The 52,627-nt window shown below is 72.0% G+C and carries 46 protein-coding genes, 2 tRNA genes and 1 pseudogene; 7 read left to right on the forward strand and 42 right to left on the reverse strand.

Annotated features, from left to right (window positions below; genetic code table 11):
* Window positions 1-277: 277 nt before the first annotated feature.
* The 12 genes from ACFVS6_RS37440 to hrcA all read right to left on the reverse strand — a co-directional run bounded on the left by ACFVS6_RS37440 (window position 278) and on the right by hrcA (window position 10,960).
* Window positions 278-634 carry a cytidine deaminase gene (locus tag ACFVS6_RS37440; RefSeq protein WP_389711016.1) on the reverse strand — a complete coding sequence of 119 codons (357 nt, stop codon included), beginning with the start codon at window positions 632-634 and terminating at the stop codon, window positions 278-280.
* Window positions 635-694: 60 nt separating this feature from the next.
* Window positions 695-1,048, reverse strand: coding sequence for an MmcQ/YjbR family DNA-binding protein (locus ACFVS6_RS37445; RefSeq protein WP_389711017.1), 354 nt, complete (start codon window positions 1,046-1,048; stop codon window positions 695-697).
* Window positions 1,045-2,349, reverse strand: a complete 1,305-nt coding sequence (locus ACFVS6_RS37450; RefSeq protein WP_389711018.1) for a hemolysin family protein — start codon at window positions 2,347-2,349, stop codon at window positions 1,045-1,047. The genes ACFVS6_RS37445 and ACFVS6_RS37450 overlap by 4 nt, the downstream gene beginning before the upstream one ends.
* The gene (ybeY, locus tag ACFVS6_RS37455; RefSeq protein WP_356210774.1) at window positions 2,346-2,843 is read right to left on the reverse strand and encodes an rRNA maturation RNase YbeY; all 498 of its coding nucleotides are present in this window, start codon (window positions 2,841-2,843) and stop codon (window positions 2,346-2,348) included. Before ybeY ends, ACFVS6_RS37450 begins: the two co-directional genes overlap by 4 nt.
* A gap of 13 nt (window positions 2,844-2,856) precedes the next feature.
* Window positions 2,857-3,894: a PhoH family protein gene (locus ACFVS6_RS37460; protein WP_389711019.1), complete on the reverse strand. Its 1,038-nt coding sequence runs from the start codon at window positions 3,892-3,894 to the stop codon at window positions 2,857-2,859.
* 139 nt (window positions 3,895-4,033) lie between these two features.
* The gene (locus ACFVS6_RS37465) at window positions 4,034-5,125 is read right to left on the reverse strand and encodes a carbohydrate kinase family protein (RefSeq protein WP_389711049.1); all 1,092 of its coding nucleotides are present in this window, start codon (window positions 5,123-5,125) and stop codon (window positions 4,034-4,036) included.
* A gap of 288 nt (window positions 5,126-5,413) precedes the next feature.
* Entirely contained in the window at window positions 5,414-6,319 is a 906-nt protein-coding gene (locus ACFVS6_RS37470; protein ID WP_389711020.1) for a ribonuclease Z, read from the reverse strand.
* A gap of 3 nt (window positions 6,320-6,322) precedes the next feature.
* Complete coding sequence (locus tag ACFVS6_RS37475) at window positions 6,323-6,682, reverse strand: histidine triad nucleotide-binding protein (protein WP_389711021.1); 360 nt, start codon at window positions 6,680-6,682, stop codon at window positions 6,323-6,325.
* A 136-nt stretch (window positions 6,683-6,818) separates the two neighbouring features.
* A complete protein-coding gene (locus tag ACFVS6_RS37480) occupies window positions 6,819-7,562 on the reverse strand; it encodes a 16S rRNA (uracil(1498)-N(3))-methyltransferase (RefSeq protein WP_389711022.1) in 744 nt (247 codons plus the stop codon).
* On the reverse strand, window positions 7,559-8,650 hold the full coding sequence (locus ACFVS6_RS37485) for a nitronate monooxygenase (protein ID WP_389711023.1): 1,092 nt from the start codon (window positions 8,648-8,650) through the stop codon (window positions 7,559-7,561). Before ACFVS6_RS37485 ends, ACFVS6_RS37480 begins: the two co-directional genes overlap by 4 nt.
* 156 nt (window positions 8,651-8,806) lie before the next feature.
* A complete protein-coding gene (gene dnaJ, locus ACFVS6_RS37490) occupies window positions 8,807-9,943 on the reverse strand; it encodes a molecular chaperone DnaJ (RefSeq protein WP_389711024.1) in 1,137 nt (378 codons plus the stop codon).
* Window positions 9,944-10,960 carry a heat-inducible transcriptional repressor HrcA gene (gene hrcA / locus ACFVS6_RS37495; protein ID WP_281206803.1) on the reverse strand — a complete coding sequence of 339 codons (1,017 nt, stop codon included), beginning with the start codon at window positions 10,958-10,960 and terminating at the stop codon, window positions 9,944-9,946.
* Between the two features lie 203 nt (window positions 10,961-11,163).
* Between hrcA and ACFVS6_RS37500 the strand changes: the two genes are divergently transcribed.
* Window positions 11,164-11,895, forward strand: coding sequence for an MBL fold metallo-hydrolase (locus tag ACFVS6_RS37500; RefSeq protein ID WP_389711025.1), 732 nt, complete (start codon window positions 11,164-11,166; stop codon window positions 11,893-11,895).
* Window positions 11,896-11,923: 28 nt separating this feature from the next.
* Entirely contained in the window at window positions 11,924-12,724 is an 801-nt protein-coding gene (locus ACFVS6_RS37505) for a DUF3097 domain-containing protein (protein ID WP_389711026.1), read from the forward strand.
* 21 nt (window positions 12,725-12,745) lie between these two features.
* On the opposite strand, the gene hemW is transcribed toward ACFVS6_RS37505, so the two are convergent.
* The 3 genes from hemW to lepA form a co-directional block, all read right to left on the reverse strand.
* A complete protein-coding gene (gene hemW / locus ACFVS6_RS37510; RefSeq protein WP_389711027.1) occupies window positions 12,746-13,978 on the reverse strand; it encodes a radical SAM family heme chaperone HemW in 1,233 nt (410 codons plus the stop codon).
* Window positions 13,979-14,079: 101 nt separating this feature from the next.
* Entirely contained in the window at window positions 14,080-15,972 is a 1,893-nt protein-coding gene (locus ACFVS6_RS37515; protein WP_389711028.1) for an AMP-dependent synthetase/ligase, read from the reverse strand.
* Between the two features lie 307 nt (window positions 15,973-16,279).
* Complete coding sequence (lepA, locus tag ACFVS6_RS37520) at window positions 16,280-18,145, reverse strand: translation elongation factor 4 (protein ID WP_385584977.1); 1,866 nt, start codon at window positions 18,143-18,145, stop codon at window positions 16,280-16,282.
* Between the two features lie 241 nt (window positions 18,146-18,386).
* On the opposite strand from lepA, the gene rpsT reads away from it, so the two are divergent.
* Window positions 18,387-18,653 (forward strand): 30S ribosomal protein S20, encoded by a 267-nt coding sequence (gene rpsT / locus ACFVS6_RS37525; protein ID WP_385178191.1) that lies wholly within the window; start codon window positions 18,387-18,389, stop codon window positions 18,651-18,653.
* Window positions 18,654-19,247: 594 nt separating this feature from the next.
* On the opposite strand, the gene holA is transcribed toward rpsT, so the two are convergent.
* The gene (holA, locus tag ACFVS6_RS37530; RefSeq protein ID WP_389711029.1) at window positions 19,248-20,240 is read right to left on the reverse strand and encodes a DNA polymerase III subunit delta; all 993 of its coding nucleotides are present in this window, start codon (window positions 20,238-20,240) and stop codon (window positions 19,248-19,250) included.
* A gap of 61 nt (window positions 20,241-20,301) precedes the next feature.
* On the opposite strand from holA, the gene ACFVS6_RS37535 reads away from it, so the two are divergent.
* Window positions 20,302-20,544: a hypothetical protein gene (locus ACFVS6_RS37535; protein ID WP_389711030.1), complete on the forward strand. Its 243-nt coding sequence runs from the start codon at window positions 20,302-20,304 to the stop codon at window positions 20,542-20,544.
* Between the two features lie 38 nt (window positions 20,545-20,582).
* Here the strand turns inward: ACFVS6_RS37535 and ACFVS6_RS37540 are convergent, their stop codons facing one another.
* From ACFVS6_RS37540 to ACFVS6_RS37605, 14 genes and pseudogenes are all read right to left on the reverse strand, one after another.
* Window positions 20,583-21,464: a YceI family protein gene (locus ACFVS6_RS37540; RefSeq protein ID WP_389711031.1), complete on the reverse strand. Its 882-nt coding sequence runs from the start codon at window positions 21,462-21,464 to the stop codon at window positions 20,583-20,585.
* 136 nt (window positions 21,465-21,600) lie between these two features.
* A pseudogene (locus tag ACFVS6_RS37545) lies at window positions 21,601-24,093 on the reverse strand (ComEC/Rec2 family competence protein); the annotation flags it as partial.
* A 116-nt stretch (window positions 24,094-24,209) separates the two neighbouring features.
* Entirely contained in the window at window positions 24,210-24,968 is a 759-nt protein-coding gene (locus ACFVS6_RS37550; RefSeq protein ID WP_389711032.1) for a helix-hairpin-helix domain-containing protein, read from the reverse strand.
* Between the two features lie 440 nt (window positions 24,969-25,408).
* Window positions 25,409-26,254: a DegV family protein gene (locus tag ACFVS6_RS37555; RefSeq protein ID WP_389711033.1), complete on the reverse strand. Its 846-nt coding sequence runs from the start codon at window positions 26,252-26,254 to the stop codon at window positions 25,409-25,411.
* 167 nt (window positions 26,255-26,421) lie between these two features.
* The gene (locus tag ACFVS6_RS37560; protein ID WP_389711050.1) at window positions 26,422-27,210 is read right to left on the reverse strand and encodes a hypothetical protein; all 789 of its coding nucleotides are present in this window, start codon (window positions 27,208-27,210) and stop codon (window positions 26,422-26,424) included.
* 126 nt (window positions 27,211-27,336) lie between these two features.
* Window positions 27,337-30,210, reverse strand: coding sequence for a leucine--tRNA ligase (gene leuS, locus ACFVS6_RS37565; protein ID WP_389711034.1), 2,874 nt, complete (start codon window positions 30,208-30,210; stop codon window positions 27,337-27,339).
* Between the two features lie 301 nt (window positions 30,211-30,511).
* Window positions 30,512-30,584, reverse strand: a tRNA-Ala gene (locus tag ACFVS6_RS37570).
* A 170-nt stretch (window positions 30,585-30,754) separates the two neighbouring features.
* On the reverse strand, window positions 30,755-30,988 hold the full coding sequence (locus tag ACFVS6_RS37575) for a hypothetical protein (RefSeq protein ID WP_362876780.1): 234 nt from the start codon (window positions 30,986-30,988) through the stop codon (window positions 30,755-30,757).
* A 143-nt stretch (window positions 30,989-31,131) separates the two neighbouring features.
* Window positions 31,132-31,204 (reverse strand) — tRNA-Ala (locus tag ACFVS6_RS37580).
* 133 nt (window positions 31,205-31,337) lie between these two features.
* Window positions 31,338-31,994, reverse strand: coding sequence for a histidine phosphatase family protein (locus ACFVS6_RS37585; RefSeq protein ID WP_389711051.1), 657 nt, complete (start codon window positions 31,992-31,994; stop codon window positions 31,338-31,340).
* A complete protein-coding gene (gene rsfS / locus ACFVS6_RS37590; RefSeq protein ID WP_073915048.1) occupies window positions 31,991-32,437 on the reverse strand; it encodes a ribosome silencing factor in 447 nt (148 codons plus the stop codon). Before rsfS ends, ACFVS6_RS37585 begins: the two co-directional genes overlap by 4 nt.
* A gap of 129 nt (window positions 32,438-32,566) precedes the next feature.
* Entirely contained in the window at window positions 32,567-34,276 is a 1,710-nt protein-coding gene (locus tag ACFVS6_RS37595; protein WP_389711035.1) for an LCP family protein, read from the reverse strand.
* A 24-nt stretch (window positions 34,277-34,300) separates the two neighbouring features.
* Complete coding sequence (gene nadD / locus ACFVS6_RS37600) at window positions 34,301-34,918, reverse strand: nicotinate-nucleotide adenylyltransferase (RefSeq protein WP_281206789.1); 618 nt, start codon at window positions 34,916-34,918, stop codon at window positions 34,301-34,303.
* Between the two features lie 43 nt (window positions 34,919-34,961).
* On the reverse strand, window positions 34,962-35,126 hold the full coding sequence (locus ACFVS6_RS37605; RefSeq protein WP_389711036.1) for a hypothetical protein: 165 nt from the start codon (window positions 35,124-35,126) through the stop codon (window positions 34,962-34,964).
* Between the two features lie 140 nt (window positions 35,127-35,266).
* Here ACFVS6_RS37605 and ACFVS6_RS37610 point away from each other — a divergent pair, with 140 nt between their 5' ends.
* Window positions 35,267-36,382, forward strand: coding sequence for a M48 family metallopeptidase (locus ACFVS6_RS37610; protein WP_389711037.1), 1,116 nt, complete (start codon window positions 35,267-35,269; stop codon window positions 36,380-36,382).
* Here the strand turns inward: ACFVS6_RS37610 and ACFVS6_RS37615 are convergent.
* The 7 genes from ACFVS6_RS37615 to ACFVS6_RS37645 all read right to left on the reverse strand — a co-directional run bounded on the left by ACFVS6_RS37615 (window position 36,354) and on the right by ACFVS6_RS37645 (window position 43,176).
* Window positions 36,354-37,574 carry a hypothetical protein gene (locus ACFVS6_RS37615; protein ID WP_389711038.1) on the reverse strand — a complete coding sequence of 407 codons (1,221 nt, stop codon included), beginning with the start codon at window positions 37,572-37,574 and terminating at the stop codon, window positions 36,354-36,356. The genes ACFVS6_RS37610 and ACFVS6_RS37615 overlap by 29 nt on opposite strands.
* Before the next feature lie 68 nt (window positions 37,575-37,642).
* A complete protein-coding gene (locus ACFVS6_RS37620) occupies window positions 37,643-38,200 on the reverse strand; it encodes a hypothetical protein (protein ID WP_389711039.1) in 558 nt (185 codons plus the stop codon).
* Window positions 38,201-38,276: 76 nt separating this feature from the next.
* Window positions 38,277-39,560 (reverse strand): glutamate-5-semialdehyde dehydrogenase, encoded by a 1,284-nt coding sequence (locus ACFVS6_RS37625; protein ID WP_389711040.1) that lies wholly within the window; start codon window positions 39,558-39,560, stop codon window positions 38,277-38,279.
* A gap of 458 nt (window positions 39,561-40,018) precedes the next feature.
* The gene (locus tag ACFVS6_RS37630; protein ID WP_389711041.1) at window positions 40,019-40,468 is read right to left on the reverse strand and encodes a hypothetical protein; all 450 of its coding nucleotides are present in this window, start codon (window positions 40,466-40,468) and stop codon (window positions 40,019-40,021) included.
* An 84-nt stretch (window positions 40,469-40,552) separates the two neighbouring features.
* Complete coding sequence (gene proB, locus ACFVS6_RS37635) at window positions 40,553-41,680, reverse strand: glutamate 5-kinase (RefSeq protein WP_385584936.1); 1,128 nt, start codon at window positions 41,678-41,680, stop codon at window positions 40,553-40,555.
* Window positions 41,681-41,773: 93 nt separating this feature from the next.
* Window positions 41,774-42,202 carry a GtrA family protein gene (locus tag ACFVS6_RS37640; RefSeq protein ID WP_389711042.1) on the reverse strand — a complete coding sequence of 143 codons (429 nt, stop codon included), beginning with the start codon at window positions 42,200-42,202 and terminating at the stop codon, window positions 41,774-41,776.
* Window positions 42,199-43,176, reverse strand: a complete 978-nt coding sequence (locus ACFVS6_RS37645; protein WP_389711043.1) for a glycosyltransferase family 2 protein — start codon at window positions 43,174-43,176, stop codon at window positions 42,199-42,201. The genes ACFVS6_RS37640 and ACFVS6_RS37645 overlap by 4 nt, the downstream gene beginning before the upstream one ends.
* Before the next feature lie 158 nt (window positions 43,177-43,334).
* On the opposite strand from ACFVS6_RS37645, the gene ACFVS6_RS37650 reads away from it, so the two are divergent.
* Together ACFVS6_RS37650 and ACFVS6_RS37655 are read left to right on the forward strand one after the other, a co-directional pair.
* Entirely contained in the window at window positions 43,335-46,205 is a 2,871-nt protein-coding gene (locus tag ACFVS6_RS37650; protein WP_389711044.1) for a CDP-glycerol glycerophosphotransferase family protein, read from the forward strand.
* The gene (locus ACFVS6_RS37655) at window positions 46,202-47,383 is read left to right on the forward strand and encodes a glycosyltransferase (RefSeq protein ID WP_389711045.1); all 1,182 of its coding nucleotides are present in this window, start codon (window positions 46,202-46,204) and stop codon (window positions 47,381-47,383) included. The genes ACFVS6_RS37650 and ACFVS6_RS37655 overlap by 4 nt, the downstream gene beginning before the upstream one ends.
* 69 nt (window positions 47,384-47,452) lie before the next feature.
* Here the strand turns inward: ACFVS6_RS37655 and galE are convergent, their stop codons facing one another.
* From galE to rplU, 5 genes are all read right to left on the reverse strand, one after another.
* Window positions 47,453-48,469, reverse strand: coding sequence for a UDP-glucose 4-epimerase GalE (galE, locus tag ACFVS6_RS37660; RefSeq protein WP_389711046.1), 1,017 nt, complete (start codon window positions 48,467-48,469; stop codon window positions 47,453-47,455).
* 16 nt (window positions 48,470-48,485) lie between these two features.
* Window positions 48,486-50,123 (reverse strand): glycosyltransferase, encoded by a 1,638-nt coding sequence (locus ACFVS6_RS37665; RefSeq protein ID WP_389711047.1) that lies wholly within the window; start codon window positions 50,121-50,123, stop codon window positions 48,486-48,488.
* Between the two features lie 57 nt (window positions 50,124-50,180).
* Entirely contained in the window at window positions 50,181-51,626 is a 1,446-nt protein-coding gene (obgE, locus tag ACFVS6_RS37670) for a GTPase ObgE (protein ID WP_389711048.1), read from the reverse strand.
* 168 nt (window positions 51,627-51,794) lie between these two features.
* Entirely contained in the window at window positions 51,795-52,049 is a 255-nt protein-coding gene (gene rpmA / locus ACFVS6_RS37675) for a 50S ribosomal protein L27 (protein ID WP_362876795.1), read from the reverse strand.
* 13 nt (window positions 52,050-52,062) lie between these two features.
* Entirely contained in the window at window positions 52,063-52,383 is a 321-nt protein-coding gene (gene rplU, locus ACFVS6_RS37680) for a 50S ribosomal protein L21 (protein ID WP_030159347.1), read from the reverse strand.
* Window positions 52,384-52,627 lie beyond the last annotated feature (244 nt).

Raw genomic sequence — 52,627 nt, forward strand, 5'->3', positions numbered from 1 at the left:
CTGCACCGGGACGCGGCCGCACGATCCGATCCCCTCCCACGAACCGGCCCCGCCAATCCGGCCTCGCCGCCCCATCCAGCCCCGCCCCACACTCCAGCCCCGCCGGCGATTGAGGCGCGGGGGCCCGGGGCGGAGCCCCAGGGGCCTGCACCGTGACCCCGGCGCGCACAATCCGCCCCATCCAGCCCCGCCGGCGATTGAGGCGCGGGGTCCGGGGCGGAGCCCCGGGGGCCCGTACCGGGACTCGGGCGCGCGCTCCGGTCGGAGCTCCGCAGGGTTACGGGCGGGCCGGGGTGGTGGACTTCAGGGTGCCGTCCGGGCCCGCCAGGAGGACCGGGGTGTCCGGCCCGCCCAGGTCCGCGACGGCCGCTCGGTCGGCGTCCGCCGGAGCCCCCGCCTCCGTCACGACGGCCGCCGCCTCCAGGGAGCGCGCGCCGCTCGCCACGGCCATCGCGACCGCCGTCTGGAGGGCGCTCAGCTTCAGGGAGTCCAGCGCCACCGTCCCGGCGACGTACGTCCGGCCGGTCTCGTCGCGCACGGCCGCACCCTCCGGTACCCCGTTGCGGGCGCGGGCGCTGCGGGCCAGCGTGATGATCTTGGTGTCCTCGGGGTCGATGCCCGTGCTCTCCGTCATGGTCGAAAGCATAGGGAGAGCGCGGGCGGGGCCGTACGACCGGCCCCGCCCCCGGTCGACTCAGGGCCGGTCGAGCCGCAGCCGCTCCGCCTTCGGGAGGCCCGCGACGACCAGGTCGTACGAGTCCTCGACGAGCTCGCGCACCAGCGCGTCCGGCAGTCCGCCCACGGTCACCGTGTTCCAGTGCCGCTTGTTCATGTGCCAGCCGGGCGCGATCGCCTCGTGCTCCTCGCGTTGGCGCACCGCCAACTCGGGCTCGCACTTGAGGTTGACCTTCAGCGGCTCCGCGTCCAGGGCGCTGAGCGCGAACATCTTGCCCAGCACCTTGAACACCGAGGTCTCCGGGGTGAACGGGAACTCCTCGACCGCCGCGTTGAAGCCGAGGCAGAACGCGCGCAGTTCGGCGGGGGTCATTCGCCCTCCTCCCCGTCGGCGGCGGCCGGCGGCACCGGCTCGACCAGCACCGTCACGATCTTGTTCCGGCGGCCCGCCGGGGATTCGGCGGTCAGTCGCAGCGGACGCCCGTCCGGCAGGTCGACCGTCGCCGAGGCGCCCGCGATCGGCACCCGGCCGAGGGCCTTGGCCAGCAGCCCGCCGACCGTCTCCACGTCCTCGTCGTCGAAGGCCAGCGCACCGAACAGCTCGCCGAGGTCGGTGATGTCCAGGCGTGCCGTGACCCGGTAGCGGTCGCCGCCCAGGTCCTCGACGGGCGGCAGTTCGCGGTCGTACTCGTCGGTGATCTCGCCGACGATCTCCTCCAGGATGTCCTCGATGGTGACGATCCCGGCCGTGCCGCCGTACTCGTCGATGACGACGGCCACGTGGTTGCGCACGGACTGCATCTCGCGCAGCAGGTCTCCGGCGTTCTTCGTGTCGGGCACGAACACCGCCTGCCGCATCGCCGTGGAGACCAGGTCGGCCTCCGCCTCCCGACTGATGTGGGTCTTGCGGACGAGGTCCTTCAGGTAGACGATCCCGACGATGTCGTCCTCGTTCTCGCCGGTGACGGGGATCCGCGAGAAGCCGGACCGCAGGGCGAGCGTGGTGGCCTGACGGACCGTCTTGTAGCGCTCTATGCAGACCAGGTCGGTACGGGGCACCATCACCTCGCGCACGAGGGTGTCGCCCAGCTCGAAGACCTGGTGCACCATGCGGCGCTCGTCGTCCTCGATCAGCGATTCCTTCTCCGCGAGGTCCACCATCGCGCGCAGCTCAGCCTCGGAGGCGAAGGGCCCCTTGCGGAAGCCCTTGCCGGGTGTGAGCGCGTTGCCGATGAGGATGAGCAGTTGCGGGATCGGCCCCATGATGCGGGCGAGCGGTACGAGGACGTACGCGGCCGCCGTCGCGGTGTTCAGCGGGTGCTGGCGGCCGATGGTGCGCGGGGACACGCCGACGGCGACGTAGGACACGAGGACCATCACGCCGATGGCGACGAACAGCGCCGTCCAGTTCTCGCCGAACTCGTCGAGGCAGACGTACGTGACGAGCACGCCCGCCGCCATCTCGCAGGTGACGCGGACCAGGAGCGCCACGTTGACGTAGCGGGTGGGGTCACCGGTGACCTGGGCGAGCTTCGCGCTGCCGCGCCGGTTCTCCCGTACGGCCTGCTCGGCGCGGAAGCTGGAGACGCGGGCGATCCCGGACTCGGCGCACGCCGCGAACCAGGCCACCACCACCAGCAGGACCGCCCCCGTGATCAGCTGGGGGGCGTTCACGAGACGGTCGGGGCCGGGGACGGACCGGTCATGCCGCGCTCACCGCGCCAGCCGTCGACGATGGCCGCCTGGAGGCCGAACATCTCCGCCTTCTCGTCCGGCTCCTCGTGGTCGTACCCGAGGAGGTGCAGCACCCCGTGGACGGTGAGGAGCTGGAGTTCCTCGTCCATGGAGTGCTGCGTCGGCGCGTCCTCGCCCTGCTTCTTCGCCACCTCGGGACACAGCACGATGTCACCGAGGAGCCCCTGCGGGGGCTCCTCGTCGTCCTTGGACGGCGGACGCAGTTCGTCCATCGGGAAGGACATGACGTCGGTCGGGCCGGGCAGGTCCATCCACTGGATGTGGAGCTGCTCCATGGCGTCCTCGTCGATGACGATGACGGAGAGCTCGGAGAGCGGGTGGATCCGCATCCGGGTGAGCGCGTAGCGGGCGATGTCGAGGATCGCCTGCTCGTCGACCTCGGTTCCGGACTCGTTGTTGACGTCGATCGACATGGTGCGCTGAGCTCTACTTCCGCTGGTGGCCGTTCGTGGCCTGCTGGCTGTCGTCGTACTTCTCGTACGCGTCGACGATACGGCCGACCAGCTTGTGGCGGACGACATCCTCGGACGTGAGCCGCGAGAAGTGGATGTCGGGCACGCCTTCGAGGATGTCCTGGACCTGTCGCAGACCGCTGCGGGCGCCACCGGGCAGGTCGACCTGCGTCACGTCACCGGTGATCACGATCTTCGAATCGAAGCCGAGCCGGGTCAGGAACATCTTCATCTGCTCGGTGGTGGTGTTCTGCGCCTCGTCGAGGACGACGAAGGCCTCGTTGAGGGTGCGCCCCCTCATGTAGGCCAGGGGTGCCACCTCGATCGTTCCGGCGGCCATCAGGCGGGGGATGGAGTCCGGGTCGATCATGTCGTGCAGGGCGTCGTAGAGCGGCCGCAGGTACGGGTCGATCTTGTCGAACAGGGTGCCCGGGAGGAAGCCGAGGCGTTCGCCGGCCTCGACGGCGGGGCGGGTCAGGATGATCCGGCTTACCTGCTTGGACTGCAGGGCCTGGACCGCCTTCGCCATGGCGAGGTAGGTCTTTCCGGTACCGGCGGGGCCGATGCCGAAGACGATCGTGTTCTTGTCGATCGCGTCGACGTACCGCTTCTGGTTGAGCGTCTTGGGGCGGATGGTGCGGCCGCGGCTGGAGAGGATGTTCTGCGTGAGCACCTCGGCGGGCGTCTCCGCCTCGCCGCCTCCCGATCCGTTCGCCTGGAGCATGGCGATAGAGCGTTCCACTGCGTCCTCCGTCATCGGCTGCCCGGTGCGGAGCACCAGCATCATCTCGTCGAACAGGCGCTGGATGAGGGCGACTTCCGCCGCCTCACCGATCGCGCTGACCTGATTTCCCCGAACGTGGATGTCGGCCTTCGGGAAAGCCCTCTCGATCACGCGCAGCAGGGCGTCGCCGGAACCGAGCACCGTCACCATCGGGTGCGTGGCCGGAACCGTGAAGTGGGCGCGCGCCTGACCGGGCGCGGGGGTGTGGCCTGTCGGTGTCTGAGTCATGGGCCGGCACTGTGGCCTGCGCATACCTCCCGCTGAGGGGTCGCGCCGATCGCCGACCTCCGGAGTACCAAGGGTACGTCCGGGACGGCGCTTACCCGAGGGGTTTTCCGGCTGGGCCGCGCCGGGAACGGGCGTGCGGTCACACGGGGTGCTTGAAGCCGATCGTCGGGACGGCGCGGCGGCGGGGGGAGGGCGTCGCGCCGGGGGGTACCAGGGCGTCGAGGAAGCCGTAGCGGTCCCGCAGCGGGTCCGGGGCCGCGCGCCACCAGTGGGCCACCTCCGGCCAGCCCGGGGCGGACAGGGAGCCGCCGAATTCCTGGACGGAGAGGGCCGCCGTCAGCCCGGCGAAGGCCAGCCGGTCGGCCAGCGGCCAGCCGGCCAGGCTGCCGGTGACGAACCCGGCGACGTACACGTCCCCGGCGCCGGTGGGGTCCAGGGCGTCGACGGTGATCGCGGGCACCTCGGCGGTCTCCCCGGTCCGGGAGTCGACCGCGTACGAGCCCTCGGAGCCCATCGTCACCACCGCCACCGGCACCTTCTCGGCGAGCGCCCGGGCGGCCGCGCGCGGACACTCGGTCCGCGTGTAGCGCATCGCCTCGCCCGCGTTGGGGAGGAAGGCCTCGCAGTGCTCCAGGTCGGCGAGTGCGCCCAGGTCCCAGCGCCCGGTCTCGTCCCAGCCCACGTCCGCGAAGATCCGCGATCCGCGGCGGGCGGCCTCGGCGATCCAGCCCTCGCCGGGCCCGGCGGCCAGCGAGGCCACGGCGGCCCGGGCCTTCGGGGGGCAGCTGGGAACGGCGCCGGGGCCGGCCGGGGGCGGGGCCTCGTGGCCGTGGGAGACCATCGTGCGCTCGCCCTCGTAGGCCATCGAGACGGTGACGGGGCTGTGCCAGCCGGGGATGGTCCGCGACATGGTCAGGTCGATGCCCTCGCCCTGTTCGAGCGCGTCCCAGCAGTACTCGCCGTAGTGGTCGTCACCGAAGGCGGCGGCGAGGGAGGTCCGCAGGCCGAGCCGGGCCAGGGCGGTGGCCATGTTGGCGACGCCGCCGGGGCTGGAGCCCATGCCGCGCGCCCAGGACTCCGTGCCGCGCACCGGGGCGGAGTCGAGGCCGGTGAAGATGATGTCGAGGAAGACCGTGCCGGTGAGGAAGACGTCGCAGCCCGGTTCGTGGGGATCGCGGAGCGGTCCCAGGGGGTCCAGCCTGTCCAGCTTTTCCTCTTCCTGCGGGCTGATGAGGCTGTCCCGACTGGTCACGGTGTACTCCCCGGTGCGCGAAGGTCTGCGAAAGCTGTGTGGAGGTCTGCGTAGGTCGACGAAGCTCCGCGAGGGGCTTCGACGGTCTGCGAAGTGTCGTTTCTTCCGTTGGGCTCGGAGGTGGAGGACCGCGGCGGCCCCGGCAGGCCGTCGGCGCTGCCCCGTCCCGCAGAACCGAAACCCAGTGTGACGCACCTCACCACCCGATGGCCGTCCTTCCCGCGGCGCGAGCCCGGAGGGGCGCCGGGGCGGATCCGGCCCGGCCGGTCAGGAACGCTTCGGCACCGCGACCGTGACCAGGTCCGCCGCGATCGTCAGCTCGCCCTCGAACCCCGCGGCCCGCGCCTCCCGCTCGAAGGCGGAGGGGTCGGTGTACCGCTGCGAGAAGTGCGTCAGGACCAGGTGCCGGACGCCCGCGTCCCGCGCCACCCGGGCGGCCTGACCGGCGGTGAGGTGTCCGTGGTCGGTGGCGAGCCGCTCGTCGGCCGCCAGGAACGTCGACTCGATCACCAGCATGTCGCAGCCTTCCGCCAGTTCGTCCACCCCGGAGCACAGCCGGGTGTCCATGACGAAGGCGAACCGCTGACCGGCCCGGTGTTCGCTGACGTCGTCGAGACCGACCCCGTCCAGCCGCCCCTCCCGCTGGATGCGCCCGACGTCCGGCCCCTTGATCCCGTGGCGCGCGAGCAGCTCGGGCACCATCCGGCGTCCGTCCGGCTCCGTGATCCGGTAGCCGAAGGACTCCACCGGGTGCGAGAGCAACCGCGCCTCCAGGACGTACGAGGGCCCGTGCGCGAGCACCCCGTCCCGGGACACCGGCTCCTCGGCGAGCGCCACCGTCTCCCGGTAGGCGGTCGCGTACCGGAGCCGGTCGAAGAACTTCTGCCCGGAGGCCGGGTAGTGCGCGGTGACCGGGTGCGGGACCTGGTCCAGGTTGATGCGCTGGATCACCCCGGCCAGGCCGAGGCTGTGGTCGCCGTGGAAGTGCGTGACGCAGATCCGGTTGATGTCGTGCGCGGCGACCCCGGCCCGCAGCATCTGCCGCTGCGTGCCCTCGCCCGGGTCGAAGAGGATGCCCTCGCCGTCCCAGCGCAACAGGTAGCCGTTGTGGTTGCGGTGGCGGGTGGGAACCTGGCTGGCGGTGCCGAGCACCACGAATTCGCGTACGGACACGACTTATCCCGGGGGCCATTCGAGGCCGCGGCCGCCGAGGACGTGCGCGTGCGCGTGGAAGACGGTCTGGCCGGCGCCGGCGCCCGTGTTGAGGACGATCCGGTAGCCGAGCTCCTCGATCTTCTCGTCGGCGGCGACCCGTCCGGCCTCGGCCAGTACGTCGGCCGCGATGCCCGGCTCGGCGGCCGCGAGGGAGGCCGCGTCGGGGTAGTGCGCCTTGGGGATGACCAGGACGTGGGTCGGCGCCTGCGGGTTGATGTCCCGGAAGGCGATGGTCGTCCCGGTCTCCCGGACGACGGTCGCCGGCACGGCGCCCGCGACGATCTTGCAGAACAGGCAGTCCGCCTGCGGTTCCCCGGCCATTGCTGCGCCTCCCGTGACGTTGATCGGTCCGGGCATCGTAGCCGCCCCGACGACGGGAACGGCCCGGTCCGCCGGAGATCCGCCGGAGCCCGCCCCGGCCCGCGCGGAGCGGGGCCCGGGGAGGTGCGGGGGGGGCTCAGGACCAGCGGCCGGTGCGCGCCAGGAGGACCGCGGCCGCGGCCGTGCCGGCGGTGGAGGTGCGCAGGACGCTGCGGCCCAGTCGGTAGGGCCGGGCTCCGGCCTGCGCGAAGGCGGCCAGTTCCTCGGGCGAGACCCCGCCCTCGGGGCCGACGACGAGGACGACGGAGCCCGATTCGGGCAGCGGGGCCGTCGCGAGGGCGTCGGAGGCGGCGTCGCGGTCCTCGTGGAGCACCATGGCCAGGTCGGCCTCGGCGAGCAACGCGGCGACCTGCTTCGTGGACAGCGCCTCGGCCACCTCGGGGAAGCGGACGCGGCGGGACTGCTTGCCGGATTCCCGGGCGGTGGCCCGCCACTTGGCCAGGGACTTGGCGCCGCGGTCGCCGCGCCACTGGGTGATGCAGCGCGAGGCCTGCCAGGGGACGATCGCGTCCACGCCGGTCTCGGTCATCGTCTCGACGGCGACCTCTCCACGGTCCCCCTTGGGCAGGGCCTGGACCACCGTGATGCGGACGGCCGGTTCGGCCTCCTCGGACACCTCCGCGACGGAGACGACGAGCCGGTCCTTGCCCTCGGCCGACTTCACGACGGCCTCGGCCCAGCGGCCCCGGCCGTCGGTGAGGACGACCTCCTCGCCCGGGTTCAGCCGCTTCACGGACACGGCGTGCCGGCCTTCGGGGCCGTCCAGTACGAACTCGGACCCCGCGGGGACCTCCTCGACCACGAACACGGGGGCCGTCATGACGCTCTCCTCATCTGCAACACCTTCAACGAGCTCTGCGCCTGGGCCAGTTCGGCCGCCAGCACCTCCACCAGGTCCCCTGCCGGCATCACCCGTGCCAGCCGGTGCCCCTGCCCGGCCCACAGGGACATGCCCTGGGGGTCACCCGCGGCGGCGGCGGCCTTGCGCAGCCCCGAGGTCATGTGGTGGACCTGCGGGTAGGCGGCCGGGGCGTACGGTCCGTGCTCGCGCATGAACCGGTTGACGAGGCCCCGGGCCGGGCGGCCCGAGAAGGCCCGGGTGAGTTCCGTGTGGGCGAACAGGGGGTCCGTCAGGGCCTTCTTGTGCAGCGGGTGCGCGCCGGACTCCGGACAGGCGAGGAAGGCCGTGCCGAGCTGCGCCGCCTCCGCGCCGGCCGCGAGGAGCGCGGCGATCTGCGCGCCGCGCATGAGGCCGCCCGAGGCGATGAGGGGGAGGGTGACCGCCTCCCGTACCTGGGCGACCAGGGCGAGCAGGCCGACGGCGGCGGTGCCGTCGGTCTGCGGGTCGTCGCGGTAGGTGCCCTGGTGGCCGCCGGCCTCGACGCCCTGGACGCAGAGGGCGTCGGCGCCGGCTTCCTGCGCGGCGCGGGCCTCGTCGACGGAGGTGACGGTGACGATGCCGTAGGTGCCCGCCTTGCGCAGCCGGGTGAACACGGCGGGCGCGGGACAGCCGAAGGTGAAGGAGACGACCGCGACGGGGTCGTCGAGGAGGATCGCGAGTTTGGCCTCGTAGCCGTCGTCGCAGGTCCCGATGATGTCCTCCTCGGCGAGGGAGACCTCGTACCAGCTGGCCTCCCCGGCGAGCTGCCCGCGGTACGCCTCGACGGCGGCCGGGTCGACGTAGCCGTTCTGCGGCATGAACAGGTTCACGCCGAAGGGGCGGCGGGTGAGCCCGCGCGTCTGCTTGATCTCCTGGTACATGCCGTCGGCCGTCTTGTAGCCGCCCGCGAGGAAGCCCAGCCCGCCGGCCTCGCACACGGCGGCCGCCAGGGGCGGGCAGGAGGCGCCGCCCGCCATGGGAGCCTGCACGATCGGGTACGGGGAGAGACCGTTCGGTGCGGAGGACATGGACTGCATCGTGCCACGTCCCGACCACCGGGCCGAATCACGGCATTCGCCTGGCATAGTCCGCTTCCCGGGGGCCCCGAACGGATCCCCGGGAACGCGCGGGAGCCCGGTCCGGGATGACCCCGGGCCGGGCTCCTGCGTGCTGTCGCGGGCCGCTCAGCGGCCGTTGAACGCGTCCTTCAGGCGACTGAACAGGCCCTGCTGGCCGGGCGCGAACTGCCCCGTGGGCCGCTCCTCGCCGCGCAGCTTCGCGAGCTGGCGCAGCAGTTCCTCCTGCTGGGCGTCGAGCTTGCTCGGGGTGGTCACCTCGACGTGGACGATGAGGTCCCCCCGGCCGCCGCCGCGCAGGTGCGTGACGCCGCGCCCGTGCAGCGGGATCGACTGGCCGGACTGGGTGCCGGGCCGGATGTCGATCTCCTCCATGCCGTCCAGGGTCTCCAGCGGGCACTTGGTGCCGAGGGAGGCCGCTGTCATCGGGATCGTGACCGTGCAGTGCAGGTCGTCACCGCGCCGTTGGAAGGTGGCGTGGGGAAGCTCGTGGATCTCCACGTAGAGGTCGCCGGCGGGGCCGCCGCCGGGGCCGACCTCACCCTCGCCCGCGAGCTGGATCCGGGTGCCGTTCTCGACGCCGGCGGGGATCTTCACCGTCAGGTTGCGACGGGAACGGACCCGGCCGTCGCCCGCGCACTCGGCGCACGGGGTGGGGACCACGGTGCCGAAGCCCTGGCACTGGGGGCAGGGGCGCGAGGTCATGACCTGGCCCAGGAAGGACCGGGTGACCTGCGAGACCTCGCCGCGGCCGCGGCACATGTCGCACGTCTGCGCGGAGGTGCCGGGTGCGGCGCCCTCACCGGAGCAGGTGGTGCAGACGATGGCCGTGTCGACCTGGATGGGCTTGGTCGTCCCGAAGGCCGCCTCGTCCAGTTCCAGGTCCAGGCGGATCATGGCGTCCTGGCCCCGGCGGGTCCGCGAGCGCGGTCCGCGCTGCTGGGACTGGCCGAAGAAGGCGTCCATGATGTCGGAGAAGTTGCCGAAGCCACCGGCTCCGAAGCCGCCCGCCCCGCCACCGCCACCGGAGGAGAGGGGGTCACCACCCAGGTCGTGGACCTGCTTCTTCTGCGGGTCCGAGAGGACCTCGTAGGCGGCGTTGATCTCCTTGAAGCGCTCTTGCGTCTTGGGATCGGGATTGACATCCGGGTGCAGCTCGCGGGCGAGCCGCCGGAATGCCTTCTTGATCTCGTCCTGCGATGCGTCGCGGCGCACGCCGAGTACGGCGTAGTAGTCCGTGGCCACTTACGACTCCGCCAGGATCTGTCCGACGTAACGTGCCACTGCGCGTACCGCTCCCATCGTTCCGGGGTAGTCCATGCGGGTCGGTCCGACCACGCCGAGTTTGGCGACTGCCTCGCCGCCCGAACCGTAGCCGACGGAGACGACCGACGTGGAGTTGAGCCCCTCGTAGGCGTTCTCGTGACCGATCCGTACCGCCATCCCCGACTCCCCTGCCTCGCCCAGCAGCTTGAGCAGCACGACGTGCTCCTCCAGCGCTTCGAGCACCGGCCTGATCGTCAAGGGAAAATCATGTCCGAAGCGAGTGAGGTTGGCGGTGCCGCCGATCATCAGCCGCTCCTCCGCCTCCTCCTCCAGCGTTTCGAGGAGGGTGTCGAGGACGGCCTTGACCGTCACCCGGTCCTCGGTCTCGAACGACTCCGGAAGGTCCTGCACGAGCTGCGGCACGTCGGTGAACCGACGGCCGACGACCCGGCTGTTCAGCCGCGCCCGCAGGTCGGCCAGGGAGTTCTCCCCGAAGGGCGTCTGGCAGTCCACGAGCCGCTGCTCGACCCGCCCGGTGTCCGTGATCAGTACGAGCATCAGCCGGGCCGGGGCCAGGGAGAGCAGCTCGACGTGCCGGACGGTGGAACGGGTCAGGGACGGGTACTGGACGACGGCGACCTGGCGGGTGAGCTGCGCGAGGAGGCGCACCGTGCGGCCCACCACGTCGTCGAGGTCGACGGCACCGTCGAGGAAGTTCTGGATGGCCCTGCGCTCGGGCGTCGACAGCGGTTTGACCCCCGCCAGTTTGTCGACGAAGAGGCGGTAGCCCTTGTCCGTGGGGATCCGGCCGGCGCTGGTGTGGGGTTGGGCGATGTAGCCCTCCTCCTCCAGCACGGCCATGTCGTTGCGCACGGTCGCCGGGGATACGCCGAGGCGGTGCCGCTCGGTGAGCGCCTTGGAACCGACCGGTTCCTCCGTCCCGACGTAGTCCTGGACGATGGCGCGCAGTACCTCGAGCCTGCGTTCACTGAGCATCGCGCACACCTCCGGATGCGGTCGTATCGGTCGGTCCCGGTCGGTCGTCGATCGGTCCCGGGTCCGGCTTCGGTCGGTATTCGGTCCGGCCTGGTCGGCCGTGGCCGGCACTCTGCGCGTGCGAGTGCCAGAGATGCCCCGGTCAGTGTACGGCCGGGTGGTACGCGGCGGGCAAGGGCGGCCCGTCAGGGTAGCGTCGCGCCATGGACGTACGTTGGGAAGAGGCGGGCTGGGAACGGCTCACCGGACGGGCCGGCCGGCGCCGCCTTCCGGTGTGGGACTGCACGGTGGGACTGGTGGTGGGGGACGAGTCGGTCCTCCTGATCGACCCGGGTTCCTCCGTACGGGAGGGCGCCGAGGTGCGCGCCGAGGCGGAGCGCCTGACGGGCCGCCGCGTGACCCATATCGCATTCACGCACGGACATTTCGACCACGTGATGGGCGCGCCCGCGTTCCCCGGGGCCGAGGTCTTCGGAGCGGTCGGCCTGGAGCGGCTGCTGGCCCCGGCGAGGGGCCGCGAGGAGCTGCGGGCGAGCGCGGTCCGCAACGGACTGGCCGAGGACGAGGCCGCCGAGGCCGCCGAGCTCCTGCGGGCGCCGGGGCACCTGGTGTCGGGCGAGTGGACGCTGGAGCTGGGCGGGGTGCAGGTGCTGCTGGCCAACCTGGGTCCCGCGCACTCGCAGCACGACCTGACCGTCTTCGTGCCGGGCGAGCGGGAGGTGGTGTTCTGCGGGGACATCGTCGAGGAGTCCGGCGAACCCCAGGCCGGCCGGGACGCGGTCCCGGGACAGTGGCCCGCCGCCCTGGACCGGCTGCTGTCCCTCGGCGGGGACGACGCCGTGTACGTGCCGGGTCACGGAGCGCTGGTCACGGCCGACTTCGTACGTGAGCAACGCGCCACACTGGCGGCCCGGTTCGGCGTGTCGGAGGCGTGAGCGGTCCGGCTCTCCTACGCTCGGCCGGATGCGCGAGTACTCCCCCGACCTGACCCCGCAGTGGAAGCGTCCCCGGGCGGTGCCCCAGGTACCGGCGGACCCCGGCCTGGTGGTCGAGGTGGCGGGCGGTGACTTCTGCGGCGCGGTCGTCGAGTGCGAGGCCGGCACGGTGACCCTGGAGGACCGCTTCGGCAAGCGCCGGGCCTTCCCCCTGGAGCCGGCCGGCTTCCTGCTGGAGGGCGCCACGGTGACCCTGGTCCGGGCCTCGCGGGCGCCGGCCGCGCCCGCCCGCACCGCGTCGGGCTCGGTGGCCGTCCCCGGGGCCCGGGCCCGGGTGGCCCGCGCCGGACGGATCTACGTCGAGGGCCGGCACGACGCGGAGCTCGTGGAGCGGGTCTGGGGCGACGACCTGCGCATCGAGGGCGTGGTCGTGGAGTACCTGGAGGGCGTCGACGACCTGCCCGCCGTGGTGGCGGAGTTCGACCCGGCTCCGGACGCCCGCCTGGGCGTCCTGGTGGACCACCTGGTTCCGGGCTCGAAGGAGTCCCGGATCGCGGCGGCGGTGACCGGCGCGGACGTCCTGGTCGTGGGCCACCCGTACGTGGACGTCTGGCAGGCGGTGAAGCCGTCGGCGCTGGGCATCCCGGCCTGGCCCGTGGTGCCGCGCGGCCAGGACTGGAAGACGGGCGTCTGCCGCGCCCTGGGCTGGCCGGAGAACACCGGCGCCGCCTGGCAGCACATCCTGTCGCGGGTGACTTCGTACCGGGACCTGGAGCCCGCCCTGCTGGGTCGCGTCGAGGAACTGATCGACTTCGTCACGGCGCCCTGAGCGTCCCGGGAGGGGCGCGGGCTAGTCGACCAGGTCGCGGACCACCGCGTCGGCCAGCAGCCGGCCGCGCAGGGTCAGCACCGCGCGGCCGGCCGCGTACGGGCCCGCCTCCAGCAGGCCGTCGGCCAGGGCCCGGCCGGCCGCCGCCAGCCCGGCCGGGGCGAGCAGTGACAGCGGGACGCCGTCCACGAGGCGCAGCTCCAGCAGGATCCGCTCCACCCGGCGGTCCTCCGCCGACAGGAGTTCGCGCCCGGCGCCCGGGGAGCGGCCCTCCGCGAGGGCGGCCGCGTAGGCGCCGGGGTGCTTGACGTTCCACCAGCGGACCCCGCCGACGTGCGAGTGGGCACCCGGCCCGGCGCCCCACCAGTCGGCGCCCCGCCAGTACAGCTCGTTGTGCAGGCAGCGGCCCGCGTCCGAGGTGGCCCAGTTCGACACCTCGTACCAGGAGTAGCCCGCGTCGGCCATCACCGAGTCCGCGATCAGGTACCGGTCGGCGTGCACGTCGTCGTCGGTCATCGGGACCTCGCCGCGGCGGATGCGGCGGGCCAGCTGGGTGCCCTCCTCGACGATCAGGGCGTAGGCGCTGATGTGGTCGGGGCCGGCGCCCAGCGCGGCTTCCAGGGAGGCCCGCCAGTCGTCGTCGGACTCCCCCGGCGTGCCGTAGATCAGGTCCAGGTTGACGTGCTCGAAGCCGGCTTCGCGGGCTTCGGCCACGCACGCCTCGGGCCGCCCCGGCGTGTGGGTGCGGTCGAGGACCTTCAGGACGTGCTGCTTGGCGCTCTGCATGCCGAAGGAGATCCGGTTGAAGCCGCCGGCCCGCAGTTCGGCGAGGTAGGCGGGGTTCACCGATTCGGGATTGGCCTCGGTGGTGATCTCCGCGTCCTCGGCCAGGCCGAACTCGTCGCGGATCGCCGCGAGCATCCGTACGAGGTCCCCGGCGGGCAGCAGCGTGGGCGTGCCGCCGCCCACGAAGACGGTGCGCACGGCGCGCGGGTCGTCGCCGAGCACCTTGCGCGCGAGGCGGACCTCGTCGATCAGGGTGTCGGCGTAGTTCTCCCGGGAGGCGAGCACGCCTCCGGTGCCCCGCAGCTCGGTGGCCGTGTAGGTGTTGAAGTCGCAGTACCCGCAGCGGGTGGCGCAGTACGGGACGTGCAGGTAGAACCCGAGCGGCCGGTCCCCGGCACCCGCGAGGGCGTGCGACGGCAGCGAGCCGTCTTCGGGCATGGGTTCACCGTCGGGCAGTGCGGAAGGCATGCCCCCATTGTCCCGCACCCGTGGCCCCGGGCGCCCCGCCCGCGGCGGCGCGCCCGGGACCCGCCCGGGGCGTGCCCGCGGGCGGGTCCGGCCGGGCGGTGTCAGGCCTCGCGCGAGCCCTCGTACATCTCCTCGATGAGGTACTTGAACTCCCGCTCGACCACCGGGCGCTTCAGCTTGAGGCTGGGCGTGAGGTCGCCGTGCTCGACGTCCAGGTCACGGGGCAGCAGCCGGAACTTCTTGACCGTCTGCCACCGCTGGAGGCCTTCGTTCAGGGTCTGGACGTACGTCTCGACGAGGCGGCTGGTCTCCGGCGCGGCCAGGACCTGTCCGTACGTCTTGCCCTCCAGGCCGTTGTCGGCGGCCCAGGCCAGGATCGAGGGCTCGTCGAGGGCGATCAGCGCGGTGCAGAAGTTCCGGTCGGCGCCGTGCACGACGATGCTGGAGACGTAGGGGCAGATGCCCTTGAACTGGCCCTCGATCTCCGCGGGGGCGACGTACTTGCCGCCCGAGGTCTTGATCAGGTCCTTCTTGCGGTCGGTGATGCGCAGGTAGCCGTCGGGCGAGAGCTCGCCGATGTCACCGGTGTGCAGCCAGCCGTCGGACTCCAGGACCTCGGCGGTCTTGTCCGGCTGCTGGTGGTAGCCCTGCATGATGCCGGGGCCGCGCAGCATGACCTCGCCGTCGTCGGCGATGCGGACCTCGGTGCCGGGGAGCGGCTTGCCGACGGTACCGGTGCGGTAGGCCTCGCCGGGGTTGACGAAGGAGGCCGCGCTGGACTCCGTGAGGCCGTAGCCCTCCAGGATGTGGATGCCGGCGCCGGAGAAGAAGTAGCCGATCTCGGGGGCGAGGGCGGAGGCCCCGGAGACGGCGGCGCGGAGCTTGCCGCCGAAGGCCTCGCGGAGCTTGGAGTAGACGAGCGCGTCGGCGATCTTGTGCTGGGTGTTGAGGCCGAAGGGGGCGCTGGCCCGGCCGGTGCGGCGGAAGTTGTCCTGGGTGACCTTGGCGTACTCGCGGGAGACGCCCGCCGCCCACTGGAAGATCTTGTACTTGGCGCCGCCGCCCGCCCGGGCCTTGGCCGCGACACCGTTGTAGACCTTCTCGAAGATGCGCGGGACGGCCGCCATGTAGGTCGGCTGGACGATCGGCAGGTTCTCGATGATCTTGTCGATGCGTCCGTCGACGGCGGTGACGTGCCCGACCTCGATCTGGCCGGAGGTGAGCACCTTGCCGAAGACGTGGGCCAGCGGCAGCCACAGGTACTGGACGTCGTCCGCGGTGATCAGGCCGGTGGCGACGGTGGCCTTGGCCATGTACGACCAGTTGTCGTGCGGCAGTCGGACGCCCTTGGGACGGCCGGTGGTGCCGGAGGTGTAGATCAGGGTGGCGAGCTGGTCGGCGGTGATGTCCGCGATCCGCTGCTTGACCGCCTCGGGGTGCTTGGCGAGGTACTCCGCGCCGCGCGCCTCCAGGTCGGCGAGCGAGAGCACCCAACCCTCGGGGTCGCCGTCGGCGGCGACCGCGTCGGCGGCCTCCAGCACGACGACGTGGGCGAGGTGCGGCAGGTCGGCGCGGCGCTCGCGCGCCTTCGCCAACTGCGTGCCGTCCTCGGCGATCAGCACGTGGCTCTCGGAGTCCGCGAGGATGTACGCCGACTCCTCCGCGTTGGTGCTGGGGTAGATCGTGGTGACGGCGCCGCCCGCGCACATCACTCCGAGGTCGGCGAGGATCCACTCGACCCGGGTGTTGGAGGCGAGGGCGACCCGCTGCTCCGGCTGGATGCCCAGGGCGATCAGCCCGGCGGCGATGCCGAAGACGCGTTCCGCGGCCTGTCCCCAGCTGAGCGACTTCCAGTCGTCGGGTCCGCCCTCGGGGCCGGCGGCCGGCACGGGGAAGCGGTAGGCCTCCCTGTTCGGCGTTGCGGCGACGCGGTCAAGGAAGAGGGCCGCCACGGAGGGCGGACGGTTCTCGATCATGGTCTGTGTGTCGCTCACGACATCCTCCGGACCGGGTCCACGCGGCAGGGCGTGGGCGTGGGGCGCTTGGGACTGGCGGGGTGCAGCCGCCACCCGTGCGGATGGCGGTTCGACTGGCGCAATAGAACTGGCGAGTAACCATGGAGCAGTGATCAGACTAGAGGCCGCGTGGCCGGCACGTAAGAGCCCGCGAGCGGCCGCTTCATAACGAAACGGGCCCCCATGCGTGTGCATGTGGGCCCGTTTCGTACGACTTGGGCGATGCCGCTTCTTGACCCGCCCTTGGTGTTCCCTTGGCCGCCACGCGTGGCCGCGGCCGGTACCGCTACTTCTTCTTGCCGCCGGACTCGTCGCTGGAGAGGACGGCGATGAAGGCCTCCTGCGGGACCTCCACGGAGCCGACCATCTTCATCCGCTTCTTGCCTTCCTTCTGCTTCTCCAGCAGCTTCCGCTTACGGGAGATGTCACCGCCGTAGCACTTGGCGAGGACGTCCTTGCGGATGGCGCGGATCGTCTCGCGGGCGATGACGCGGGAGCCGACCGCGGCCTGGATCGGCACCTCGAAGGCCTGCCGCGGGATGAGCTCGCGCAGCTTGGCGACCAGGCGCACGCCGTAGGCGTAGGCGGCGTCCTTGTGCGTGACGGCGGAGAAGGCGTCGACCTTGTCGCCGTGCAGCAGGATGTCGACCTTGACCAGGCTGCCGGACTGCTCGCCGGTGGGCTCGTAGTCGAGGGAGGCGTAGCCGCGCGTCTTGGACTTCAGCTGGTCGAAGAAGTCGAAGACGATCTCCGCGAGGGGGAGGGTGTAGCGGATCTCGACCCGGTCCTCGGAGAGGTAGTCCATGCCGAGCAGCGTGCCTCGGCGGGTCTGGCAGAGCTCCATGATCGCGCCGATGAACTCGGTGGGCGCGAGCACGGTGGCCCGTACGACCGGCTCGAACACGTCCGAGATCTTGCCCTCGGGGAACTCGCTCGGGTTGGTGACGCTGACTTCCTTGCCGTCCTCCAGGACCACGCGGTAGACCACGTTCGGCGCGGTGGCGATCAGGTCGAGCCCGAACTCGCGCTCCAGGCGCTCGCGCACCACGTCCAGGTGCAGCAGGCCGAGGAAGCCGACGCGGAAGCCGAAGCCGAGGGCCGCGGAGGTCTCCGGCTCGTAGACGAGCGCGGCGTCGTTGAGCTGGAGCTTGTCCAGGGCCTCGCGCAGGTCCGGGTAGTCCGAGCCGTCGAGCGGGTACAGGCCCGAGAAGACCATCGGACGCGGGTCCTTGTAGCCGCCGAGGGCCTCGGTCGCGCCGTTGTGCAGGCTGGTGATGGTGTCACCGACCTTGGACTGACGGACGTCCTTCACGCCGGTGATGATGTAGCCCACCTCGCCGACGCCGATGCCGTCGGCCGGGGTCATCTCCGGGGAGGAGACGCCGATCTCCAGCAGCTCGTGCGTGGCGCCGGTGGACATCATCCGGATGCGCTCGCGCTTGTTGAGCTGGCCGTCGACGACACGGACGTACGTCACGACACCGCGGTACGAGTCGTAGACCGAGTCGAAGATCATGGCGCGGGCCGGGGCGTCCTTGGGTCCGACCGGGGCCGGCACCGTGGCGACGATCTTGTCCAGCAGCGCGTCGACGCCGAGACCGGTCTTCGCCGAGACGCGCAGCACGTCCTCCGGCTGGCAACCGACCAGGTTCGCGAGCTCCTCCGCGAACTTCTCCGGCTGGGCGGCCGGCAGGTCGATCTTGTTCAGGACCGGGACGATCGCCAGGTCCTTCTCCATCGCCAGGTACAGGTTGGCGAGGGTCTGCGCCTCGATGCCCTGGGCGGCGTCCACGAGCAGGACCGTGCCCTCGCAGGCCGCCAGCGAGCGCGAGACCTCGTAGGTGAAGTCGACGTGACCGGGCGTGTCGATCATGTTCAGGATGTGCGTGGTGCCCTTGCCCTCGCCCTCCGTGGGCGACCAGGGCAGACGGACCGCCTGCGACTTGATCGTGATGCCGCGCTCACGCTCGATGTCCATGCGGTCGAGGTACTGGGCGCGCATCTGCCGCTGGTCGACGACACCGGTGAGCTGGAGCATCCGGTCGGCGAGCGTCGACTTGCCGTGGTCGATGTGCGCGATGATGCAGAAGTTGCGGATCAGCGCCGGGTCGGTACGGCTCGGCTCGGGCACGTGGCTGGGGATCGCGGGCACGCAGTGTCCTGATTCTCGGTCGCAGTCGGAAGCGTTGTCTGAAGCGAAGTCTGCTCTCGTCGCCTCGTCGGCGCGATGTGGGATCTGTACGCAGACTCCCATGGTCCCATGGACGGGGCAGTGCGCTCGGTTTGGGCCGGTCGGAACGTGCCTGGTAGCCTGGGCAGCTGTGTCTCGTATGCCCTCTCAGCTGCGGGACGCAATCCGAAGAACAAAACTCTGAACCTGAAAAGGCTCTTTCGTGGCGAACATCAAGTCCCAGATCAAGCGGAACAAGACGAACGAGAAGGCGCGCCTGCGCAACAAGGCCGTCAAGTCCTCGCTCAAGACCGCGATCCGCAAGGCCCGCGAGGCCGTCGTCGCCGGTGACGCCGAGAAGGCCACCGTGGCTTCTCGCGCCGCCGCGCGTGCGCTCGACAAGGCTGTCTCGAAGGGTGTCATCCACAAGAACGCCGCCGCCAACAAGAAGTCGGCGCTGGCCTCCAAGGTTGCCTCCCTCCAGGGCTGAGCTCTCGATGTGAATCGCCGGTAGGGACCCAGCGGGCCCTCTCTCCCGCTCCGTACCGGCACACCGCGCCGCACGCGGCCTGCGTTCGCCACGCGGGTGCGGCGCAACCAAGGCAGTGACCGAAGGCCCCGGGCCTCCGCCCTTCCCCAGGACGGAGCCCGGGGCCTTCGCGTTGCCCGGAACGCGTCGCGCTTCGCACCTCGCGCGTTCCCACCGGTGGGGCCGCCCCGTGCGTGTCGAGCCCGCGGCGTGTAGGGCCCGCGGCGTGGCCGGCCCGCCCTACCGGTCCTGCCGCCCGGCGGCTGCGGCCCGCGCGGGGACGGGGCCCGCCGCCGCAGGGGGGTATCACCGCGGAGCTGTGTCGCCGCGGGGCGCGATGCGGGGTCCGACGCGGGCGCCCCCGCGCGGGCTCCGGGTCCTGTCGCCGAATGGCCGTCCGCTGGCCCGCGACGTTCGGCGCGGGCTCTCGCCGCCCCCGGGCGGAGGCGCGATACGGGGCCGGTGCGCGGCCCTACGCCCGGCACGCCGAGGGCAGGCACCGAGACGCGCCGCGAGGCCGCCCTCGGGGCCACGGCGGGAGTGTGGCGACAGGCCCTAACGACGGGCCGGGCGGGCCGCGCGGGCCACCGCCACGACCGCCTTTTCCAGGGCGTACTCGGGGTCGTCTCCCCCGCCCTTCACGCCGGCGTCGGCCGCGGCGACCGCGCGCAGCGCGTCGGAGACGGCGTCCGCCGACCAGCCCCGCATCTGCTGCCGGACCCGGTCGATCTTCCACGGCGGCATGCCGAGGTCACGGGCGAGGTCGCCGGGGCGGGCCCCGCGGGGCGCGGAGGCCAGCTTGCCGATCGCCCGGACCGCCTGGGCCAGCGCACTGGTGATCAGGACCGGCGCGACCCCCGTCGAGAGGGACCAGCGCAGCGCTTCGAGCGCTTCCGCCGCACGCCCCTCGACCGCCCGGTCCGCGACGGTGAAGCTGGAGGCCTCGGCCCGGCCGGTGTAGTAACGGCCGACCACGGCTTCGTCGATGGTGCCCTCGACGTCCGCGCACAGCTGCGCCGCCGCGCTCGCCAGTTCCCGCAGGTCGCTGCCGATGGCGTCGACCAACGTCTGGCAGGCCTCGGGGGTCGCGGAGCGCCCCAGCGTCCGGAACTCTCCCCGCACGAACGACAGCCGGTCCGCCGCCTTCGTCATCTTCGGGCAGGCGACCTCCCGGCCACCCGCCTTCCGTGCCGCGTCGAGCAGACCCTTGCCCTTGACGCCGCCGGCGTGGAGGAGGACGAGGGTGATCTCCTCGTACGGTGCGCCGAGGTAGGCCTTGACCTCCTTGACGGTGTCCGCCCCGAGGTCCTGCGCGTTGCGCACGATCAGGACCTTGCGCTCGGAGAAGAGCGAGGGGCTGGTCAGCTCGGCCAGCGTGCCGGGCTGGAGCTGGTCGGAGGTGAGGTCCCGCACGTCCGTGTCGGCGTCGGCCGCGCGGGCCGCCGTCACCACGTCCCGTACGACACGGTCGAGCAGCAGGTCCTCCTGCCCCACCGCGAGGGTGAGCGGGGCGAGCAGGTCGTCGGTTGAGTTCTTCCTGGTGGCCATCGGCTCCAGCATCCCACGCCGCGCCGACAGTCCCCCTCGTCCGGTACCCGAGAATGGTCGGGTGAACGAGCGACATGTACTGGTCCTCCCGGACCGCGACGCCGCCGAAGAGGTGGCCCAGGAGGCCGTCGACCGCTTCGGCCTGCCCGAAGAACCCCAACTGGTGCGCGACGCCCTCGCCGGTGAGGACGACGCCGAGGACGCCCAGTGGCTGGTGGTCGTGGAGGACCCGCAGGAACGGCTCGACGCCGCCTCCCTGGACGACCTCGCCGCCGAGTACGAGGGCTGGCTCGAAGCCCCCTGACGCCCGCCCCGGCCCGTCCGGGCCCCGGGGGCGCGGTGTCAGGCCTTGTGGACGATCTGCACGTCCAGCGACACTTCCACGCTCGCGCCGATCGCCGCGACGCCGGCCGCCAGCATCGACTGCCAGTTGAGCGCGAAGTCCTCGCGGTTCAGCTCGGCCGTGGCCCGGCAGGCGGCCCTCGGCTCGCCCTCCAGGCCCGTGCCGTGGCCCAGGTACTGGGTGTCCAGGGTGACGGAACGACTGACGCCGTGGAGGGTGAGGGCGCCGGCGACCGCCCAGCGGCTGCCGGAGCGGTGGATGAACCGCTCGCTGTAGAACTCCACCGTCGGGTGCCGGGCGGCGTCGAGGAAGTCCGCGGACCGCAGGTGGTCGTCCCGCAGGCGCATTCCGGTGTCGATGCTCGCCGCGTCGATGATGACGTGCATGGAGGACTCCTCCATGCGGTCCGCGATCCGGACCGCGCCCGCGAAGGTGTTGAAGCGGCCGTGGATGCGGGCGAAGCCGATGTGCCGGGCGGCGAAGCCGATCGAGGAGTGCGACGGATCGAGCTCCCAGTGCCCGGGCTGCGGCAGCCGCGGCGGTTCCACCGCGTCCAGGATGATCTCCGCGGTGCCGAGCTGCGCCGGGTCGCCCACGAGCGTCGCCCCGTGGAACGGCGCGTACCCCTCGGCGGTCACCGAGAGCCGGTACTCGCCCTCCGGCATGGCCGCGGTGAACCCTCCGTACGGATCGGTCTCGCCGCTGACGACCCGTCTGCCGATCGGATCGGTGACCTCGAACTTGGCTTGCCGGATGGGTTGGTGGACCGTGTCGAGGACCCGACAGCTCAACAACCGCGCGGTCGGCGGCAGTGTGAGCGTCGCGGTTCTCTGCGAGTCGACGCTTCCGGCCGACTCCATCCCCCGTCGGCGACCGAACATGGTTGACGCACCCCCGTGCTGTGTGGACTTGGACCGTTGCGGCGAAGAGGCATTCGATCATGCTGCCGGGTTGTGGGCAAACAGAATGGTCGCGCCCGGTATGCCCGGCCCCGTTCCGACGTCGGCCGGCCGGAAACGCCCTCATCCGGGGACCGCTGCCGAAGACCGCGATCGAACCGTCGGTATCGGTGCGCAGGACGGTCGTGCCGCGGGCCCTCAGCCGGGCCAGCATGCCCGGCGCCGGGTGGCCGTAGCGGTTCCCGGCGCCGACAGGAACGATCGCGAGCCGCGGTCGCACCCGGTCGTGGAGGGCGGGGTCCTGGCGTGCCGAACCGTGGTGGGCGACCTTCAGCACGTCCACCGGCCCCAGTTCCGGATGTTCCCTCAAGAGGGCTTCCTGGGAAGGCGGTTCGAGGTCTCCCAGCAGCAGGAACGTCAGCCCGGAGGTGCGCACCAGGAGGGCGACGCTCGCGTCGTTGGCCCCCTCGGGCGGAGGGCCGGCCGCCGACGGCCACAGCACCTGCCACTCCACTCTTCCGGCCTTCCTCCGCTCCCCCGCCACGGCTTGCGCGACGGGCACCCCGGCGGCCGCCGCGACCCGCCCGACGAACGCCGCCTGCCCGGGAGGCTCCCGCACTGTGGTGGTTTGAATCACACCCACGGACCGGCCCCGCAGCACCCCCCGGAGCCCTCCCACGTGGTCCGCGTGGAAGTGCGTCAGGAGCAGGAGTGGGACGCGATTCACACCCAGGGTCCGCAGGCAGGCGTCCACCGGCCCGGGCTCGGGCCCCGCGTCCACCACGACGGCGGAGCCCGGAGCGACGGCGAGCACGGCGGCGTCGCCCTGACCCACGGCGCACTGCACGTAGCTCCAGTCGGGCGGCGGCCAGCCGGTGAACGTACGGATCAGCTGCGGCGGCCGCAGTACGGCGATCAGCAGCACCACGGCGAAGGCGGCGCACACACCCCGCCGCCGGCCGAACCTGACGCCGAGTCCCACGAGGGCCGCCGTCGCGGCAACCAGCAGCAGGGCTCCGCCCGGCCCGCCCGGCCAGGGCAGCTCCGCCCCCGGCAGCCGCGCCCCGGCCCGCGCGACCGCGGCGATCCACCCGGCGGGCACTGCCGCGCACCGGGCGAGCAGCTCCGCCAGCGGCATGCACCACGGAGCCGTGGCGAGGACCGCGAAGCCCAGTACCGTCGCCGGGCCGGCCGCGAGTTCCGCCAGCAGGTTGCACGGCACGGCGACGAGGCTCACCCGGGCGGAGAGCACGACGACGACGGGGGCGCACACGGCCTGCGCCGCCGCGGCGGCTCCCAGCGCGTCGGCGAATCGGGGCCGCGTCCCGCGTCGCCGCAGGGCTTCGCTCCAGCGGGGCCCGAGCGTGAGCAGCGACCCGGTGGCCAGGACCGACAGCAGGAATCCGGCACTGCGGGCCAGCCACGGGTCGTACAGCACCAGCAACAGGACGGCCCCGGCCAGCGCGGGGATCAGGGACCTGCGCCGCCCGGTGGCGAGGGCCAGCAGGGTGATCCCCCCGCAGGCGGCGGCGCGCAGCACGCTCGGCTCGGGGCGACAGACCACGACGAAGGCCAGGGTCAGGGCCGCCCCGCCCACCGCGGTGGCCCTGAGCGACAGCCCCAGGCGGGGCGCCAGTCCCCGCCGCTCGACGTGCTGCGCGCGGGCCGGGGGCCCGATGAGCAGGTACAGCACGACGGTCAGGTTCGCCCCGGAGACGGCGAGCAGGTGCAGCAGGTCCGTGGCCCGGAACGCGTCGTGCAGGTCGGGCGGGACCCTGGAGGTGTCACCGACCACCAGGCCGGGCAGCAGGGCCCTGGCGTCCGGCGCGAGCCCCTCGGTGGCGTCGCGCAGGCCGACGCGCAGGGCCGCGGCGATGCGCTGCGCGGTGTCCGGGCCGGCCGTGACCCGGGGCGGTGTGTCGCCCGCCGGGCGGACCAGCGCCACGGCCCGTTCCCCGCTGCGGGAGGGGGCGAGGCGGGCCACCACCGCGACCCGGGTGGAGGGCAGCAGCCGGGCCCATCCGGGGTGCGCGGCGAGCACCCGCACCGGGGTCCGGATCCGGCTCTCCCTGCCGTCGGGGCCCGTCACCCGGGTGGCCACGGCGTCCAGCACCACCACGGGCGGCCCGGTTCCCGTGCGGGCCTCCCGGGGGTCCGAGCCGACGGTGAGCTCCGTGAGGACCCGGGCGTGCGCCCCGGCGAGCCGGGGAAGGGGTCCCGCCCGCGCCTCGGCCCGTTCCAGCCCGGCCACCCCCGCCCCGGCGGCCGCGCAGAGCAGGGTGGCGGCCGCGGTCACGCCGACCCGCCACAGGAGCCTGGTTCCGCGGGCCCCGGCCGACAGCAGCGCCCCGGCCGCGACCACCGCGAGCCCCACCCCGGCGGCGGTCCGCGGGCCCGGGGCCACGAGGGCCGCTGCCGCCGCCGCCCAGGCGCCCAGAGCGGGCACGACGAGCCGCAGGTCCACCGGCCGGACCCCCTCGCCATGCCCACCGGACCCGCGACGACCCGCCCCACCCCCACCTACCCCCACGGACCGGCTCACGGGCGGGCTCACCCCGGCCACCCGGGGCCCCGCCCCCGCGGCGCGGTTCCCGCCGAGCCGGCGAGCCATGACCCCCGGGACCGGCTCCGGCGCCACCGACCGCCGCCCGCGCCCCACGAACCCGGAGGCTTCGCCCGCGCCCCTCCCGGGGCCACTGCCGCCGGCGCCGCGCCCGTCCGGGGTGTTCACGGCCGCACCAAGGGGCGCAGGTCGGCGAAGCGACGCTCACCGATGCCGTTGACCTGCCGGAGTTCCTCCACGGCCCGGATTCCGCCCCGGGCGGTACGGAAGTCGACGATGTGCCGGGCCAGTACCGGGCCCACCCCGGGCAGCCCGTCCAACTGCTCGACGGTCGCAGTGGCGAGGCTCAACGGCACGGCACCCGAACCCGGACCGGCCCCCGCACCCGGAGCGCCCCCGACCGGTGCCTGCTGCGGCGGTGTCCCCACGAGCACCTGCTCGCCGTCCACGAGGATCCGGGCCCGATTGAGCCCGGTGGTGTCGGCGCCCGGCCGCACTCCCCCGGCGGCCGCCAGCGCATCCTCCACCCGTGAGCCGGCGGGCAGCCTCCGCACGCCGGGATCCCGGACCTTGCCCCCGACGTCCACCACGATGCGCCCGCCCGACCCGGCGGCGGCACCGGACCCCGGCGCCGGCGCCGGGCCGGGAGCCGGTGCGGGTGCCGGGGTGATCACCGCGGGCGCCGTCACCGGCTGCGGCCGGCCCGACCAGTACTGCTGGGCGGCGAACCCGACCGCCGCGACCAGCACGACGGCAACGGCCGCCACCGTGCGCCGCTCCACCCCGCAACGGGCCTGCACCCACACGGGCAGCCGCTCCCGCACGGCGAGCCACCGCCCGGCCGGCCCCGTCGACCCACCGGCGCCCTTCCCCGAGTCACCGGGATCACCCGGTGCACCCGATGCCTCGGATTCGGCACGCACACCCCCCGCTCCGAGCCCACCGCCCGCGGCCCGCGTCCCGCGCACCCCGAACTCGGCCGTACCTCCACGGATGTCGGGCGGCGGCGGATCGGCCGCCCGCCCATCCCCTCGTTCCCGTCCGCCTCCGCGTTCCCGCCCGCCCGCGGCTGCGCCGGCGGACAGCAGCGCCTCGGCCCGGCGCCGCAGGCGGTCGGGATCCGGATGAACGCGACGACGGTCCCGCAGACGGCCGTCGGAACGGCGCGGCCTGCCGGGGCCGGCAGTGGCGACGGAGGCTTCGAAGTGGCGCGTGGAGCGCGATCGCAGAGTCATGCCACGACGCTAGGGGCGCGTCCCGATCCCCGCTCGGAGCCTTCAATTCCAGTGGAGAACAAGCACGTTGTGGATAACTCGACCACCCGTCCCGGTGACAGGTCCCGGATCCCGCACCCGCACCCGCCTCAGCGCGGCGAAACGACCGCCGCCAACAGACCCGGCCCGGTGTGTGCTCCGATGACCGCGCCGACCTCGCTGACGTGCAGCTCGACCAGCCCGGGGATCCGTTCCCGAAGCCGCTGGGCGAGCTTCTCCGCTCGTTCGGGGGCCGCCAGGTGGTGCACGGCGACATCGACGCTTCGCGAACCGGCCCGCTCGACGGCCAGTTCCTCCAGCCGCGCGATGGCCTTGGAGGCCGTGCGTACCTTCTCCAGCATCTCGATGCGCCCGCCGTCCAGCGTCAGCAGCGGCTTGACCGCCAGAGCCGAGCCGAGGAGGGCCTGAGCGGCCCCGATCCGGCCGCCGCGGCGGAGGTAGTCGAGGGTGTCCACGTAGAAGTACGCCGACATCTCCGCGGCGCGCTTCTCCGCGGCGGCGACGGCCTCGTCCGCGGAACCACCGGCCTCGGCCGTTTCGGCGGCGGCGAGGGCGCAGAAGCCGAGGGCCATCGCGACCATGCCGGTGTCGACGACCCGCACCGGCACCGGCGCCGTCCTCGCCGCGACCACCGCGGCGTCGTAGGTGCCGGAGAACTCGGCGGAGAGGTGGAGGCTGACGATGCCGGTCGCACCGGCGTCGGCGGCGGCCTGGTAAGCGCGCACGAACTCCTCCGGGCCCGGCCTGGAGGTCGTGACGGAACGACGCTTCTGCAGGGCGACGGCGAGGCTGCGCGCCGAGATCTCGGTGCCCTCTTCCAGGGCCTCGCCTCCCAGGACCACGGTCAGGGGGACGGAGCTGATCCCGTGCCGCGCCATCGCCGGTGGGGGCAGATAGGCCGTGGAATCGGTGATGATCGCGACATGGCGGGACATGAGCCGGAGGTTACCGCCACCGGGGGCGATCCGGCAGCCCGGCCCCTCGGCTCACGAAGAACACCAGGTCCGGGCCCCACGAAAACACCGGGCCCGGCCCCACGAAAACGCCTGGCCGGCCCACCACGATGACGGCCCGAACCCTACGAAATGCCCCGCCCCACCCCTCAGGTGGTCGCCTCGGGCCTCGGGGTCTTCTGCCACGGGTACCGCACCTCCGGCGTCGGCGGATTCAGCGCGGCGGGCTGCGGCTGCGCCTCGCGGGCCGTCCACCCGGAAGGCGCCTGCGAACCAGGCGCCCCCTGCGCACCGGCACCGGCACCGGCACCGGATCCAGCCCCGGACCCGGACCCGGCCCCGGCCTGCTGCGCGTCCCACGCGGCCGCGGCGGCCGCCAGTTCGTCGACGGATTCCGGGGACCAGTCACGCAGGGCGTCCGATTCGACCCCGATCTGGGCCGACAGCAGGTCCAGGTCGTCCTCGGCGAACCGACGGGCACGATCCCGTGCGGCCCACCGCAGCGAGTCCGCGGCCTGCGTGATCTTGGCGGTGCGTTCCCGGAGGTCAGGAAGGCTCTCCTCGATGCGCTTGCGGTCCGGGTCGTGCTCCAGCCGCTTCAGTTCGTCGTCCAGCTCGTACCCGTGGGCGCTGAGCCGCTCGAAGAGGCCGATCGACTCCTTCAGCGAGCTGTCCACCTGCACGCCCTGGTACAGCGCCTGCTGCGTGGCCCGCATGGAGTTGCGCAGGTCCAGCCGCAGTTGCGCCAATGCCCCCGTGACCCCGACCTGGCCGAAGCTCTTCGCCCTCAGGGTCGTGTCCTCGACCGTCCTGCGGGCCTGCGTGATCGTACGGTCCACGCCGCGCTTCGCCGCGCCCACCACCTTCACGGTGGCCCAGGCACCCAGCCCCAAGAAGGCGAACAGCACCAACAGGGCAAAGATGATCAAAGCGCCCACCTCCATGAGGTTCCCTTCCTCCGCCGAATCACTTCCCTCCACCGTAAACGCCAAGGGCAGGTCGGGGGTTCCCGCGGAACCCCCAACCTGCCCTTACGGGATGTCCCCCACACCGGGGGGCCGTCCTCAGATGACGATGTTCACCAGCTTCGGCGCCCGCACGATCACCTTGCGGATCTCCGCGCCGCCCAGCGCGGCGACCACGCCCGCGTCGGTGACGGCCAGCTGCTCCAGGTCCGCCTCGGAGATCGTGGGCGGCACCTCCAGGCGCGCCTTGACCTTGCCCTTGACCTGGACGACGCAGGTGACGGTGTCGTCCACGACGTACGCCGGGTCCGCGACCGGGAAGTCCTGGTGGACCACCGAGTCGCTGTGGCCCAGGCGGTGCCACAGCTCCTCCGCGATGTGCGGGGCCAGCGGCGCGACCAGCAGCACCAGCCGCTCGGCGACGGAGCGCTCCAGCGGGCGGCCCGCCTTCGTCAGGAAGTTGTTCAGCTCGGTGATCTTGGCGATGGCCGTGTTGAACCGCAGCGCCGCCATGTCCGCGCCGGCCCCGTCGATCGCCTTGTGCAGCGCCCGCAGGGTGTCCTCGCCCGGCTCCGCGTCGACGACGGTGACCTCACCGGTCTCCTCGTCCACCACGTTGCGCCACAGGCGCTGCAGCAGCCGGTACTGGCCGACGACGGCGCGGGTGTCCCACGGGCGCGAGACGTCCAGGGGACCCATGGCCATCTCGTACAGGCGCAGGGTGTCCGCGCCGTACTCCTCGCACATCTCGTCGGGCGTGACGGCGTTCTTCAGGGACTTGCCCATCTTGCCGTGCTCGCGCTTGACGGGCTCGCCCTGGTGGAACCAGCCGCCGTCGCGCTCCTCGACCTCGGCCGCCGGGACGTACACACCGCGCGAGTCGGTGTACGCGTACGCCTGGATCATGCCCTGGTTGAACAGCTTGTGGAACGGCTCCACGGAGGAGACGTGGCCCAGGTCGAACAGGACCTTCGACCAGAAGCGGGCGTACAGCAGGTGCAGCACGGCGTGCTCGGCGCCGCCGACGTACAGGTCGACGCCGCCGTGCGGGGCGCCGTCGCGCGGGCCCATCCAGTACTGCTCGATCTCCGGGTCGACCAGCGCGTCCGCGTTGTGCGGGTCCAGGTAGCGCAGCTCGTACCAGCAGGAGCCGGCCCAGTTCGGCATGGTGTTGGTCTCGCGGCGGTAGCGCTTGACGCCCGCCCCGTCGCCCAGGTCCAGCTCGACGTTGACCCAGTCCTCGTTGCGCGACAGCGGCGTCTCGGGCTTGGAGGCGGCGTCGTCCGGCTCGAAGGTGCGCGGCGAGTAGTCCTCGACCTCGGGCAGTTCCAGCGGCAGCATCGACGCGGGCAGCGCGTGGGCGACGCCGTCCTCGTCGTAGACGATCGGGAAGGGCTCGCCCCAGTAGCGCTGGCGGCTGAACAGCCAGTCGCGCAGACGGAAGTTGACGGTGCCCTCACCGATGCCGCGGTCGGCCAGCCAGTCGGTGATGGCGGCCTTGGCCTCGACGACGCCCAGGCCGTCCAGGGAGATGCCCTCGCCGGCGGAGTTGACCAGCGCGGCGTCGTGCGAGACGAACGCGGCGTCCCACTCGGCCGGGTCGGTGCCCCGGCCGTCCGTCGGCTGGACGACGCAGCGCATCGGCAGCTCGAAGGCGCGCGCGAACTCGAAGTCGCGGCTGTCGTGGGCGGGGACGGCCATGATCGCGCCGGTGCCGTAGCCCATCAGTACGTAGTCGGCGATGAAGACCGGGACCTGCTCGCCGCTGACCGGGTTGGTCGCGTACGCGCCGGTGAAGACGCCGGTCTTGTCCTTGGCCTCGGCCTGCCGCTCGACGTCCGACTTCGAGGCGGCCTGCTTGCGGTAGGCGTCGACGGCCTCGGTGGGGGTGGCCCAGCCGCCGGTCCACACCGGGTGGGTGCCCTCGGGCCAGGCGGCCGGGACGACGGCGGAGACCAGCTCGTGTTCGGGCGCCAGGACCATGTAGGTCGCGCCGAACAGGGTGTCCGGGCGGGTGGTGAAGACGGTGATCGCGCCGGCGTCGCCGACGGCGAAGTCGACGCGCGCGCCCTCGCTGCGGCCGATCCAGTTCCGCTGCTGCAGCTTGATGGCCTCGGGCCAGTCCAGCGCGTCCAGGTCGTCCAGCAGGCGGTCCGCGTACGCGGTGATCCGCATGTTCCACTGGCTCAGCCTGGCCTTGAAGACGGGGAAGTTGCCGCGCTCGGAGCGGCCGTCCGCGGTGACCTCCTCGTTGGCCAGTACGGTGCCCAGCCCGGGGCACCAGTTGACCGGCGCGTCGGAGGCGTAGGCCAGCCGGAAGCCGTTCAGCACGTCGGCCCGCTCGGCAGCGGTCAGCTCGGCCCAGGCGCTGCCGCCGGGTACCTCACGGCTGCCGTCCTCGAAGGCGGCGACCAGCTCGGTGATCGGGCGGGCCTGCTGCGCGTCGGTGTCGTAGAAGGAGTTGTAGATCTGCAGGAAGATCCACTGCGTCCACTTGTAGTAGTCGGGGTCGATCGTCGCGAACGAGCGGCGCTTGTCGTGCCCCAGGCCCAGGCGGCGCAGCTGGACCTTCATGTTCTCGATGTTCGCCTCGGTGGACACGCGCGGGTGTGTGCCGGTCTGCACGGCGTACTGCTCGGCCGGCAGGCCGAAGGCGTCGAAGCCCAGGGTGTGCAGGACGTTGTGGCCGGTCATCCGCTGGTGGCGGGCGAAGACGTCGGTGGCGATGTACCCGAGCGGGTGGCCGACGTGCAGGCCCGCACCGGACGGGTACGGGAACATGTCCATGATGAACTTCTTGGGCCGCGCGACCACGGTGGGGTCTCCGGCCAGGTCACCGGTCGGGTTCGGGGCCTCGTACGTGCCCTCCGCGTCCCATACGTCCTGCCAGCGTGCCTCGATGTCGGCGGCCATGGCAGCCGTGTAACGGTGCCCCTCGGCCGCCTCGGGGGCCGGGGTGTTCGTCTCGCTCATGATTTCTGAAGCTCCATCGATCGTCTCTGCCGTCTCTGCCTGCCCAAACGAAAAAGCCCCTCGCACAGGAGGGGACGCCGCGCCGATGCCGACCGCATCCGTGGTGCTCGATGGGTCGGTACTGATCAGCGCGGCTCGGTAAGCAGAAGGCGTACGGCACGCATGGCGTCAGGGTACCGCAGCGGCTCCCGCGGCCGCTCTGCCGTTCCGAGCGGCGGGCACGCGACGGGGCCGCGGGCACAACGGGAGCGGGCACAACGAGAAGCGGGCCACCCGATCGGGGTGGCCCGCTTCTTCACTGTGGAGCTATGGAGAATTGAACTCCAGACCTCCTGCATGCCATGCAGGCGCTCTACCAACTGAGCTATAGCCCCTTGTACTGCCGTACTGCTTGCCGCTTCGGTTTCCCTTGCCGGTTCCCCTTGGCGACGTCCCAAACATTACACGGTCATGGCCCTGGTCCAAAAATCGGTTTCCGCCGACTGCGGGCCATGTCCGTTTTGAGGTGTATCGCCGCCTTCTCGCTACCTTCTCGTCGGGCCCGTCAGGCTCGCGCGAACTGGTAGAACCGCTTCAACGTGCAGTGCTCGTCGAGCAGCCGCCCGTAGATCGGTTCCCCTTCGAGCTCCCGGTACGTCTCGATCGGGTCGCCTTTTATGATCAGCGCCCGTGCGCATTCCTCGCACCAGTACTGGTAGTCGTGGTTGACCGGTTCCATGTCCCGCACGATCGGCGTGCCGTTGTCGCACCAGTCGCACCGCCGCCGGTGTGCACCCATCCGTCAGCGACTCCCTCCCGCGTCGGGCCGTCGTGACCCCCTCCGGCCGTCCGATTCTGCCATGCCGGTGCCGACGGGGGCAGCCGTCGCAAAAGGAACAAACGCAAGGATCCCGCCCCCTGTTGGGGACGGGATCCTGATTGTGGAGCTATGGAGAATTGAACTCCAGACCTCCTGCATGCCATGCAGGCGCTCTACCAACTGAGCTATAGCCCCGCTCTCCGCCGCGTTCCCCCCGTTTCCGGTGTTCTTCGCTGCGAACAAGAAGAACTCTAGCCTGTGACCAGCCGGAAAGTGAAATCCGGGTGGGAGGCCCGTTCCGACGCGTCCGGCCGGGCTCCGCGCGGGCTCAGTCGTCGTCGCCGAGCACCGGTTCCGGCAGCGTGCCGGCGTTGTGCTCCATCAGTCGCCAGCCCCGCGCGCCTTCGCCGAGGACGGACCAACAGCAGTTGGAGAGCCCGCCGAGACCCTCCCAGTAGTACGCCTCCAGGCCGAGCAGGCGGCCGATCGTCGTACGGATGGTGCCGCCGTGACTGACGACCACGAGCGTGCCGCCCTCGGGCAGCGCGTCGGCGTGGCGCAGCACCACCGGCGCGGCGCGGTCGGCGACCTCGGTCTCCAGTTCACCGCCGCCGCGGCGGACGGGCTCGCCGCGCTTCCAGGCGGCGTACTGCTCGCCGTACTTCGCGAGGATCTCGTCGTGCGTGAGGCCCTGCCACTCGCCGGCGTACGTCTCGCGCAGCGCCTCGTCGTGCTGGACGGAGAGGCCCGTGACGGCGGCCAGTTCGGCGGCCGTGTCCGCGGCCCGCCGGAGGTCGGAGGCGACGATGGCGTCCGGCCGCAGCGAGGCGAGCAGCCGAGCGGCGCGGCGCGCCTGCGCCACACCCGTCTCGGTCAGCTCTATGTCCGTGGAGCCCTGGAAGCGTCGTTCCAGGTTCCACGAGGTCTGGCCGTGCCGCCAGAGGACGATCTTCCTGCTGGTCGTGCCCGTTGTGCTGGTGCTCAGAACAGATCACCGTCCAGTTCGTCGTCGCCGGCCGCCTCGCGCAGCTTGGCGTGCTCCTCGGCCTTGCCGATGGTGAGCTTGGCGTCCTCGGGGAGCTCGATCTCGGGGCAGTCCTTCCACAGGCGCTCCAGCGCGTAGAAGACGCGCTCCTCGCTGTGCTGGACGTGGACGACGATGTCGACGTAGTCGAGCAGGATCCAGCGGGCGTCGCGGTCGCCCTCGCGGCGCACCGGCTTGGCACCGAGCTTCTTGAGCAGCTGCTCCTCGATCTCGTCCACGATCGACTTGACCTGGCGGTCGTTCGGCGCGGAGGCGAGGAGGAAGGCGTCGGTGATCGACAGCACGTCGCTGACGTCGTACGCGATGATGTCGTGCGCGAGCCGGTCGGCCGCGGCCTGGGCGGCGGCGGTGATGAGCTCGATGGAGCGGTCCGTGGCGGTCACGTGGCCATGCTTTCGGGTTGACGGGCAGATCCTTACAAGGGTCTCATGTACCGCCGACCCCGCCCGCGCAGAACGTTCCGCGCGGACGGAAGCCCAGCTCAGGGCCGGTTCGCGGGGGCCTCGGAGCCCTCAGGACGCCTTGTAGTCCTTGCCCAGGGTCACCACGACGTCCGCGTTCACCGCGTTCTCCGCCTTCTTCACGGCCGTTTCCGGCAATCCGAGCGTCTTGGCGACCTCGATCGCCCGGTCCCGCTGCGCGTCGTCCTGGTAGGTGATCCGCGAGGTGGCGTCGGTCCGGTCGGCCTTGCCGCCGTCCACGAACGCGTAGCCGCCGTTGAGCAGGGCCGCCTTCGCCGCGGTTCCGGTCCGTTCGTCGCCCGTGGCGTCCCTGAGGCCGACCCGTGGGGCCGCGCCCGGTTGGGCCGCGGTGAAGGAACCGCCGAGGACCTCCTTGACGACCCTCTTGTTCGCCTCGTCGGTGAGGCCGCCGTCGGGCTTCACCGCGAGGACCTCGGTGCGGTACGCGCCCACCTTGGCGTGCTCGCCGATCCGCGCCAGGAGCGCCCCGAGGTTCTGCGCGTCCAGTCCGGGGTCGAGGATCTGGCCCATGCTCTCCACGGTCGTCGCCGCCGACTTCGGGTCGCCGGGAATCTTGCGCAGGACGGCGAGGAGCACCCGGCCGGTCCGCTCCAACTGTTCGGCCTCCGGTTCCCCGGGGCCGCGGTGGGTGGCGTACGCGACGGCCATCGCCCCGGTGAGGCTCTGCTTCGAGCCCTGCGCGACGGCCGGGGTCCTGGCCTGTTCGTCGGCCGGGACCGCGGTGTCGGTGTCCGTCTCGATGCCGCCGACCAGCTCGACGAGGCGTTCCAGGAAGGGCGTGTCCAGGCGCCAGGTCCCGCCGATGCGGGTGCCGAGGACGGTGTCGAGGGACTCGCGGGTGCCGAGGGCCCCCTCCTCGACGGTCTTGCCGAGGGCCGCCGGGGTGCCGTCCTGCTTCGTGACGCCGAGGGTGTTGGGCAGCAGGACGGTGGCGCCCCGGCGGGTGGTGACGTTGTCCACGAGGAGGGCGGTGGAGGTGCCGCCGCGCTTGGTGTTGTGCAGGTGGACGACGATGATGTCGCGCTTCTGCTCCCCGGTGGCCGCCGCGGTGTTCCGTTGCCCGTCGGGGCCGTCGAGGAAGGGCAGCCGGTCCGCGTACCAGAGGTAGCCGGCGCCTCCGACGACGAACAGGGACAGGACGACGATCAGCGCGACCCCGCGGTTGCGGCCCCTGCGGCGGGCCTCCTCGCGGCGCTCGGTGCGGCTCTCGGTGAAGGCCAACCAGTCGATGACGTCCTCGGAGTCCTCGTCCGGCCGGTCGACGAAGGCGAACCGCTCGTCGTCGTGGTCCGCGCCGGGCGCGGGGGCACCAACCTGCTCGCGGCGCGGCTCGGGGACCTGCGGGGGCGGTTGCGGGGCGCCCTCGTACCGCGGCTGCTGCTGTTCCGGGGGCGGGTACGGGGGTTGGTGGGGCTGCTCGGGGGCGCTCTGCTGCGGGATCCACTGTTGCGCCTGCCGGGTGTCGTACCCGGGGTCCCGGGGCTGCTCGTACCCGGGTTGCCCGTACTGCTCCTGCCCGTACGGCTGCTGGTACTGCTGTTGCCGGTACTGCTGCTCCTGCTCGTAATGCTGGTACTGCTGGTACTGCTGCTGTTCGTACCCGTACGGAGGAGGGGCGTCGGGGGGCGGGGCGGGCCGCGCGGCGACCGGGCCGTACACGGGTCTGCCGTACGGGTCGTAGCCGATGAGCTGCTGCTCCTGGGCGGCGTACGGGTCGTACGGATCCTGTGGGTCGTTCACCGCGGGCCCCTCTCTTCCGGAAGCTCAGGCTCCCCGGTACAGCTCACGCTTGTCGATGTAGCGCACCACACCGTCGGGAACGAGATACCAGACCGGATCGCCCTGGGCGACCCGGGCTCGGCAGTCCGTGGAGGAGATGGCCAGCGCGGGGACCTCGACGAGGGAGACGCCGCCTTCGGGCAGTCCGTCGTCGGTGAGCACGTGGCCGGGGCGGGTCACTCCGATGAAGTGCGCGAGGGAGAAGAGTTCCTCGGCGTTCCGCCAGGTGAGGATCTGGGCGAGGGCATCGGCGCCGGTGATGAAGAACAGGTCGGCGTCGTCGTTGAGCGCGCTCAGGTCCCGCAGGGTGTCGATGGTGTACGTCGGACCGCCGCGGTCGATGTCGATTCGGCTCACCGAGAACTGGGGGTTCGAGGCCGTCGCGATCACCGTCATGAGGTAACGGTCCTCGGCGGGGGACACGGCCCGCTGCGACTTCTGCCACGGCTCACCGGTCGGTACGAACATCACCTCGTCGAGGTGGAACAGCGCGGCGACTTCGCTGGCGGCCACGAGGTGGCCGTGGTGGATCGGGTCGAATGTCCCGCCCATCACGCCGAGCCGGCGCTTGACCGGGCCCGTAGGCATTTCCTGCTCTCCCATGAGCGCAGAGCCTACTGGCCCGGTGCCGCGTCCACGGAGGGGCTTAGCGGTCGCGGTTCAGGCGCGTGGTCACCCAGAGCATCAGCATCAGGATGACGAACGCAGCGCCACCGGTGAGGTAGGGGTTCAGGCTGTCGTGGTTGCCGCCGTGCTCGGCGCCCCCCGATGCGAGAACGACCATGTTGTGGGCGGTGGTGGAGAGGCTCATCAGGCAGATACCTATCGAGTCGGGGAGCGAGCGGAGACTTCGCTCACATCGTATGCGGGGCCCCTGGGCACGCTCACGCCGACTCAGTCGTTGGGGAGGATGGACGCCAGACGACACAGGCCGATCAAGGGGGAGGCGCTATGACGGACACCGGTTTCGAGAAGGCACCGGCACGCAATCGCAGGAGGTTCCCCGGAATCTCCTCACGGGCGTACGAGCACCCCGCGGACCGTTCCGCGCTGGTGGCGCTGCGCAAGCTGAGCGGCTTCGACACGGTGTTCAAGACCCTGAGCGGGCTCCTGCCGGAGCGCAGCCTGCGGCTGCTCTTCCTGTCGGACTCGGTGCGGGTCGGCGAGACGCAGTTCCCGCACCTGCACGGGATGTTGCGCGACGCCTGTTACATCCTGGACCTGGAGAAGGTCCCGCAGATGTACGTCCAGCAGGACCCGAAGCCCAACGCCATGTGCATCGGGCTGGACGAGCCGATCATCGTGGTGACGACGGGCCTCGTGGAGCTGCTCGACGAGGAGGAGATGCGGGCGGTGGTGGGCCACGAGGTGGGCCACGCGCTGTCCGGGCACTCCGTGTACCGCACGATCCTGCTGTTCCTGACGGGTCTGGCGCTGAAGGTCGCGTGGATCCCGCTGGGGAACGTGGCGATCATGGCGCTGGTCACCGCGCTGCGCGAGTGGTTCCGCAAGTCGGAGCTGTCCGCCGACCGGGCCGGTCTGCTGGTGGGCCAGGACCTGAACGCCTCGATGCGCGGCCTCATGAAGATCGCCGGCGGCAACCACCTCCACGAGATGAACGTCGACGCGTTCCTGGAGCAGGCGGACGAGTACGAGAAGAGCGGGGACCTGCGCGACTCCGTGCTGAAGATCCTCAACGTGCTGCCGCGCACCCACCCCTTCACGACCGTGCGGGCGGCCGAGCTGAAGAAGTGGTCCCAGCACCGGGACTACCAGCGGATCATGGACGGCCACTACCCGCGGCGCGAGGAGGACAAGGACACCTCGGTGACCGACTCCTTCCGCCAGTCGGCGTCGCACTACGCGGACACGGTGCGCACCAGCAAGGACCCGCTGATGAAGCTCGTCGGCGACATCGCCGGCGGCGCGGGCGACCTGGGCGGCAAGCTCCGCGACCGGTTCACCGGCGCGGGATCGGGAGCGGGCGCCGGATCGGGTACCGGGGCTGCCGGTGACGGCGGCTCCGACGGCAAGGGCACTACCCGGCCGGGGCCGGAGCAGGGCTGACGGGGGCCGCGCTCCCCGGCGTGGCGCCGGAGGGCTCCACGGTCCGTTCCCCGGGCGGCGGCTGCGCCGTGGGCGTCCCGCCCGGGGCGAGGACGCCGCACAGCCCGGCCGTGCGCCGGGGGCGGCCGTCGGTGTACGGATCGGTCGCGGGCGGGCCCACGGTGGTGGGGTCCGACCCGGCCGTCAGCGGGCGGAAGCCCGCCGCGGGGTCACTGGCGCAGTCCTGCGGGCCCGCCAGCACGTAGGCGGAGGTCAGCTCGGTCCGGCGGGCCGTGAGGTCCTCCCTGTCGAAGCGCATCCGCAGTTCGCGCCGGACGGTGAAGAGCGAGGCCCCGTCGAGGGTGGCCGCCGGGCCGCCCACCGGGCGGACGGCGTACACGAAGGTGTGGTCGGTGGTCACTTCCAGGACCTCCGGGGTCAGCTCCCGGAAGGCGAGGGTGCCGCTGACCCGGACCCTGGTGTCGGCGACGAGCACGACGGCGGGGTCGAAGCGGACGAGCCAGCCGGTGGCCGCGTACCGGCCGTCCCCGGAGGGCGCGGTCATGCTCTGGTCGAACTGGGTGAGCTGGCCGGGGTCGAGCAGGACGCGGACGGGCCGTGAGGCGGCCCCGGACAGCACGTCGGGGTCCAGCGAGGACTGCACCAGGTAGTCCTTGGCGATGGACAGCGCGGCGACGACCTGGCCCTCGGTGAAGTGCTGGGTGCGGCGCAGGGCCGGAAGGGTGATCCCTGCCGCGCCGACCCGGTAGTCGGCCGCCCGGCTCTTCTCGTACAGGTCGGTGGGTTTCCCACCGGGCACCTTCTCGGCCGGGGCGAGGGGTACGACGACGCTGCTGAGCGGCTCGGCGGTGCCGCCGGGCGGCGGGACGTACGGGTTGCGCAGGCCCATGTAGACGGCGACCGCGAAGGCGGTGGCGATGAGCAGCACGAGGAGCATGCCCTGGCGGGCGCCGCGCCCCGGGGTGCTCGTCCCCTGCGCGGAGGAGGGTCCGCCGGACGACCAGAGGGAGCGGCTGCGGACGGCTCGGGCGTGTTCGCCCATGCGTTCTTCCGCCGAGAACTCCTGGAGCCGGGCAGCGCGGACGAAGTCCTCGTCGAACACCACCGACCGGTACTCGTCCGGGCGCAGTTCGTCATCGCCCCCGCCGATGCCGTCGGGGGTGCCGCCTGGTGGATCTCCTGGAACGGCCATCGCTTCTCCCCGCTGTCCCCGCTTCAGAGAAGCCCCCGTCTCCGGTTCGCGCAAGCGGGGTCGTACCTTCAGGGTTGGCGGACTACGGGGTAGGTAAACGCGCCGACGTCCCCGACTTCCCGGAGCGGGGTGCTGGCCGGCGCCGGGGCGGGGTCCGCTTCCCCGGAGGCGTTGCGGTAAACGGCGCTGAAGGCGAGGGCGACCATGCCGAGCCCCATGACGAAGGCGAGCACCCAGGCGACCGGGCGCAGCCACGGCGACCGGCCGCGGTAGGGCCGCAGGCTCCCGCCGTAGGCGCCGTAGGGGCCCTCGGCGTATCCGTAGCCGTGGTGGTCGGGATCCCAGCCGGGGTCGTCGTCCAACCCGGGGCCGTCGGGGTGGCCGTAGCCGTAGTCGTCGTCGCCGTTCCAGCCTCCGGCGACGCGGGCGGCCTCGGCCTCGGCTCTGGCCCGGTCCGCGGCCCGCTGGCGCTCGGCGGCGCTCGGTTCATGGATCTCGGCGTTCCGGACGAAGGCCTCGTCGAACACCACGGAGGCGAAGTCGTTTTCCGCGCCTCCGCGGTCGTTTGCATCGTCTTCGGGGGTCCCGTCGTCCGGGAACGGCTTGCCCCCCACGTCGTCCGGCACAGCAACAGCGTAGACCTGGGGGGCGGCTTTGGGCAGGCGTACGCCGGGATCCGGCCACACCGTGTTCGTGGGGCGGTTACCGGATGTGACCGTCGCCGGTGACGATGTACTTGGTGGAGGTGAGCTCGGGAAGGCCCATGGGGCCCCGGGCGTGCAGCTTCTGGGTGGAGATGCCGATCTCGGCGCCGAAGCCGAACTGGCCACCGTCCGTGAAGCGGGTGGAGGCGTTCACGGCGACGGTGGTCGAGTCGACCAGCTGGGTGAACCGGCGGGCGGCGGCCTGGGAGGTGGTGACGATCGCCTCGGTGTGGCCGGAGGTCCAGCGGCGGATGTGGGTGACGGCGTCGTCGAGGGAGTCCACGACGGCGGCGGCGATGTCGTAGGACAGGTACTCGGCGGCCCAGTCCTCGTCGGTGGCGGGCAACGCGGTGGCCTTGGTGCCCTCGGCCGCTGCCAGGACCCGCTCGTCGCCGTGGACGGTGACGCCGGCGTCGGCGAGGGCGTCGAGGGCGAGCGGAAGGAAGGTTGCCGCGATGTCGCGGTGCACGAGGAGGGTTTCCGCGGAGTTGCAGACGGAGGGCCGCTGCGCCTTGGAGTTGATGAGGATGTCCACCGCCATGCGGAGGTCCGCCTCGGCGTCGACGTAGACGTGGCAGTTGCCGGTACCGGTCTCGATGACCGGGACGGTGGACTCCTCGACGACGGTCCTGATGAGGGAGGCGCCACCGCGCGGGATGAGGACGTCGACGAGGCCGCGGGCGCGCATCAGCTCGCGGACGGAGTCGCGGGACTCGCCGGGAACGAGCTGGATCGCGTCGGCGGGCAGGCCCGCTCCCTCGATGGCGTCGCGGAGGATGGCGACGAGCGCCGTGTTGGAGGCGTAGGCCGACGAACTGCCGCGCAGGAGAACGGCGTTGCCGGACTTCAGGCAGAGGGCGGCGGCGTCGACGGTGACGTTGGGGCGGGCCTCGTAGATGATGCCGACGACGCCGAGCGGTACCCGGATCTGGCGGAGGTCGATGCCGTTGGGGAGGGTCGAACCGCGGACGACCTCGCCGACGGGGTCGGGGAGGGCCGCGACGTCGCGCACGTCGGAGGCGATGGCCCCGACCCGCTCCGGGGTGAGGGTGAGGCGGTCGATGACCGTCTCGCTCGTGCCGGCCTCGCGCGCCTTGGCCGTGTCCACGGCGTTGGCGGTGACGATCTCCGCCGTACGGGCCTCCAGGGCGTCCGCGATGGCCAGCAGGGCCGTGTCCTTGGCGGACCGCGGGAGTGGCGCGATGGTGGCGGCGGCCGTGCGGGACCGCTGCGCGGTGGCGAGGACGGGGGAGGTGGCGGTGGCGTCGTCGAGCGTGGTCATGCGGCCAGGGTAGTCCCCGGTCCCACCGGGCCCGAAGGGGTTCCATCCCCCGAGACGGGGGGGCGGGTGGGCCGCCGCGGGGGCCTCTCCCCCGGAGCCGCCGGTCGGCGCCCCGGGCCGCTGCGCGGGGGTCCCCCCGCCCCTTCTCCGATTCCCGGGCTCCGCCCCGGCCCGCGCCTCAAACGCCGGCGGGGCCGGATGGGGCCGGTCCGCACGCCCCCGACCACGACGGAGTGGAGGGGCCGGGGGTGGACGGGCCCCGGCAGGATCCGAAAGGGGCGGCCCGGGGCCTGTCGTCAAAGTCCCGTCGTCGCCCGGAGGGCGGCCTCGCGGTGTCCGGTGCGTGCTCCCGGCGTGCCGGGCGGAGGCCGGTGTACCGGACGTACTCGGGCATTCGCCCGGTGCGGCGGGAGTGCGTGCCGGACGCCACGAGGCAGAAGGGAGTTCGACGGCAGGCCCTAGTACGGGTGTACGCCCACCGGGTGGGCCGGGGGCGGGCCGTAGCCCTCCGCCACGCGTTGGTGGTACGTCGCGCGGTCGATGACCTCCAGGCCGACGATCTCCCAGGGCGGCAGCCGCGCCGAGGACCGGTGTTCGCCCCAGAGCCGCAGGGCGACGGCCGCCGCGTCGTGGAGGTCGCGGGCCTCCTCCCAGTACCGGATCTCCGCGTGGTCGTCGGCGTACCGGCTCGTCAGCAGGAAGGGGTGGTCGTGGGCGAGCTGTTCCAGCCCTCGCCGGACCTCCGAGAGGGGCGCGGGCTTGCCGGAGACGCTCAGGGTGATGTGCCACAGGCGGGACTCGTCCCGGTCCCCGTGGCCGTCGTCCCCGTGGCCGTGGTCCCCGCCTCCGTGCCCGCTCCCCTGTCCGTGGCCGTCCCCGGTGCCGACGCTGGTCAGCGCTCGTCTCACCAGCCGCCTCCTGTCTGCGCTACGCGTGTCCGCCCCTCACAGTTGACCAGTCCCCGGCCCCCCGCGCGGCGGTTTTGCCGAACCTCAGCCCTGGAGCAGCACCAGATCGTCACGGTGTACGACCTCCCGCTCGTACGCGGGTCCGAGCTCCCTGGCGAGCTCGCGGGTGGAGCGGCCGAGGAGCTGCGGGAGCTCCTTGGCGTCGAAGTTGACGAGACCCCGCGCGACGGCGCGACCGTCCGCGGACCGCAGCTCGACGGGGTCCCCGGCGACGAAGTCGCCCTCCACGGCGGCGATCCCGGCGGGCAGCAGGGAACTGCCGCGTTCGGTGACGGCGCGCACGGCGCCGTCGTCCAGGACGAGGTGGCCCTGCGGGGTCGAGGCGTGTTGGAGCCACAGGAGCCGGTCGGCGGAGCGGCGGCCGGTGGCGTGGAAGTGGGTGCCGGTCGGGCGGCCGGAGAGCGCGTCGGCGGCCTGGCTGGCGGAGGTGAGGACGACGGGGATGCCCGCGGCGGCGGCGATCCGGGCGGCTTCGACCTTGGTGACCATGCCGCCGGTCCCGACGCCCGCCTTGCCGGCGCTGCCGATGGTGACGTGGGCGATGTCCTGGGGGCCGCGCACCTCGTCGATGCGGGTGGTGCCGGGCTGCGACGGGTCGCCGTCGTAGAGGCCGTCGACGTCGGAGAGGAGGACGAGGAGGTCGGCGCGCACCAGGTGTGCGACGAGGGCGGCCAGCCGGTCGTTGTCGCCGAAGCGGATCTCGTCGGTGGCGACGGTGTCGTTCTCGTTGACGACGGGCAGCGCGCCCATGGCCAGGAGCTGGTCGAGCGTCCGGTAGGCGTTGCGGTAGTGCGCGCGCCGGCTGGTGTCGTCGGTGGTGAGCAGGACCTGGCCGACGCGGACGCCGTAGCGGGCGAAGGAGGCGGTGTACCGGGCGACGAGCAGGCCCTGCCCGACGCTGGCGGCCGCCTGTTGGCGGGCGAGGTCCTTGGGTCGGCGGCGCAGGCCGAGCGGGGAGAGTCCGGCGGCGATGGCACCGGAGGAGACCAGGACGATCTCCTTCTCCCCGCCGCTGCGCGCCTTGGCCAGTACGTCGACCAGGGCGTCCACCCGGTCGGCGTCGAGTCCGCCCTCCGCCGTGGTCAGGGAGGAGGAACCGACCTTGACCACGATCCTGCGGGCGTCCAGCACGCCTTGCCTTGCCCCTGACACGTCTGTCCCCTTGCCCCTTGCCGGACGGCCGGACGGAAGGTCCGGCCGACCTGCCCAATCTACGGGGTGGCCGTGAGCGCGCGCTCGGCGGTTTCAGACGGTGGACGAGGACGACGGCCTCGGCGCGGGTTCCGCCGCGCGGGCCGCCCCGGGGACCAGGATCCTGCGGGACAGCAGGAAGGTGAAGGGGATGGCGACGACGGCCGCGACGAGCGGCGCGATCCGGGTGTCCATCCCGGCCCAGGTGACCAGGGCGTAGAGGCCGACGGACTGGATGACGTAGTTGGTGACGTTGGTCAGCGGGAAGAACAGGAACTTCTTCCAGGTGGGCCGGGTGCGGTAGGTGAAGTAGGTGTTCATGAAGAACGACCCGATCATCGACAGCACGAAGGCCAGGGTGTAGGCGGCGAAGTACGGCATCCACGGGTGCAGCAGCAGGTAGAACCCGAAGAAGGTGCCGGTGTTGACGCCGCCCACGAGGGCGAACCGGAAGATCTGGCCGAGCTGGTCCTTCTTCGTCATCGGCGGCTGCGCTCCGCGATCACGGCTTCGGAGATCCCGGGCATGCGCTCGGCGCCGTGGGCTTCCTTGACCAGGAAGTGGGGGCGGCGCTTGGTCTCGTAGTAGATGCGGCCGATGTACTCGCCGATCAGACCCAGCATGATCATCTGGACGCCGCCGATTCCGGCGATCATCGCGACGAGGGTGACGTAGCCCGGCGAGTCGATGCCGTTGGTGATCGCCATGATGGTGATCCACAGCGCGTACAGGCCGGTCAGGCCCACCAGCGACACGCCGAGCCAGATCCCGATCCGCAGCGGACGGTTGTTGAACGAGATCAGCCCGTCCATGCCGTAGTTCAGCAGGCTGCCGAACTTCCACTTCGTCTCGCCGGCCTCGCGCTGGGCGTTGCGGTAGTCGAAGTGGACGGTGTCGAAGCCGATCCAGGAGAACAGCCCCTTGGAGAAGCGGTTGTACTCGGGGAGCGCGAGCAGGGCGTCCACGGCCGGCCGGGACAGCATGCGGAAGTCCCCTACGCCGTCGGCGAGTTCGACGTCGACCCAGCGGTTGACGCCCCGGTAGTAGAGGCGGCTCAGGGCCGAGCGGACCTTCTTGTCGCCCTCGCGGGTGCGCCGGGCGATGATCTGGTCGTGGCCCTGCCGGTAGTGCTCCAGCATGGTGGCGATCAGCTCCGGCGGGTGCTGGAGGTCGGCGTCCATGATGACGACGGCGTCGCCGGTGGCCTCGCGCAGGCCGGCGAGCATGCCGGCCTCCTTGCCGAAGTTGCGGCTGAAGGACACGTACCGGGTCTGGTCCGCGTACTCGGAGGCGATCTTGCGGAGCTTTTCGAGAGTTCCGTCACGGCTGCCGTCGTCGACGTAGCAGACCTCGTACTCGACGGGCAGGTCGTCCAGTACCCGCCTGATCTCCGCGTCGAAACTGTCGATCACGGCTTCTTCGTTGTAACAAGGGACAACTACCGACAGCTTGGTCATGAGCACTTCCTGCTGGGTCCGAACGGGTGATTGTCGGCGACCGGACCCGCCACTCACCTCTTCCTTAGAAGTATGCACGCCGGTGGCCGGCCTGCCGGAGTCGCGTGCGGCACACGGTAGCTTTGACGGGATAAGCGGAATGGAACGAAGGGATCGAGGTGCACGTGCCTGACGTCTCCGTGGTCGTCATCGTCTACAACGACGCAGAGCGTCTGCAGACAGCCGTCCAATCGGTTTTGGACCAGACCCTGCGCGGGGTCGAAGTCGTGATCGTGGACGACTGCAGCAAGGACGGGTCCTACTCGGTCGCCAAGGAGCTGGAAGCGGCGCATCCGGGACGGGTGCGCGCCTTCCAGCTGCCCGAGAACAGCGGCGGCTGCGGCGCGCCCCGCAATCACGGCATCCAGCAGGCCACGGGCACGTACGTCATGTTCCTGGACAGTGACGACGTACTGGAGCGCAACGCCTGCCGGAACATGCTGGCGGCCGCCGAGCGCACCGGCTCCGACCTGGTGTCGGGCATGTGCGTGCGCGTGCACCTGGACAACCGGTGGAACAAGACCACCGAGTGGTACCCGTGGATCTACGCGCACACCCGCACGCTGGAGTCGATCACCGAGTACCCGGACCTGCTGGTCTACGACACCCTGTCGACGAACAAGTGCTACCGGCGCGAGTTCCTGCTGGAGCAGGGCCTGGAGTTCCCGGTCGGCATCCACTACGAGGACCTGCTGTTCTCCGCGCAGGCCTACGTGGCCGCCCGGCGGATCACCCTGATCCCGAACCACGTCTACTTCTGGAACGTGGTCGAGAAGGCCGCCGCGAAGTCGATCAGCAACCGGCGCCACGAGATCGCGAACTTCGTCCACCGGATGGAGATCCACCGCCGCGTCGACGAGCTGCTCGCAGCCAAGGGCCACACCGCGATCAAGTCGGCGAAGGACGCCAAGTTCCTCAAGCACGACCTGGTGCTGCACCTGCGCGACCTGCCGCTCCTCGGTGACGACTACCGGCAGCAGTTCGCCCGGCTGGCGAACGGTTACCTCGCGGACCTCGACCCCGCCGCGTACGACAACGTCAGCCACCTCCAGGCCATCTGCGCCTACCTGCTCGGCAAGGAGGACTGGGACAACCTCCTCGCCGCGGCCGACGCGATGACCAACAAGGGACGGCTGTCCTCCCCGCTCGCGGAGCGCGACGGCCGCGTCTACTGGTGCGCCGGCCACCTCGACGACGCCGAGGGCCGCCGGATACTGGACGTCACCGAGCAGGGCTTCCACACCGCCCCGCTCTCCTCCCTGTGCCCGGGCAACCGTCTGACCTCCTACGAGGACGACGGGCGCGGCACCGTCACCCTGGCCGGTTCCATCGTGAACCCGCTGGGTCGGATCCGGCCCGACACCGAGCTGAAGGCCTCGCTCGAATTCCGGGCCCGGCGGCAGATCGGCGTCCGCTCGTTCAGCTTCCCGGTGGCAACCGTCCGTCACGCCGGTGACTCGATCGAGTGGTCCACCACGGCCGACGTCGGCAGCACCGTCCGCCCGCTCGGCATCATCGACGCCGTCTGGGACGTACGGCTGAAGCTGACGGCGGGCTCCGACCGGGTGACGACGCGCGTCTCCGTCGGCGGCGTCGACCTCGACTCGGCCTCCCGGCTGCGGGTGCGCCCGCGGCTGACCCGGCTCGTCTCCGACCGCTTCGAGCCGGAGATGACCAAGAAGGGCAACCTCTCCTACGTCCTGACCGCCGAGGGCGCCGCTGCCGTCCGCACCCAGACGCTGATCAGCAGCGCGATGCACGGCAGGGCCGCCGGAGTGGTCAAGCGCGGCCTGCGCCGCGCGCTGAAGGCCCGCCGCAACATCGGCTCGGGCGAGCAGAAGGTGAAGGTCTACCACGAGGTCTTCTCGAAGCTGCCCCTCAAGAAGGGCACGATCGTCTTCGAGAGCCACATGGGCAAGCAGTACAGCGACAGCCCCAAGGCCATCTACGAGGAGCTCGTCCGCCAGGGCGCGCCCTTCGAGGCGATCTGGTCGTACGCGGGCGGCAAGCCCACCGGCTTCCCCAAGGAGGCCACGTTGGTGCGGCGCTGGAGCTGGCCCTACCTTCGGGCGCTCGCGCAGGCCGAGTACTGGGTCGACAACCAGGGCTTCCCGCTGGCCCTGACCAAGCGCCCGGGGACCACGTACATCCAGACCTGGCACGGGTCCGCCCTCAAGCGGATGGGGTTCCACGAGCCGCGCACCAAGGCGCAGGGGAAGGCCGGGCAGGACCGCTTCCAGGCGGCCGTCGACCGCTTCGACCACTTCCTGATCCGCTCCGAGCACGACGCCCGCACCCTCGCCAAGGGCTTCCGGCTGCGCGACGAGGTCCTGCTGCGCACCGGATACCCGCGCAACGACGCCCTGGTCGAGGCGCACCGCGCCGAGGCGGACAGCGGGGAGCGGCTGCGCGGGCCGCTCGCCGCGGAACTGGGCATCGACCCGGACAAGAAGGTGCTGCTGTACGCGCCGACGTTCCGGGCGAACGCGGACGGCACGGTGGAGAACTTCGAGTTCCCCTTCGACGTGGAGGAGTTCGCCGACCGGCTCGGCGACCGCTTCACCCTGCTGGTGCGCACGCACTACCTCAACAGCGTGTCGCTGCCGCCGTCGGTCGCGGGCCGCGTCCTCGACGTGTCCCGACACCACGACATCACCCCGCTGCTGGCCCTCGCCGACGGGCTGATCACCGACTACTCGTCCGTGATGTTCGACTACGCGGTGCTGGACCGGCCGATGCTGTTCTTCGCCTACGACTACGAGGCGTACGCGACGGACATCCGCGGCACGTACTTCGACCTGAAGGAGAAGGCGCCGGGCCCGGTCGTGTCCACGGCCGACGAGCTGATGCAGGCGGTCGCGGCCTTCGACGAGGCGGACGCCAAGTACGCCGAGGCCCGTCAGCGTTTCCTCACCGAGTTCGGCGAGTACGACCGGGGCGACGCGGCCCGCCGGATCGTCGAGAAGTTCTTCACCAGGAGCGGCAAGTGAGCCAGCAGCCCCACGAGTCCGCAGCGCCGGGCGGCCGCGACGTCTTCCTCGTCTCCAACAGCGTGGACGAGCTCGGCGGGGTGACCACCTGGTCGCACCAGATGGCCCGGCTGTTGACCGACCGCGGGCACCGGGTGCACGTCGTCGGCATCGCCCCCGTCGCCGACGAGATCCGCCAGAAGCTGCCCGCCGACCTGCCGTACGCGACGACGACGCTCTACGACGCGCACCCGCCGAAGGCGCGCCGGCTGCACGGCATCAAGGGCAGGCTCAACGCCCCCGAGCGCCGCCGGCAGGCGGTCCGGCGGGCCGGGATGCGGGACCGGGCGGAGACGCTGAGCGGTCTCTTCCGCGCGGCCCGGCCCGGAGCGGTGGTCATCGTCACCCAGGTCTGGGCGATGGAGTGGGTGGCCCTCGCCGACACCAAGGGGCTGTCGGTGATCGGCATGAGCCACGAGTCCTTCGAGGCCAGCCACAAGTCCACGCGGGGCGACCGGGTCCGCCGGCACTACTCCCAGGTCGACCGGCTGCTGGTACTGACCCCGGAGGACGCCGACCTGTGGATCCGGGCGGGCATGGAGAACGTCGACAGCATGCCGAACCCGCTGCCGTTCATGCCCGACTCCCCCGCCCCGCGGACCTCGAAGGTCGTCGCGAGCGTCGGCCGGCTCGCCTTCGAGAAGGGCGTGGACCTGCTCCTCGACGCGTGGGCGGACGCCGCCCCGCACCATCCCGACTGGGTCCTGCGGATCCACGGCGCCGGCGTCGAGGAGAAGGCCCTGCGGGCGCACTGCACCTCGCTCGGGCTCGACGACTGCGTGGAGTGGATGGGCAGCACCGACGACGTGTTGGGCGCCCTGCGCGGGGCGTCGGTCTTCGCCCAGGCCTCCCGCGCCGAGGGCTTCCCGATCACCCTGTTGGAGGCGATGGCGGCGGGCCTTCCGGTGGCCGCCTTCGACTGCGCGCCGGGCGTGCGGGAGATCGTGGAGCACGGCGAGGACGGGCTGCTGGCCCGTCTCGGCAACACCATGGAACTCGCCGGGCACCTGGATGCCCTGATGTCGGACGCGGCCCTGCGCGACCGGCTCGGTGACGCCGGTTTCCGCAGCGTGCGGCGCTTCTCCAGCGACGAGATCACCGACCGTTGGGAAGCCCTGTTCGCGTTCCTGGACCGCTGACCCGCGACCACCGACGAAGCCGCCCGCCCCGGAAACGTCCGGGGCGGGCGGCTTCGTCGGTGTGACGGGTCAGACGGCGTGGACGTCCTTGTGCGGGTCCCGGCGGGTGGCCGCCTTGTTGGCCTCCCAGCCGGCCCACGCCGAGGTGATCATCTCGCGGACGTCGTGCCGGGCCTTCCAGCCCAGCTCGGCGGCGATCCGGTCGGCCGATGCCACGACCTTCGCCGGGTCACCGGGGCGGCGCGGGGTGACGACCGGCGCGTGGGTGTGGCCGGTGCCCTCGTTCAGCAGCTCGACCATCTCCTTGACGGAGACGCCCTCGCCGCGGCCGATGTTGACGGTGAGGTCCTTGTGGTCCCCCGCCGCACCCCATTCGGCGAGCCGGCGCGCGGCCACCACGTGGGCTTCGGCGAGGTCCTCGACGTGGATGTAGTCGCGGATGCAGGTGCCGTCCGGGGTCGGGTAGTCGTCACCGAAGATGCGCGCGCCCTCACCGGCGTCGTAGCGCTCGAAGACCATCGGGACGAGGTTGAAGACCCCGGTGTCCGCGAGCTCGGGGGTGGCGGCGCCCGCCACGTTGAAGTAGCGCAGACAGGCGGTGGAGATGCCGTGCGCCTTGCCGGCGGCGCGGACCAACCACTCGCCGGCCAGCTTCGTCTCGCCGTACGGGCTCAGCGGCAGGCAGGGGGTCTCCTCGGTGACCGAGTCCACGTCGGGCATCCCGTAGACGGAGGCCGAGGAGGAGAACAGGAAGTTGCGGATGCCCGCGGCGGCCACGGCCTGGAGCAGCACCGTGAGGCCCTGCACGTTCTCGTGGTAGTAGTACATCGGCTTCTCGACGGACTCGCCGACCTGCTTCTTGCCCGCCAGGTGCACGACGCCCGTGATGTGGTGGCGGCGGATCGTGTCGTCGAGCACCAGCCGGTCCAGGACCGATCCGACAACCAGCGGGACGCCCTCCGGAACCCGGTCCTCGTTGCCCGTCGAGAGGTCGTCGAGCACGACGACCTCCTCCCCGGCGAGCAGCATCGCGCGAACGACGTGCGCGCCGATGTAGCCGGCGCCACCGGTGATCAGAAAGGTCATGCGTGTCTCCCGAGCTCTAGCGCGACCGGCGCGTGCGGGCGCGGTCGAGGCGGTTGCGTACGAAGGTCAGGGCGCCCCCGGCGCCGGGTGCCAGGCGCAGGGCCAGTGCTCCCGCCGCCGTCCGGTAGGGCTGCGCCAGCAGAACACCGTACCGGCTGCTGGGCAGTGCGCGGCGACGGAGCAGACCGCCCAGGGGGCGCAGGGAGGTGACCAGGGAGCTCCCGTCGGCGCAGTGCACGCCTGCCCGGACGTCCCAGGCCTGCATGCCGCGCAGGCCGCGGCTGCGGCCGAGGGCGGCCAGCGCGGCGGGGCGGAGCGGCACCTCGGCGGTCCAGCCGTCGCCGTCGGCGGCGGGGCGCAGTTCCACGGGCCGGGCGGGTACGGGCTCCGTCCCGGTCCGGGGGTGGAAGGTCAGCGTCACGGTCTGCGGCCCGGCCTGCGCGAGGCGGCCGTACAGGTCGCGGACGCGGAGGCGGACGGCGCCGCCCCCGGCGGGTTCGGCGTCGACGGTGACGGGGAGTTCCGCGACGGGCAGCGCGGCGAGGCCGTCGAGGGCGACGGGCAGTTCCTCGCTCCACACCGGAAGCCCGGCCGGGTCCGTGGCGTACGGGGGCTGCAGCCGGGCCGGCTCGGCGGCGAGACGGGTCAGCCGCTCCACGTCGGCGGGCGGGGCCCCGGCCGCCAGCAGGACGCGCGCGGTCCACCGGGCGCGGGCGGGGGCGGCCTCGACGTCGGCCTCGGTGAAGCCCTCCAGGTAGGCCCGGGTGAGTTCCCACCAGGCGGTCCGGTAGTCGGGGTCCTGGCCGAGTTCGCGCAGGTACATCCGCAGGTCGTAGTCGAGGAACTTGACCCGGCAGGCCCGGCCGAGCTCCGGGGAGGCCTCGGCGAGGGTGGCGGCGGCGGCGCGGTGGGCCTCGACGCGGGCCCGCCAGTTGCTGACGTCGGCGCGGTCGAGGGAGATCGACTTGCGGGCGGCGCTGCGGCGCACGTGCCACACGTAGACGAGGTCGCCGATGACGGCGATGCGGGGTGCGGCGGCGAGGACGCGCGCGGTGAAGAGGAAGTCCTCGTAGACGAAGCGTCCGTCGGGGAACCGGATGCCGTGCTCGTCGAGGAAGGCGCGTTCGTACAGCTTGTTGACGCAGAGGGTGTCGCGGACCAGTTCGGGCCGGTCGGCGGGCCGCTCGATGACCTCGCCCGGCGTGTGCAGGCCGGGCATCCACGGCACGTCGCGGCCCTCGGGCAGTTCGCGGCGCACGCAGGCGCCGACGGTGACGGGGGCCCGGTGTTCCTCGGCGGCCGCGAGCAACGCGGCGGCGGCGCCGGGGGGCAGGACGTCGTCGCTGTCCAGGAACAGGACGTACGGGGAGGTCGCGGCGGCGATCCCGTCGTTGCGGGGGGTGCCGCAGCCGCCGCTGTTGTCCGTGCGGTGGACGACCTTCAGCCGCGGGTGGGCGGCGGCCAGCTCGTCCAGTACCCGGCCGGTCCCGTCCGAGGAGGCGTCGTCGACCGCGATGACCTCGGCGACCACCGGGCCCTGGGCGAGGGCCGAGGAAACGGCCTCGCCCACGAGCCCGGCGTCGTTGTACGCGATCACCACCACGGAGACGGCGGGGGCCGCGGCGGCGTCATTGCCGGAATTGCTGCTGTTCACCCGGAGGATCCTAGGCGAACGGTGTAAAGCCGGCTTCAAGCCCCCGCGGCCGCGGGATCAGAACGGGCGGAACTCGTCGTACTCCTGCTGGGAGGAGTCGCCGCGCTTGGCTTCCTTGTCCTTGCGGCGCGTGGTGGCCGGGCGCGGTGCGTCCAGGCGGTGGTCCTCGCCGCGACGACCCAGCATCTCGGCGCCGGCCATCATGGTCGGCTCCCAGTCGAAGACGACGGAGTTCTCGTCGGAGCCGATGGCCACACCGTCGCCGGCACGGGCACCGGCCTTCTTCAGCGCGTCCTCGACACCGAGGCGGTTGAGCCGGTCGGCGAGGTAGCCGACGGCCTCGTCGTTGTTGAAGTCGGTCTGACGGACCCAGCGCTCGGGCTTCTCGCCGCGCACCTGGTAGACGTCCTCGACCTCGTCGTAGGTGACGGTGAAGCCGGAGTCGTCGACGGCCTTCGGACGGATGACGATGCGGGTCGCCTCCTCCTTCGGCTTGCGGGCGCGGGCCTTGGCGACGACCTCGGCGAGGAAGTAGGACAGCTCCTTCAGGCCGGTGCGGGCGACCGCGGAGACCTCGAAGACCTTGTAGCCGCGGGCCTCCAGGTCGGGGCGCACCATGTCGGCGAGCTCCTGGCCGTCGGGGATGTCGACCTTGTTGAGGACGACGAGGCGGGGCCGCTTCTCCAGGCCGCCGCCGTAGATCCGCAGTTCCTCCTCGATGACTTCGAGGTCGGCGAGCGGGTCGCGGTCCGACTCCAGGGTGGCGGTGTCGAGGACGTGCACCAGTACCGAGCAGCGCTCGACGTGGCGCAGGAACTCCAGGCCGAGGCCCTTGCCCTGGCTGGCGCCCGGGATGAGGCCCGGGACGTCGGCGATGGTGTAGACGGTCGAGCCGGCGGTGACGACGCCCAGGTTCGGGACGAGGGTGGTGAACGGGTAGTCCGCGATCTTCGGCTTGGCGGCGGAGAGCACCGAGATCAGCGAGGACTTGCCCGCGCTCGGGAAGCCGACCAGCGCGACGTCGGCGACGGTCTTGAGCTCCAGGACGATGTCGCCGGTGGTGCCGGGGACGCCGAGGAGCGCGAAGCCGGGCGCCTTGCGGCGGGCCGAGGAGAGCGCGGCGTTGCCGAGGCCGCCGCGGCCGCCCTCACCCGCGACGTAGGTGGTGCCCTGGCCGACGAGGTCGGCGAGGACGTTGCCCTCCTTGTCGAGGACGACGGTGCCGTCCGGGACGGGCAGGATCAGGTCCTGGCCGTCCTTGCCGGAGCGGTTGTCACCCGCGCCGGGCTGACCGTTGGTCGCCTTGCGGTGCGGGCTGTGGTGGTAGTCCAGCAGGGTGGTGATCGCCTGCTCCACCACCAGGATGACGTCGCCGCCACGGCCGCCGTTGCCGCCGTCGGGGCCGCCGAGCGGCTTGAACTTCTCCCGGTGAACGGAGGCGCAGCCGTGGCCCCCGTTACCCGCGGCGACGTGCAGCTCGACGCGGTCCACGAAGGTGGTCATGGTTGTTCCTCCAGATACATGCGGGAATGTCCCGGGCAGGCCTTGCTACCCATTTAACGTGTCCATATGACAACGCGCCGAGGGCGGACCTCTCTTCCCGGCATGCGCCGGGAAGAGTTGAGATCCGCCCTCGGGGAGTTCAGTACGCCTTGATCAGCAGGAGCTGGATCAGGCGGCCGGAACGATGTTGACGACCTTGCGACCGCGGTGGGTGCCGAACTCGACGGCACCGGGCAGCAGCGCGAACAGCGTGTCGTCGCCGCCACGGCCCACACCCGAACCCGGGTGGAAGTGGGTGCCGCGCTGGCGGACGAGGATCTCACCAGCGGAAACGACCTGACCGCCGAAGCGCTTCACGCCGAGCCGCTGAGCATTGGAATCGCGCCCGTTCCGGGTGGACGATGCGCCCTTCTTGTGTGCCATGTCTCAGTCCCTCTTACTTCGCAGCCGTGGGGATACCGGTGACCTTGATCGCCGTGTACTGCTGGCGGTGACCCTGGCGACGGCGGTAGCCGGTCTTGTTCTTGTAGCGCAGGATGTCGATCTTGGCGCCCTTGTGGTGGTCCACGATCTCGGCCTGAACCTTGATCCCGGCCAGCACCCACGGGTCGCTGGTCACGGCGTCGCCGTCGACAACGAGCAGGGTCGAGAGCTCGACCGTGTCGCCAACCTTGGCAGTGGAAATCTTGTCAACCTCAACGATGTCGCCGACAGCAACCTTGTGCTGGCGACCACCGCTGCGCACGATGGCGTACACGCGGATCTCTCTCTCACTCGGGACGGATGCTCCTGAAGCCAGCCACTCACGCGGGCCGGGGCCCACGGTGATCCGGATTGGACGAGCGGCCTCTCCCGTGACCCGTCCGCTCGCGCGGACGATGTGGGAGGAAGGTGCTCAGGAGCGCGACGCACGTTGAACGGTAATCGTTCAAGACACGCCGACGGTCTAGGTTACGGGGCTGGTTCCGGGGGGTCAAACCGGGCCCCGCACGGCCGTGGGG

It is taken from the genome of Streptomyces sp. NPDC057939 (assembly GCF_042887545.1).
GTDB lineage: Bacteria > Actinomycetota > Actinomycetes > Streptomycetales > Streptomycetaceae > Streptomyces.

What these genes read in the sequence shown, in the direction of transcription:
- ACFVS6_RS37440 (WP_389711016.1), bottom strand. Translation starts at nt 634, where the DNA reads ATGACGGAGAGCACGGGCATCGACCCCGAGGACACCAAGATCATCACG.
- ACFVS6_RS37445 (WP_389711017.1), bottom strand. Translation starts at nt 1,048, where the DNA reads ATGACCCCCGCCGAACTGCGCGCGTTCTGCCTCGGCTTCAACGCGGCG.
- ybeY (WP_356210774.1), bottom strand. Translation starts at nt 2,843, where the DNA reads ATGTCGATCGACGTCAACAACGAGTCCGGAACCGAGGTCGACGAGCAG.
- ACFVS6_RS37460 (WP_389711019.1), bottom strand. Translation starts at nt 3,894, where the DNA reads ATGACTCAGACACCGACAGGCCACACCCCCGCGCCCGGTCAGGCGCGC.
- ACFVS6_RS37475 (WP_389711021.1), bottom strand. Translation starts at nt 6,682, where the DNA reads ATGGCCGGGGAACCGCAGGCGGACTGCCTGTTCTGCAAGATCGTCGCG.
- ACFVS6_RS37480 (WP_389711022.1), bottom strand. Translation starts at nt 7,562, where the DNA reads ATGACGGCCCCCGTGTTCGTGGTCGAGGAGGTCCCCGCGGGGTCCGAG.
- ACFVS6_RS37485 (WP_389711023.1), bottom strand. Translation starts at nt 8,650, where the DNA reads ATGTCCTCCGCACCGAACGGTCTCTCCCCGTACCCGATCGTGCAGGCT.
- hrcA (WP_281206803.1), bottom strand. Translation starts at nt 10,960, where the DNA reads ATGCTCAGTGAACGCAGGCTCGAGGTACTGCGCGCCATCGTCCAGGAC.
- ACFVS6_RS37500 (WP_389711025.1), top strand. Translation starts at nt 11,164, where the DNA reads ATGGACGTACGTTGGGAAGAGGCGGGCTGGGAACGGCTCACCGGACGG.
- ACFVS6_RS37505 (WP_389711026.1), top strand. Translation starts at nt 11,924, where the DNA reads ATGCGCGAGTACTCCCCCGACCTGACCCCGCAGTGGAAGCGTCCCCGG.
- hemW (WP_389711027.1), bottom strand. Translation starts at nt 13,978, where the DNA reads ATGCCTTCCGCACTGCCCGACGGTGAACCCATGCCCGAAGACGGCTCG.
- holA (WP_389711029.1), bottom strand. Translation starts at nt 20,240, where the DNA reads ATGGCCACCAGGAAGAACTCAACCGACGACCTGCTCGCCCCGCTCACC.
- ACFVS6_RS37540 (WP_389711031.1), bottom strand. Translation starts at nt 21,464, where the DNA reads ATGTTCGGTCGCCGACGGGGGATGGAGTCGGCCGGAAGCGTCGACTCG.
- ACFVS6_RS37555 (WP_389711033.1), bottom strand. Translation starts at nt 26,254, where the DNA reads ATGTCCCGCCATGTCGCGATCATCACCGATTCCACGGCCTATCTGCCC.
- leuS (WP_389711034.1), bottom strand. Translation starts at nt 30,210, where the DNA reads ATGAGCGAGACGAACACCCCGGCCCCCGAGGCGGCCGAGGGGCACCGT.
- ACFVS6_RS37575 (WP_362876780.1), bottom strand. Translation starts at nt 30,988, where the DNA reads ATGGGTGCACACCGGCGGCGGTGCGACTGGTGCGACAACGGCACGCCG.
- nadD (WP_281206789.1), bottom strand. Translation starts at nt 34,918, where the DNA reads ATGGGAGAGCAGGAAATGCCTACGGGCCCGGTCAAGCGCCGGCTCGGC.
- ACFVS6_RS37605 (WP_389711036.1), bottom strand. Translation starts at nt 35,126, where the DNA reads ATGAGCCTCTCCACCACCGCCCACAACATGGTCGTTCTCGCATCGGGG.
- ACFVS6_RS37610 (WP_389711037.1), top strand. Translation starts at nt 35,267, where the DNA reads ATGACGGACACCGGTTTCGAGAAGGCACCGGCACGCAATCGCAGGAGG.
- ACFVS6_RS37615 (WP_389711038.1), bottom strand. Translation starts at nt 37,574, where the DNA reads ATGGCCGTTCCAGGAGATCCACCAGGCGGCACCCCCGACGGCATCGGC.
- ACFVS6_RS37625 (WP_389711040.1), bottom strand. Translation starts at nt 39,560, where the DNA reads ATGACCACGCTCGACGACGCCACCGCCACCTCCCCCGTCCTCGCCACC.
- ACFVS6_RS37640 (WP_389711042.1), bottom strand. Translation starts at nt 42,202, where the DNA reads ATGACGAAGAAGGACCAGCTCGGCCAGATCTTCCGGTTCGCCCTCGTG.
- ACFVS6_RS37645 (WP_389711043.1), bottom strand. Translation starts at nt 43,176, where the DNA reads ATGACCAAGCTGTCGGTAGTTGTCCCTTGTTACAACGAAGAAGCCGTG.
- galE (WP_389711046.1), bottom strand. Translation starts at nt 48,469, where the DNA reads ATGACCTTTCTGATCACCGGTGGCGCCGGCTACATCGGCGCGCACGTC.
- obgE (WP_389711048.1), bottom strand. Translation starts at nt 51,626, where the DNA reads ATGACCACCTTCGTGGACCGCGTCGAGCTGCACGTCGCCGCGGGTAAC.
- rpmA (WP_362876795.1), bottom strand. Translation starts at nt 52,049, where the DNA reads ATGGCACACAAGAAGGGCGCATCGTCCACCCGGAACGGGCGCGATTCC.